The sequence below is a fragment of the Amycolatopsis sp. NPDC104819 genome, assembly GCF_055583145.1.
The window spans coordinates 56,375-112,977 of record NZ_JBVJON010000009.1 but is presented as its reverse complement, the minus strand read 5'-3'; the positions used below and the strand labels follow the sequence as shown (position 1 = coordinate 112,977).

The window sequence follows — 56,603 nt, the reverse complement described above, 5'->3', positions numbered from 1 at the left end:
TCTCCGGCGGGAAGGGTGTCAATCCTGCAGAACGGGGTGCGGGCGGCCGTCGAGCCGCTCGTCCGCGCGGTATTGCAGCAGCAGGACCGAATGCACCGGCGCCTCGAGCGCGGTGTAGCTGTGCGGCTCGCGGGCGTCGAAGGCGACGTAGTCCCCGGGCCCGAGCTCGACGGTCCGCCCGGCCACCTCGACCCGCAGGCCGCCGGTCTGCACGACCGTGTGCTCGATCCCGACGTGCCCTTGCGACCGCTGCGGCGCGTCCCCGCGGACGAGCTGGTCGTACACCTCGAACACGCTGTTGTCGGCCTCGATCCGGCGCAGCGGCCGCAGGTCGACACCCTCGCCGCGGAGCACCTCGACGTCGGCGGCGCGCACCACGGTCAGGCCGCCGCGCGGCCGGCGGTCGAGCAGGTCGGAGATCGCCACCTCGAGGACCCGCGACAGGCTGAACACGGTCTCGATCGTCGGGTTCCCGGTGCCGGCCTCCAGCTGCGACAGCGTCGCCTTGCCGATGCCCGACTGCCGCGACAGCTCCGAAAGCGACAGCCCGCGCGTGGCCCGCGCCGCGCGCAGGTTCACCGCCAGCATGTCCCGGATGGACGGCCCGCCGTCTTCTGCCACCTTCTGCCCGCCGTTCGGTAAAGCGTACATTTTGCCGGTCCTCCGTTCGGCTTACCGATCGAAGCCAGCGTCATGATGCCACGTCGGGGCCGTTCAGGGGTCGTTTCGATCAGCTCGTGCCCGGCGTCGGTGAGCCGCACGGCGACCGCGCGCCGCGACGCCGCCGACGGCGACCGTTCGACGAGCCCCGCCTGCTCGGCACGGGTGATGCGCTGCAAGATCGCGCCCGCGGTGACCAGCGTCCGGCGGGTGATCTCGCGCGTCGTGAGCTCGTACGGCGGCCCGGCGCGCCGGATCACGCTCAGCAGGTCCAAAGTGGACGAATCGATGTCCAGCGCGGCGAGCGTGCGCCACCGGTCGTCGGCGAGGAGCTTCGCGATGCGCCAGACCGGCGTGATGATCTCGATCGACCCGGTGCGCACGCCGGGCAGCTCCCGTTGCCAGGCCGCGATGTCGGCCGCGGGCCACCGCAGGATCGCGTCCATCGGGTAGCCGTCGTTGGACATCCGCGATCCCGTGCAAGTGACGCACCTACGGACCAGCCGCGCAGGACCTCGAGATCGTGGCCACCATGCGAGCGGCAACATCGACTTCGTCACCGCGGACACCAGCAGCTCCGGCCTGGGTCAGGTGCTCTCGGCGTGGCGGGCGAACCTGGAGGCCGACCTGCTCAGCGCCGTGCTCACCACCACGACCGTGCTCGGCACGCTGCGCCCGGGCGACGCGATCGTCAACGTCGGGTCGATCGGCGCCGAGTCTCACGCAGCCTTCTTCGGCACGGCAAGCTCAGCGACCAGCGGCGCACGGCTCTGATCGGCGCAACCCACAACGGCCGCGCCGGACGGCCCGGCGACATCGCGTCAACGGCGGCGCGCACACCACCCGCTGAACCTCAGCCGGCGCGGCGGGCGAAGACCATCCCGATGTCGGCCGCCTCCTGGACGGTGTCCTGCTGCGCCTCGACGGTGAAACCGCGCGCGGTGAACACATCACGTACGAGGTCGCGGTTGCGCGCCCAGCCTTCGACCTCGACGACGGCCTGGCGCACCAGCGGCCAGTGCCGGTCTTCGATGCCGCGCAGCACGTCGAGCTCCGCGCCTTCGACGTCGACCTTGAGCAGGTCGATCGCGGTGATGGCGTGCTCGTCGAGGACCGCCGACAGCGGGCGGACGCGGACCCGGTGCGTCTCGAGCTCGCGCATCACCCGCAGCTTGCGGCCGACGAGCCCGCGCAGCACCGGGCCCGGGACCCGGCGCGCGGCCGGGCTGCCCTGGCGGATCATCTCGACGATGCTGGCCGTGACGCGCTTGCGTTCGGCTTCGACGTTGCCCGCGTCCCGCAGCGACGACGAGAAGAGCGTCGCCGCCGGGAAGTAGCTGAACGAGAGCTCGTCCTCGGCCGCGGCGAGCCCGAACGGCAGCGCGGTCAGCCGGCCGCCGAAGAAGTCGCGGGCGTTGCGCGCCAAGGTCTCGTGAAGCGGCGGCAGCGGCTCGAAGGCGAAGATCCGCACGTCGCCGTCGAGCCGCTCGTAGACGGCGGCGGAGAAGACGCCGACGTTGGCGCCGACGTCCAGGACGGTCGCCCCGGGCGCGAGCTCGACGCCGTGGGCGAAGTAGCCGCCGACCTCCTCACGGAGGAAGGAGACTTCCCACGGGTTGATGCTGTGGAGGGCGATCGTGTCCATGGTCACGCGCAGAGGACTACCAGCACCGGCCGCCGAGGTCCAGCCTCCAGGCGGCCGACGGAACTTAAGTCGGGGTCGGCGCGCCGCCGCGGGTCCGCCTAGATTGGCGGCATGACCTCCACCGCCGAGAAGGCCACCCTCCTGCAGGAGCTGCACGCCGCGCCGGAGCTGCTGCTCGTTGTCAACGTCTGGGACGCGATCACCGCCAAGGTCGTCGCCGAAACCCCGGGCACGAAGGCCCTCGCGACCCCCAGCCACGGCATCGCCGCCTCGCGCGGCTACCCCGACGGCGAGAAGATCCCGCGCGACGAGATGATCGCCGAGGTCGCGCTGATCGTCCGGACGGCAGGCGACCTGCCGGTGTCGGCCGACCTCGAAGCCGGGTACGGCGACCCGGGCGGCACCATCGCCCGCGCGATCGAAGCGGGCGCGGTCGGCGCCAACCTGGAAGACCAGATGAAGCCGCTGGCCGACGCGGTGAAGGCGGTCGAGGCCGCCGTCGCGGCCGCGCAGTCGGCGGGCGTCGACTTCGTGCTCAACGCCCGCACCGACGCCTTCCTCAAGGTCGCCGACCCCGAAGAGGCGCTGGCCGAGGCCCTCACCCGCGGCCGCGCGTACCTCGACGCGGGCGCGTCCAACTTCTTCGTCCCCGGCAAGCTCGACGAGAGCCAGGTCGCGCGGCTCGTCGAGGCGCTGGGCGAGCGCAAGGTCAACCTGATCGGCATCCCCGGCTCGATCCCGCTGGCCCGCGCGCAGGAGCTCGGCGTCTCCCGCGTGTCGTACGGCCCGTGGAGCCAGAACGTCGCCCTGACCGCCCTGGCCAAGCTGGCCGAGGACGTCTACGCCGGCGGCGGCCTGCCGGCGGACACCCGCAAGCTCAACTGAGGGCCGGGGTCAGGGACTCGAACGCAAGATCACCCTGGCCGCTCCAGCGTTCGACGGTGCCGGACCACGCACCGCACGACCATCGGGACCAGAGCCGCCGTGGCGACGAGCAAGGTGCCGAGGATGCGTGGGCCGGCACCGAACGCGGCGACGTGATCGGTGTTGCCGATGGCGAACACGACCGAGTCCGTCAGCCGCACACTCCATTCGAAAGCGAGCCAGCCGTTGTCGGGCACCAGCCAGTCCCAGTTCGGTGGGCCCCACGTGAACACCGCGCTCGTCACCACCGCATAGACCACACCACCGAGCAGAACCACGTTGGTTCCCGGGCTGAAGCTCTGCTTGTCCGAGAAGATCACCAACCAATACAGCGCCAACGCGGCCACGCCGAAGAAGATGCCCACGAGCAGTAGTTGCCACGGTCCCGCCCAAGACGACTTCGGAGGCCCCTGGAACGTGCTCTCGACCGTCGCGATCACGCCCAGCAGCGCGGTGACCCCGCCGGCGAACGCCCAGGACTCGGCCCAGTCGTGGCGCCACCTGCGTGCCCGGACCGGGCCGCTGAACCGGTGGACCGGCGGCGGCTCACCGAGCCCGGTCTCCTGGTGTTCCGCGGCGGCCCTGACCGCGTTGATCATCTTGGCGGCTTCGTCGCCGCCGTACTCGACGCGGACCTTGCGCTCGCCGAGTTCGAGCTCGTCCCGCCACCCCTGCACCGACAGCGTCACGAGAGTGTCGTACGGGATGGAGCACGGGACCGGTTCGCTTCTCAAGACGACTTCCCGGTCGGTGAAAACAATCTTCTTCCTCCCGAACTCCGCCACCCCGATCACCTCGGACGAGACACGGGCCGAGCGGCCGACCGTCGAGAGAATCGATCGGTTGTCGCGAACGAAATACGGCGCGACGTCGATTTTTGTGCCGAACTCGGCGCAGTGCGCGAGAAGTGCGGCGCGGATCGCGGCCGCGCGGTGCTCGGCGTCACGCGGTGCAGTGCGGAGGCGGTAGATCTCCTCATCGCCCACCCACAGCCGGATGTCCGGTTCCGAGGTGACGTCCAGCCGGGCACGAGGTCCGGTGCGTCCAAGGGTGAATTCGCAGTTGACCAGGTTGATGCCGTGGTAAGCGCGCCGCCCGTCGTTGAGAACGACTGCGGCGCTGTCGGACAGCGACCGGTACTCGACGAAGTACACCTCATGGCCATCCGACACGCGCAGCAAACACCTCGATCCGCCGGTCCGGACACGTTCGGCCGTCCACCGCGACTGCGCTTGCCGAAGCGGTGCCGATGGCTTTTCCCGAGCGCCGGGGCGCCGGGCGATCACGATGTCCCCCTCACCCGCGAATTTCAGTTGCGGGGTGATGACGCCCCGCCGCGTCAGCCGCTCGTGGACTTGTGTGTACAACTCGCCGATCGTGAGGTGACCCGTGGCTTCGCCATGACGGAGGACATCGACGATCGCTTCGGTGAACGGACTGGCCTTGTTCTTTTCGGCGTCACGGGCGAGTTGCGTGGCGCGGCTGCTGGCGAGGACGTAGCGGCCTCGCCCGGCGACTCCGGCCGCGATCTGCGGGACGGACTTGAACGCGCCGCTGTAGCAGCAGTCAAGCACGATGATCACGGTGGTGGCAGCGGACCGATCGATCATCGCGGTGATTTCGGCCGCGCCGAGCGCTGTTGTCAACAATCTTTCGTTCGTGTTCCGGGCGCACAGGTACAGGCCGCCGTTCACGTCGAGCAGACCGTGACCGCTGTAGTACACGAAGACGACGTCATCGCGCGCGGCGGTGGAGAACAGCGTGTCCAGTCCCTCCCGCAGCTCTTGGATCGCGTTGTCCACGAGAGGGACGACGTTCTCTCGCGGGAACAGCCCGACTTCGTCGTCGGTCAGTACCCGTCGCAGCTCCTTGACATCGGTGGCCGGCCCCTTGAGCTTCGCCAGTGAACGCGTGTCACCCGTGAAATGGCCGTTACCGATCAGCAGTGCGCGATAGTGTGGGTCGCCCGCCATCAGCGAGACCCGAGGCGCCTGCTCACGGCGTCGGTGAGCGTGCGGAACGAGGCCTGGTCGACGTTGGTGCTGGAGACCGTCACCGTGTGCTCGGCGCCGTCCTCGCCGGTCCAGGTCACCGACAACGTGCGGGTCTTGTCACGACTGAGCCACGCCCGGAAGCTCGCCACGGCAGCCGTGAGGGCACCGGACGAGCCGAGGGCAAGGATCACGGCGTCGGCCGCACCCTTCCCGCCGGGTACCGGGCGCCCCTCCCGCCGAACCGCACCGACCTCTTCTCGCAACGCGGTGTGCAGGGTCGAAACCTGGTCGAGCCAGCGCGGATCGTCCGGGTCGAACTTCTCCGTGCCTGCCGCGACAGTCAGTTCGGCGCTGCTCTCCACGTCTCCCCCAGTGGCTTGGATCCCCCAGCATAGCGGCCCCGGTTCGGAGATGGGGCCGCGCTCAAGGCCGCACCACGTCGACCCGCAGGCCGTGGTGGGCGGTGGCGATCGAGTGCACTGTGGACAGTCCGAGGCCGGCCGCCGAGGGGCCCGCGGCGGTGGTTCCGTTCCGGCTTCGAAGTGGTCGGCACGTTCGGGATCTGCGGCGACGTCGTCGGGGTCGAGCTCGGGGTGGGTCCACGCCCCGTGGGCGTTCGGAGCACCGGTCTCGGCCTGCTGACCACGCCCGTCTTGACAGGCGCGCTCACGCCGTCTATAAAACCATCTGGTTACAGAACCGGAAGGTTATGAATGAGCAGCACACTGGACGCGACGTTCGCGGCCCTCGCGGACCCCACCCGGCGGGCGATCCTCGCCCGGCTGGCGACCGGCGACGCCACCGTCACCCAGCTGGCCGAGCCGTTCGCGATGAGCCAGCCCGCGGTGTCGAAGCACCTGCGGGTGCTCGAACGCGCGGGGCTGGTGAAACGCGGCCGGGACGCCCAGCGGCGGCCGTGCCACCTGGTCGCGGAACCGCTCAAGGCGGCCACGGCCTGGCTGGCCGACTACCGCGACTACTGGGAGGCCGGCTACCGGCAGCTCGACGACCTGCTGAAGGACCTGCAGTCGTGACCGCCCCGCACCGGGGGCTGGAGGTCACCGAGGCCGGCGCGACCGGCCTGGTGCTCACCCGCGCCTTCGCCGCTCCGGCCGACCTCGTCTTCGCGGCCCTCACCCGGCCGGAGCTGCTGCGCCGCTGGCACGGCGCCCGCGGCTGGCGGCTGACCGGCTGCGAGGTCGACCTGCGGCCCGGGGGCGCCTGGCGGTTCGTCTCCCGCGGGCCCGACGGCGCGGAAATGGAGCTGTACGGCGTTTTCCGCGAGATCGCGCCGCCCGTCCGGCTCGTGCAGACCGAGATCCACCGCGGCTGGCCCGAAGGCGCCGCGGAAGTCACCACCGTGCTGGCCGAAACCGGCGGCCGCACGACCATGACCGTCACCGTGCAGTACCCGTCACCGGAAATCCGCGACCAGGTGGTGCTCAGCCCGATGCGCCGCGGCGCCGGTGAGTCCTACGACCGCCTTGCCACCCTCCTCGACCACCAGAAACGAGACCCGTCATGAACGAACCCGTCACCGAAGTCCCCGCCGACCCGAGCGCGATCGCCAAGGATCCCGGCAACCCGCCCGTGCTCCCCGGCGCGTTCCTGCTGGAGCTCGTCCCCGTGCCGGTCACCGACATCGACCGCGCCATCACGTTTTACCGGGACAGCCTCGGTTTCACCTTGGACGTCGACGTCCGCCCGGCGGACGGCGTGCGCATCGTCCAGCTGACCCCGAGCGGCTCGGCCTGCTCGATCTCCCTCACCGAAGGGGTGCAGCCCCTGGCCCTGCCGCCGGGGTCGATGCGCGGCCTGCACCTGGTGGTCGCCGACATCGAGAAGGCCCGCGCCGAGCTGGTCGAGCGCGGCGTCGAGGCGGGCCCGGTCGAGGACATGGGCGGCGTGTTCTACGTCTACTTCGCCGACCCGGACGGCAACACGTGGTGCCTGCAGCACATGCCGTGGCGGTGACGGAGCCGGTCAGCCGCCGACGTGGATGCCCGGCCTGCGGGCCGGGTCCGTCTCGCTCGTGCGGAGAATCTCCCGGACCACCGGAGCCGTGTCGCCGCGGCCCAGGATCAAGTACCGGAACAAGTGCCCCAGCGGGTTTCCCTCCGACCACTCGAAGTGGCACTGCGGCAGCACCCCCGTCGCGTCGCGCAGGGCCAGGAGCACCGCCGCGATGGCGTTCGGGGCCGCCGGGCTCTGAGCGCGCAGGATGCGGTAGCCGTCGACCTCGACGCCGCGGACCTGAAGGACATTGCTGAACTCCGAGGGGTCGACCACGTCGATCTCGAGGAACAGCACGTCCGCCGCGCCGGGCAACGGGTTCATCGCGCGCTGCTCGGCTTCCTTCGCCGAGTACTCCGCGAGGTCGCCGCCCTGGCGCTTGTTCGCGATGATGTGCAGGGCGCCGTCGTTGGCCAGCGAATCCGTGACGAACCGGCGGGCCGTCTCGTCGAACTCGATGCGCTCCGCGCGCAGCTCGGTCGTGCGGGACACCCGCGAAACCAGGGACACCACGACGATGCCGAGGATGAACAGCGCCGAGATGGCCAAGCCGTCCGGCTTCTCGATGACGTTTTCGACCAGCGCGTAGAGCAGCACCAGCGTCAGCACGGCGAACCCGATCGCCGCGCCGCGCTGCTTGTGGCGGATCCCGGAGATCGTCACCGCGACCGCGCCGGACACCATCATCGCGAGGATCCCGGTCGCGTACGCGCCGGCCTGGGCGTTGACGTCCGCCCCGAACGCGATCGTGATCAGGACGCTGATCACCGTGTAGACGAGCACCACCGGGCGGACCGCGCGGCCCCACTCCGGCGCCATCCCGTACGAGGGCAGGTAGCGCGGCACGATGTTGATCAGCCCGGCCATCGCCGACGCGCCCGCGAACCACAGGATCAGCACACTGCTGACGTCGTAGACCGTGCCGAACGCCTCGCCCAGCTCCTGGTGCGCGAGGTAGGCCATCGCGCGCCCGTTCGCCTCGCCGCCTTCCTTGAACTTCTCGGCCGGGATCAGCACCGTGGTGATGAAGCTCGTCGCGATCAGGTACACCGACATGATCAGCGCCGCGAGCGTCAGCAGCTTGCGGGTGTTGCGGATCCGCGACTCGAGCCGCTCCTCGTCCGTCTTCCCCTCGGCCGCCACCAGCGGCATCATGCTGACGCCGGTCTCGAAGCCCGACATCCCCAGCACGAGCGCCGGGAACGCGATCACGGCCGGGCCGATGATCCCGGTGAAGCCGCCGCCGTTCGAGGTGAGCGCGTCGGTCCAGCGGGACAGCGCCGCGCCGTCGGAGAAGAGGTCGATGCCGCTCACGATCACCACGGCCGCGTTGAGCAGCAGGAAGATCGCGACGAGCGGGATCGCGACACCGACGGCCTCGCTGAAGCCCAGCAGGAAGACGCCGCCGAGGATCAGCAGCAGCACGACCGTGATCAGCACGGCGTGCCCGTGGAGGAAACCCGGCAGGTACGGGTTCTCCAGCAGGTGCACCGACGCGTCCGCCGAAGACAGCGTGATCGTGATGATCCACGACGTCGCGACGAACCCGAGCAGCACCAGGACGAAGATCTTGCCGCGCCAGAACGGCAGCAGGTCCTCCAGCATCGCCACCGACCCCTGGCCGCGCGGGCTCTCCCGGGCGACCCGCCGGTACATCGGCAGCATGCCCAGCAGGGTCAGGGCGACGATCAGCAGCGTCGCCAGCGGGGACAGGGCGCCGGCCGCGAGCGCGGCGATGCCCGGCAGGTAGGACAGGGTCGAGAAGTAGTCGACGCCGGTCAGGCACATGACCTTCCACCAGGCCTGCGGCTTCCCGTGGTCCTCGGCGGCCTCCGGCCCGGCGGGCGCCACCCGCTGTGCCAGCAGCCACCGCATCGCCGGGCCGGACGGCGGCCTCGGCGTCACGGGGCTGTCGACGACGTCCGGAACCGCGAACTCAGGTGTGGTGCTCAAGCTTCGACTCCCCGATCGACGGCGTGCTGCACTCCCGGCCGCCCACAATGCCCGATCCACATCGGACCGGCACACCCGGCCCCGCGGCGTCAGGTCCAGGAAGTCCCCGCGACGAAGTCCTCGAACGTCCCGGCCGGCCGGCCGAGGGCGCGCTCGACGCCGTCCCCGGCCTCGGCGCCCCGGCCGGCGCGCAGGTCCGCCAAGAGCCCGGTGAGCAAGCGCGCCACCGTTTCCGGGACGCCGTGGGCGATCTGGCGCCCGACGAACACCTCCGGGTCGACGTCCGCATACTCGATCCTCCGCCCGGCCGCCCGCGCGATCAGCGCGACCGCTTCGCCGAAACCGACCGCCCGCGGGCCGGTCAGCTCGTAGATCTCGCCGTCGTGCCGGTCCGTGGTCAGCGCCGCCGCGGCGACCTCCGCGATGTCTTCGGCGTCGACGAACGGCGCGCGGCCGGCGCCGGTCGGCAGGGTCAGGACGCCGTCGCGGATTCCGGGCGCCCACGGGCCTTCGCTGAAGTTCTGCGCGAACCAGTTCGGGCGCAGGATGGTCCAGCCGGCCCCCGAGTCCCGGACAGCCTGCTCGGCGGCGTGCAGCGGATGGCCCTCCTCTCCGGCGCGCGGGGCGGACAGCAGCACCAGCCGCCGCGCGCCCGCCGCCACCGCCTCGGTGACGAACCGCGGGAGGCGCGGCCCGGCCCGCAGGTCGGGTTCCACGAGGTAGACGGCCGTAACGCCGGACAGCGCCGGCGCCCAGCCGGCGGGGTCGCCGAGGTCGAACCCGTGGGCGCGCGACGCGATCCGGGCGTGGTCGACGCGACGGGCGAGACGGCGGCCGGTCTTGCCGGTGCCGCCGAGGATCAGGATGGTCATGCCGTCAGCCAACCGTGGCCGGGCAAGACGATCCATGGGAGAAAGTCGATGGTTCCTTTGTCATCGTCTATCGTCGCGCCATGGACGTCCTGAGCGACCTGCTGCACCGGGCCCACGCCACGGACGCGCTGGTCCGGCAGCTGGTCCAGCGGCCTCCGTGGTCGCTCACCTTCACCGACGCCCCGCCGCTCACGCTGGTCGCCACCCTCGACGGGGACGCGTCGGTGCGCGTCGGCGACACCACGCCCGTGCGCCTGGCCGCCGGGGACATCGCCCTGGTCAGCGTGCGTGGTTACACGATCGCCGACGACCCGGCCACGCCGGCGCAGCACGTCATCCGGGGTGCGAAGAAGCACCTCGTCGCCGGGGCGAAGGCGCTGGAACGCCGGGCGCCGCGCACCTACGGCGACGGTTCGCCCGGCGCCACGACCCTGGTGCGGGCCGCCTACGAACTCCGCGGTGTGGTCGCCGGACGGCTCCTGGAGATGCTGCCGCCGCTGGCCGTCGTCCCCGCCGGACCGCGGACGCGCGCAGCCCTCTCCCTGCTCTCAGCCGAGGTCGCCCGCGACGAACCGGGCCAGGACGCGGTCGTGCGCCGCCTGCTGGACCTCCTGCTCGTCCTGGCTCTCCGGGCCTGGTGCGCCTCGGCGGAGACGCCGCCGGCCTGGTACCGCGCGCTGGACGACGCAGGGGTCGGCGAAGCCCTGCGCCTGCTGCACGCCGAACCCGGCCACCGGTGGACGGTCGCGGCGCTGGCCGCCCGGGCGGGGTTGTCCCGTGCCGCGTTCGCCGCGCGCTTCGCGCACCTCGTCGGCGAGCCGCCGCTGACCTACCTCACCGGCTGGCGGATGACGCTGGCCGCGGATCTGTTGCGCGACACCGAAGACACCGTCGCCGCCGTGGCGAAGGCAGTCGGCTACGAAGACCCGTTCGCCTTCAGCGTGGCGTTCAAACGCGTCCGCGGCGCCAGCCCGTCGGACTGGCGCCGCGGCCGGGAAGCCGTCAGTTCGTGAGCGTCGCCGGGTCGCTGGTGCTCGGCCGGCCCGTCTCGACGTGCCCGGCGAGCCGGCGCAGGAACTTCGGGTCGTGGTCCGACACCACCGTGACGTCGTACCAGTGGTTGCTGCGCCGGGTGTCCACGGTTTCGACGACGCGCGCGCCCGGCCGCAGCAGCCGGGTCGCCGACCGCCGGCCGTACGCGTCCTTCACCGTCAGCCGCACCGGGGTGGTGCCGCCGTTGGTCAGGACCAGCGTGAGGCCGTCGTCGTCGCAGCGGACGCTCACCTCGGGCCCGGCGGTCGTGCCGCGGAACTGCCGCAGGAAGCCGTTCGGGCCGTGCGCGGTGACGTCGTACCCACCGGCCGCGGGCAGCTTGGCCGCCAGTGACCGCCCGGCGCCGGCGGTGTAGGTCCGCGGGTCGGCCGCGGGCGAGGTGACGTTGAACGTCGCGCCCGCGCGGCCGTGGTTGGCGAAGGTCACCGTCAGGTTCCCGCCGTCGACGCGGGCGTTGGCCGCCAGGTCGTAGGGCAGCGCCCGCGCCGGTCGCAGCCCGCGCTCCTGCTTCGGCAGCACACTCCTGGCCGGGACCGCGGGGACGTAGTCCGGGTGGCGCTCGCGGTCCGGCGGCTCGTAGGCCGCGGTGTCCGGCAGGGCCGGCACCCTGGTGTCGGTGCGCTCGAAGTCGAACGCCGAGGTGAGGTCGCCGCACACCGAGCGCCGCCACGCCGAGATGTTCGGCTCGTGCACCCCGAAGCGCCGCTCGACGAACCGGATGATCGAGGTGTGGTCGAACGTCTCCGAGCAGACGAAGCCGCCCTTGCTCCACGGCGACACCACGAGCATCGGGACGCGCTGGCCGAGCCCGTACGGGCCGGCCTGCTGTGCCGTCCCGGTGTAGATCTCCCCCGTGGTGTCCACGGTGGACTGACCGGCCGACGCGTACGGCGGCAGCACGTGGTCGAAGAAGCCGTCGTTCTCGTCGTAGGTGATGAAGACCGCGGTCTTGCCCCACACCTCGGGGTTCGACGTCAGCGCGTCGAGCACCTGCGCGATGTACCAGGCGCCGTAGTTCACCGGCCAGTTCGGGTGCTCGCAAAACGCCTCCGGCGCCGCGATCCACGACACCTGCGGCAGCTTCCCGGCCTTGACGTCGGCGCGGAGGTGGTCGAAGTACCCGTCGCCCGCCTTCGCGTTCGTGCCGGTGCGGGCCTTGTCGTACAGCGGGTCGCCGGGCTTGGCGTTGCGGTAGGAGTTGAAGTACAGCAACGAGTTGTCGCCGTAGTTGCCCCGGTAGGCGTCGTCGATCCAGCCCCAGCCCCCGGCGGCGTCGAGGCCGTCGCCGACGTCCTGGTAGATCTTCCACGACACCCCGGCCTTCTCCAGGCGCTCGGGGTAGGTCGTCCAGGAGTAGCCCTTCTCGTCGTTGCCGAGGACCGGCCCGCCGCCCGAGCCGTCGTTGCCCGTGTACCCGGTCCACATGTAGTAGCGGTTCGGGTCGGTCGAGCCCATGAACGAGCAGTGGTAGGCGTCGCAGATGGTGAACGCGTCGGCCAGCGCGTAGTGGAACGGGATGTCCTCGCGCGTCAGGTACGCCATGGTGGTCGAGCCCTTCGCGGGCACCCACTTGTCGTACCGGCCCTGGTTCCACGCCGCGTGCGTGTCGTTCCAGCCGTGCGGGAGGTCCTGGATGAACTGCAGGCCCAGGTTGTCCGCTTCGGGGCGGAACGGCAGGATGTCGCGCGTTCCGTCCGACTGCGCCCACACCGGCTTGCCCGACGCGAGCGCGGCCGGCCGCGGGTCGCCGAAGCCGCGCACCCCGCGCAGCGTGCCGAAGTAGTGGTCGAACGACCGGTTCTCCTGCATGAGCACCACGACGTGCTCGATGTCCCGCAGCGTCCCGGTGCGGCGGAGCGCGGGGAGCTCCGCCGCGCGGGCGATGCTGGTGGACAGCGCGGAAAGGGCAGCGGTGCCGCCGGCCAGCTGCAGGAAACGTCGGCGGTTGACGTCCGTCATGGGGACTCCGGGGTTGTCGTGGTGGGAAGCCGGGCCAGTATGGGTCGCTGATCGAGACCATTGCCGGGCCCGAGGCTAACGCCGGGCGAAACCCTGGTAAACGGCTGAAGGTCGGGGCCGCTACGGCCGGTGGCTCGTGTGGGTGAACTCGACAGTGCCGAGCATGGAGTCCCCGGACGTCCTGTTCGTCCGCTTCCGGCCGAACACCAGCACCTTCGCGGGCTCGACGGCGAACACCTCAGAGCCGTGGCCGGACTGGCTGAACCCCTCGTCGGTCACGTCGTAGCGCCAGCTGCCGTCCCATTTGGACAGCCACGCCGCGGCGAGCCGCTCCAGCTTCGACCGGTCGGTGACTCGCCGGGCCTCCCCCTCGACCACGACGTCGAGGGCGTCGTCCCAGGCGTCGCGGCCCGTCGTCAGCACGACGTGGGGGTTCGCGGCCAGGTTGAGGTACTTCTGCTCGGTCGCCCCCGTGCTGAAGTGGACGGCGCCGTCGAGCCACACCGCGACCAGCGGGGTGACGTGCGGGCGGCCGTCGGCGCGCACCGTCGTGAGCCAGCTGATCTGCGCCGCTTCCAGCGCGTTCACCGTTTCGGCCCAGCCGATGGCCTCGGTGCCGGGGTCGCTGAACCGTTCGTCGAGCCGGGTCTGCATGGTCACTCCGATCGTCGGTTGCCCACGGATGCGGCGTAGGCGGCTTCCAGGCGCGCCGCGACGGTGGGCCCGTCCGGCGCCGTCGCGCGGCGCGCCTGCGGTCCGAGGTGGGTTTCGCGCAGCTCGTCCATGAAGGCCTCCCACAGCGGCGGGCCGCCGTCGGTGAGGACCGCGGCGCGCGCCGCGTAGGCATCGGCGACCGGCAGGTGCCGGACGCCCCACGCGCTGAGCTGCACCAGCACCGGCACCAGCTCGACGGCCCGCTCGGTCAGGCTGTAGGTGACCTTCTGCTTGTGCGAAGGATCGCCCGCCCGGGTGAGCAGCCCGGTTTCGACGAGCACGGCCAGCCGGTCGGCCAGCACGTTCGACGAGATCCGCTCTTCGCCGCCGAGCAGCTCGCGGAAGTGCCGGGCCCCGCCGAACACGATGTCGCGCAGCACGAGCAGGGTCCACCGGTCACCGAAGATCTCCAGCGACAGGTTGATCGGGCAAGCCGACCGGGAGTCCTTCCGCACCGCTTCCACCTCACAACTGGTTGCATTGCCGCACCAGTATGGAGCCGTGCCGGACCGCTCGCAAATCGAGAGTGGTTTCAGCCGGGCACGCTCCCGGCGTCGAGGCTGAGCAGGGAGAGCCGGGCGAGCCCGCGGACGTACCGGCTCGCCCGCAGGTCACCGGGCATGACCAGGGTGGGCCGCGGCAGGTCCTCGCCGTTGTAGCGGGTCGCCAGCAGGGCCGCGCAGTGGCCGAACTCGGGGTCGATCTCCGCCAGGGACAACACCACCTGGAAGCCGTCTTCGGACACCGCGAGGACCACGACGGTCAGCCCGGACATCTTGTGCTTTGGGTCCAGCGGGAGCGGGCCCTCGCTGAGCACGTCGTAGAGGTGCACACCCTGCACCTCGTGCCGTTCGCGCCGGCGGCGGGTCACGTACTCGACGTCGAGCCGGACCCGCGACCGCTCGCGCAGCTCGCCGACGTCGATCAACCGCGACGCGCACCCGGTGCCCGTGACGAGCAGCCGGCCCGACGGCGGGGTGCGCCGCTCCGGGGCGGGAACGGGCGTTTCCATCGTTCCACGCTAGGGCGGCCCCGGAGCCGCGCACATCCTCCGATCAGGCACAGCTTGGTCGCGAATGCGGCACGATCAGCCCGGAAACGCCGCAGAAGCGGCGGTTTTGCCCTGGCTCAGCGCGTGACGGAGTAGGACTGCGCGCCGGTGCCGGCCAGCTTTCCGCCGTCGACGATGAGGTACTCGTCCCGGATCGGGGTGCCGGCCAGCCACGCCTCGAGGATCTCCCGGGTCCCGGCGGCGTAGCGCGCCTGGGCCGAGAGCGAGCTGCCCGAGATGTGCGGGGTCATGCCGTGGTGCGGCATCGTCCGCCACGGGTGGTCCGCCGGCGCGGGCTGCGGGAACCAGACGTCGCCGGCGTACCCGGCCAGCTGCCCGCTCTCCAGGGCCCGCACGATCGCGTCGCGGTCGGCGATGCGCGCCCGCGCGGTGTTGATCAGGTACGCGCCCCGCTTCATCGTCGCGAGCAGCTCGTCCCCGAAGAGCCCTTCGGTCTCCGGGTGCAGCGGCGCGTTGATCGTCACGACGTCGCAGACCGGCACCAGCTCCGCCGCGCTGGGGTGGAAGGTCAGGCCCAGCTCGCGCTCGAGCGCCTCGGGCAGCCGGTTCCGGTCGGTGTAGTGCAGGTGCACGCCGAACGGCGCGAGCCGCCGCAGCACCGCGGTGCCGATCCGGCCGGCCGCCACCGTGCCGACGTGCATGCCCTCGAGGTCGTAGGAGCGGGAAACGCAGTCGGCGATGTTCCAGCCGCCGTCGAGCACGACCTGGTGGGCCGGCAGGTAGTTGCGGACCAGCGCGAGAATCGACATGACGACGTGTTCGGCGACGCTGATGCTGTTGCTGTAGGTCACCTCCGCGACGGTCACCCCGTGCTCGATCGCGGCGTCCAGGTCGACGTGGTCCGAACCGATGCCCGCGGTGATCGCCAGCTTGAGGTTCTTCGCACGGGCGAGCCGCTCGGCGGTGAGGTAGGCGGGCCAGAACGGCTGGGAGATCACGACGTCGGCGTCGGCCAGCTCGCGGTCGAAGACCGAGCCGGGGTCGTCCTTGTCCGAGGTGACGACCAGGGTGTGCCCGGCCGCCTCGAGGAACCGGCGCAGGCCCAGCTCGCCGGACACACTGCCGAGCAGCGCGCCGGGGGTGAAGTCGAGGCCGGCCGGCGACGGCAGCGTCTGGCCGCCGGGGTACCCGTCGAGCCGGGGAAGATCGTCACGCGCGTAGGCCTGCGGCGGGCCGCCGGCCGGGTCGTCGTACAGCACGCACAGCACCTTTGCCATGTCGGACTCCCGGATCTGCTGGTGTGGAAGGGATGTCCCGACCTTCCTCGCCCGCGGGCCACCCGGTCAAAGCGAAAGTTCCTATCCCGACATAGCCCGCGCCTATCCCGCGTGCTCCCGCAGGATCCGGTCGAGCTCACCCCGCACGTCCACCTCGGCGGCGAGGTCCAGCAGCGCCCGCGCCAGGATCGGCTCGGGATCGTGGTCGGCGGTCACCAGCCCGATCTGCGGCGCCGGCCCGGTCGTCTCCATCGGGACCACCCGCATGCCGGCCGGGGTCCGGAACATGTGCAGCCACGCGTGCGCGATCACGCTCGACCACCGGTGCGTCGCGACGTGGGCGTACAGCGCCGATACGGTGTCCGTCTCGATCTTCGGCACCGCGACCGCCCCGGCCGCGGCGAACAGCCCGTCCAGCACCCGCCGGTTCCGCATCCGCGGGGTGAGCAGGCACAGCGGCAGCGCCGCGACCTCCGCCCAGCCCACCGACGCCCGCCCGGCCAGCACGCCGTCCTCGGGGGTCAGCAGCAGGTAGCGCTCCTCGTACAGCGGCCGCACCCGGACGTTCCCGAGCTCGTCGTCGTCCACATAGGTCATCGCGATGTCCAGTTCGAACTCCGCGAGGCGGCGCGTGATCTCCCGTGAGGACAACGACTCCAGCGAAACGCGCGTGCGCGGGTGCCGTTCGCAGAACGGCGTCGTCAGCAGCGACGCGGCGGTCAGCGCGGTCGGGATCGCGCCGATGCGCAGCACGCCGGAGAGGCTCTCGCGCATGATCGAGAGGTCCTGCCGCAGCGCGTCGCACTCGGCGAGGATGCGGTGCGCCCACGCCAGCACCCGCTCCCCCTCCGGCGTGAACCCGGCGAAGCGGCGGCTCCGCAGCACGATCGGGACGCCGAGCTCCCGCTCGAGCTTCCGGATCGCGGCCGACAGCGACGGCTGCGAGACGTGGCACGCGGCGGCCGCCCGGGCGAAGTGCCGTTCCTTGGCCAGCGCGACCAGGTACTCCAGCTGACGCAACAACATGCTTCAGTATGGCCGGGTTCCCGGCCGGTTCAGCCGGTGGCGAGCGAGATCTCCGTCGACTTGACCAGCGCGACCACCGGGGAGCCGGCCTCGATGCCCAGGTCCGCCACGGCTTCCCGGGTGATCGAGGCGGTCAGCTCCCCGCCGTCGACGGCCACCTTCACCGTGGCCATCGCCCCGCCGGCGGTGACGCCGGTGACCCGGCCGGGCAGCTGGTTGCGGATGCTGATGCCCTCGACCGGCCCGGTGGCCAGCGACACCTCGGTCGCCTTGACCAGCACGCGCACAGCCGATCCTTCGGCGAGGCCGAGGTCTTCGACGGCCTCACGGGTGACGGCGGCCGTCACCTCCTGCCCGCCGGACAGGCGTGTCTTGACCGTCGCCATGACCTCGCCCGTCGTGACGGCGGAGACCGTCCCGGCGAGCTGGTTGCGGATGCTCAGACCCATGGCCGGGACTGTAGCCGGGCGCGGGCATCGGCGCAGCTCAGAGCCGGGAGACCTGGTGGTGCCCGACGTGCCGGCCGGTTTCCACGATGGTGCGCCGCCTCTCACCGGACCGGACAGTCAGCGTGCGGCCAGCACCACCAGATCGCGGCCCGCTTTCTTGCCCGCGTACAAAGCGTTGTCCGCCGCGCGGATCAGATCGTCCAAACCGGACTCCGCCGGGCCCGGGTACAGCGCCGCGCCGATCGTCGCCGACAGTTCCACCAGGTCGCCCGAAGGCGCGGTGATGCGCAGGGCCCGGATGCGGCCGCGGATGCGCTCGGCGATCGTGCGGGCCTCGTCCTGGTCGACGCCCGGGAGGAGGACCGCGAACTCCTCGCCGCCGTAGCGGCCGACCGCGTCGCCGCGGCGGACCGTCTTCGTGAGGACCGTCGCCACCTCGGCCAGGACGTCGTCGCCGACCAGGTGGCCGTGGGTGTCGTTGATGCGCTTGAACCAGTCGAGGTCGATCATCAGCACCCCGACCCGGCCGGCCGTGGCGCGGGCGCGCTCGAGCGCCTGCTCGGCCTCGTCGTGCCACGCGATCGCGTTCAGCAGCCCGGTGCGCTGGTCGGTGCGGGCCGCCGTCTTGAACTGGTCGAGCTGGACGCACTGGTGCAGCGCGAACGTCGGCACGATCATCAGCAACGCCGCCGGCGGCCACCACAGCAGCGCGAGCGCCACGAACACCCCGAGCGCCAGCTGGCTGACCTCCAGCAGGTTGTCCGAGGCGCTGCCCAGCACCTGCCGCCGGTGTTCGATGGGCACGGTCCACGCGATGACCGTGCCGACGAGTGCGGTGTTCACCGTCCACTGCACCGCCGCCGCGGCGACCACCGCCGCCAGGGCCGCCCAGCCCGGCCGCGCGCCGGCGCTCAGGTGGGCGCCGGTCGGCTCCAGCACCGCGAAGGCCGCCGACGCGGCCAGGGCGAGCGTCGCCGCGGTGAACACCGTGCGGTGCGGCGGCCGGAACGGGTCGAACCGGTTGACCAGCACCCAGCGGTGGCCGTAGATCACCGCCACCAGCGCCAGTTCGAGCACCAGCGGCAGCATGAGCACCCCGGCGAAGATCCAGACGCTGCAGAGGTCGACGTACGGCGAACCCGCCCGGTCGCGACGGCGGCGCTCGATGACGTGGGACGCCTGCAGGTGCAGCACCGCGGCCGCGGCGAGCCAGCCGGCCGCCGCCCAGTCGTGCGCGGCCGGTAGCGTGCGCGCCGCGAGCACCAGCACGACGAACGCGGCCAAGTCCACCCCGAGGACGAAGGCCCGCACGCGTCCCGGCAGCTCCCAGAGCTTCCACCGCGAGGGCGCCCAGCCCCCGCCGGTTCTCTCGCGTCCGTCCATCGCAGTGCCCCCCGCTCTGCGCCCGTGACCACGTGCTCGCCAACGGTAGTCGCGGGGCGCCCGGATGTCAGCTGTTTCCCCGCGCTGCCACTCATCCAGACGGCTGAGACCATTTCCGGTATCTGCCACTGGAGGAACCGCACGGAAAGGAGCCCACGATGTGTGACAAGGGCTGGTGAAAACTCACGCTTCGGCGGGAAGAGCGGCGGTGATCGCGTCCGGACGGCGACGCGACCAGACCACGGCCGCGGCGAGCGCGACGAGCGCTCCCGCGGTCCCCGCCCACGCGATCGCCGTCGCCGGGCCGACGAGCTGCGCGAGCACCCCGCCGACCACGATCCCGAGCCCCTGGCCGGCGATCATCCCGGTCCGCGCGAACCCGAGCGCCCGCCCGCGCACCCGGGGCGGGGACAGCTGGACGAACGTCGCCCCGGCGGTGACCTGGTACGCCGAGCACACGCCGGAGAGGAACAGCAGCACCAGCGCCGTGCCCAGGGCGGGCCGGCCCCAGTACGCCATCAGCGGCGCCGACGTCCCGACCGCGAGCACGCCCAGCGCGCGCACCCGCACCGGCCGGGCGACCAGCCGCAGCAGCAACGCCCCGGCGACCGCGCCGGCCGGTTCGGCCGCCAGCAGCACGCCGATCCACGCGCCGCCGACGCCGACCTGCCGCGCGAACGGCACCGCGAGCCCTTCCGGGACCACGGTGAACAACGCCAGCCAGCCCAGCCACACCAGCGTCCAGAGGGTGCGGTCGCGGCGCACGACCACCGCGCCCGCCGCGACCTGCCGCCAGGCGCGCCGCCACCAGGCCGCCGCGACGACGTCGCCCCGCAGCGGCGGATAGGCGCTCAGGCCGGCGCGGATCAGCACCGCGGAGACGGCGAACGTGGCCGCGTCGATCGCCAGCGCGGTGTGCGCGCCGACGCCGGCGACCACCACGGCCGCCGCCGCGAACCCCAGCACGAGGCACAGCTGGCCGGTGACCTGCTGGACCGCCTGGCCCGCTTCGTACCGGACGCCCAGCAGGTCCGGCAGCACCGCGCCCTGCGCCGCCGAGAACGGCGCTTCGACCAGCTGCACGACCACGAGCAGCGCGGCCATCAGCGGCAACGGCGTCGCGGGCAGCGCCATCACCGCGACGAGCACCGCCCGGGCCGCGTCGCACACCACCATCACGCGCCGGCGCGGGAAACGGTCGGCTAGCCAGGACAGCAGCGCCCCGGAGACGAGCGCGGGCAGCATCGACAACGCGTACGTCGCCGCGCTCAGCGCCGCCGAACCCGTGCGCTGGTAGACCAGGATCGCCAGCGCGACGCGCGCCAGCTGGTCCCCGGCCACCGACAGCAGGCCCGCCAGCCACAGCACGCGGAACTCGCGCACCCCGAAGGCGGACCACGTCCGTTCCGCCATCCCACCCCACCCAGGCTGTCACGGAGAGCGTTGCCCAAGCTGCTCACCGTAGCGCCCGGACGCGCCACCCCGCCAGGGGTCAGGATGCGGCGTTGACCAAGTCGAGCGCGCTCTGCTGCCGGGCGGCGTCGATCTTGTCCAGCGGCCCGGACCAGCGCAGGCCGTACTGGTCGAGAGCGTTGCGGTCGGCCGAATACGCGCGGTCGGCTTGGCGGCGCAGGTAGGCGGTGTACGGGTGGTCGGCCAATACCGCGTTGAGCGCGGCCAGCCCGCGGACGCCGGCGCCCTTGAACGACGGGCCGTCGGCGCCGCAGTCCCCGCCCTCGCACGGGTCGCGCAGGATGCCGTCCGCGGTGTTGAGCGACGGCGACGTGACGTTGGCGTCGCCGAGGCGGCGCGCGGTCGTCAGCAGCCCGGCGTCGCCGGTCGCCCGGTTCAGCTCGGTCAGCGCGTTGACCAGCACACCCTGGTTGTACGACCAGACGGTGTCGCCGTTGTTCTTGCAGGTGCCGAGGTCGACGCCGTCGTTGACGAGCGACGAGCCGTTGACCATGCCGGTGCCCTGGAACCAGCTCCAGCCGCTCTTCGCGCGGTTCAGGTAAGCGCTGTCGCCGCCGATCCGGTTGTGCAGCGCGGCGTTGAGCTGGATGTAGAGGGAGTTGGCGATGGCGTTCTTGTACGTCCGCGCGGTGCTCCACCAGATCCCGCCGCCGCAGGTGCCGTCCCAGTAGGCCGCCATGTGGTCCGCGTCGGCGCGGGCGGTGTTCAGGTACCGGCCGTCCCCGGTGACGTCGTAGGCCAGCACCCAGGCGAGGCCCCACCAGCCGGTGTCGTCGAGGTAGTCGTTGCGGAACTGCCCGAGCGCGGCGGTGATGTTCTTGTCGTAGGTGCGGGCGATGGCGTAGCGGTAGCTGCCCATGCCCGTCACCTGGACGTTGCGGATCACCGCGGTGAGCGCGTTGGCCGAGTTCCACCAGCCGGTGGTGTCGAAGAGCCCGGTTCCGTTGTTGTAGAACATCATCTGGGCGGTGGCCGCGGCCGTCCGCCGCTCCCCCGCGTTCCACGTCGTGCGCGCCCACGCCGTGCACGCGACGTCGGGGCGGTCACCGGCCTTCCCGCACGCCCGCAGCGCGCCGACGCCGGTGTTGTTCCAGTCGTCGACGTTGTACATCAGCGTGCGCCAGCCGCGGTTGCCCGCGGGGATCGCGGTCGCGCCGAGCCGGCTGCCCGAGGCCCACGACCGGCCGCCGTCGAAAGAGCGGTCGAGCCACACCTCGTCGCCCGGGCTGCCGTTCTCGACCGACGCCCAGCCCATCGCGTCGCTGTCGTCGAAGTGCAGCACGAGCGAGCGGCCGAACACCGTCGCCGAAACCGGGCGGCGGTCCCCGGGCGAGTTCGCCGGATCGGCGCTGTCGCAGTACTTGTTGCAGACGGTCGCCGACACGGTCGACGGCTGGGCGGCGGGCGTCGCGGTGCCGGCCAGGCCGAGCAGGGACGCGAAAACGAGCGCAAAACCGGGTGTGGGCATGGCAGATCCTCGGGGGCGAGAGAGGACCGCCCGGGCCCGGCGGGGGACGGTTTTCAGGGTGCCGCCGGATGTCGCCGGAAGTCAACAGCTGTCCGGTTTTTGGTCCAGACAACTATGCGCCGACGACGGAAAGCCTTTTCCGCCGGCCGAGGAACGCCACGGCGAGGATCCCGGCCAGCACCACGGCGGCGAGCGCGCACATGCCGGTGCCCATGCCGTCGGTGAAGGCGGCACGCGCGGCCGCGGCCAGGTGCGCGCCGGCCGGCCCCGAACCGGCGGCGACCGCGAGCGAACCGTCGGCAGCCTCCCGCTCGGTGCGGCGCGAGCATCTCCGTCGCCGGGGCGACCGAACCGCTGTAGGCGGCCGAAAGCACACTGCCGACCAGCGCGATCCCCAGTGCCGCACCGACTTCGCGCGTCGCGTCGTTGACGGCCGACGCCACGCCGTACTGAGCCGGCTCGACGTTGTCGAGGATCGCGCTCGTCGCGGCCGGGGCCGTCACGCCGATCCCGGCGCCCAGCACGCACACGGCGACCGCTAGCGCGGGGTAGCCGCTGCCCGCGTCGAGCCGGCCGGTCAGCACCATTCCCACGACCACGACCGCCAAGCCGCCGCACCTCACCGCCCGCAGCTCGAACCGGCGGACCAGCGGCGCCGAGGCCAGCGACAGCGGGAACAGCGAGACGGCGACGGGCCACAACGCCAGCCCCGACTCGAGCGCCGAGTAGCCCTGCGCCAGCGCGAAGAACATGCCGAACGCCGCGGTGAACTGCACCGTCACCGACACCGAGCCGGTCGCGAAGGCCGCGTTGCCGAACAGCCGGACGTCCAGCAGAGGCGCGTCGGACCGCAGTTCGAACCCCACGAACAGCCCGCCCAGCACGAGACCTGCTGCGAGGGACCCGAGCACCAAGCCGTGACCCCAGCCGAGGTCGGCGACGCGCAGGATGCCGAACACCACCGCGCCGATCGCGAGCGCGCCGAGCACGGCGCCGGTGGTGTCGAACGCCTTCGGGTGGCGGTCGCGGCCACGAGGACCACCGACAGCACCGCCGGGGCGAGGAACACCGAATGCCACGAGAAGTGCTCCAGCAGCACCCCGGCAAGCACGAGCCCGCCCAGCCCGCTGACCCCGGCCACGGCCGCCCAGATGCCGATGGCCCGGCCGCGCAGCTGCGGCGGGAAGCTCGCGTTGATGATCGACAGCGTGGCGGGCATGATCATCGCCGCGCCAAGCCCGGTGACCGCCCGCGACGACGAGCCACAGCGACGTCCCGAAGAACACCGGCGCGGCACACCCGGCGACGAGCACCCCGCGGCGCCCGAACCGGTCACCCAGTGCGCCGGCCGGCAGCACGAGCGCGGCCGGCACGAGGGTGTAGACGTCGACGATCCAGGTCTGCTCGGCCTGGCTCGCGCCGGTGTCCGCGGCGAGCGCGGGCAGGGCGGCGTTCACGATGGTCACCATGGCGATGACCAGGCCGACGGCGGTGCACATCACTCCGACCGTCCACGCCCGGCGGCCGGTGGACACCGCATGCCCCGACGCTACGTCGGGGTTCCGAGACTCGGGCCGGAGCCGGGTCTCGGGTCCGAACGAAGGTCACCCGATCGTGGCTGCCCGGTAGGGGTGACACTGGAGGGACCGACCGCTTCGCTCGAAGGGACCCCGATGACCGCGTCGTCGACCGACCTGCCGCTCACCCGCCAGCTGAGCGTGCACGAGTTCCTCCTCGCACGCGGCTGGCGGCTCGACGGGGACGCCGACCCGGCGCAGGTCTGGTTCGCCAACGATCCGCGGGCCGGCTGGCACTACCCCGAGAGCTTCGGCGGGCAGCGCATCAACGACGTCGCCGACACGACGCCGGTCACGCTGCAGGGCTACTTCACGTTCGGCAACGACGGTGACGAGGTGTTCTGCCTGGTGGCGGCGGGGAACCTGCGCGGCAGCGGCTGCCCGGCGCACGACACGCGTGAGCAGTTCTTCCCGCTCACCGCGGCCGGGGCGGTCGACCTCGGCCCGATCGCGGCCCTGCTCGACACGCTCGAGCCGCGGGCGCGTGAGCTCGACGCGCGGGAGCTGATCGAGTGCCGGTACTTCGGTCCCTGCGCGCGCTAGCCGTGGCCCAGCTCGGAGTCGCACCCCGCCCGGCGGAGGTCACCGCCGCCGTGCGCGGTGACGACCTCGTCCCCCGGCCGGACGTGGTCATGGACCGCGGGTTCACGCTCGCCGCGCCGCCGGAGCGGGTGTGGCCGTGGTTCGCCCAGCTCGGCAAGAACCGAGCGGGCTGGTACCTGCCGACCTGGGTCGAAGCGCTGCTCCCCCGGCGCCGCCGCGCCCTCCGCCGCCTCGACCCGGCCCTGCAGAACCTCCGGCCGGGCGACGTGATCGACGACTGGGGCGGCCGCGACGCGACGTTCGAGATCGTCGTCCACGACGCCCCGCACACGCTGGTCCACCGCTCGACGAGGGGACGGCTGGAGCTCAGCTGGGCGATCCACCTGACTGAGGAGAACGGCGCGACGCGTGTCCACCTGCGTTTCCGGTTGAGTGGCGTCCGCCGCCGACGCCTCGCGGAGTACGGCGGCGGGTTGGTGGACCTGCTGACCGTCGCGGGGCTCGCCGCGGGGCTGCGGGAACGGGTTTCCTAGATGCCGCGTGGCACAGTGGTGCGATGGGTGAGCAGACCCGTGCCATCACGGTGACCCGGCTGATCGAGGCGCCCGCCGCGGCGGTCTTCGCCTACCTCGCGAACCCGGCCCACCACCGGGCCTTCGACACCAGCGGCATGGTCCGTGGCGCGGCCGACCCCGGTCCGATCACGCACGTCGGGCAGGTCTTCGTGATGGACATGCACAACCCGATGAAGGGCGAGCACCAGGTCGCCAACCACGTCGTCGCGTTCGAAACCGGCACCACGATCGGCTGGGCCCCGGCCGAGCCGGGAACGCCACCCGCCGGGCACACCTGGATCTGGCACCTCGAGCCGGCCGGCGCGGACGCCACCACCGTCAGCCAGACCTACGACTGGTCGGCGTTCACCCACACCGACATGCTGTCGCACCTGCCGGTCGTCAACCGCGAACAGCTCCAGGAGTCCCTCGGCAAGCTCGCGGCGGAAGTTCAGGCCGCGGGCCGCTCCCGCAGGTAGGCGGCGATCCGCACCCGCAGCGCGCGGACATCGGCCAAGTCGAGCGTGAACGAGCCGGACCGCGGCTCCCCGGGCTCGCGGCACGGGCCGCCGACGAAGACGAAGTCGTCCGCGGGATCGTGGCGCGGCTGCGCCCACACCGGCTCGCCGCTGAGGCCGCGGCGGGCGCTGCGGGTCCACGCCGTCCAGTACGCCGGCAGCTTCATCACCTCGCCGAGCGCCTTCGCGAACGCGGGCAGGTCGGCTTCGCTCAGCGCCAACCCGCGGCCGGCCCACACCCTCGGCTCGGGGTGGCCGGCGCGCGCGGTGAACGTCACTTCGTCGCCGGACGCGCTGATCGTCCATCGGGGCAGTTCGGTCAAAGTCGGCACGGGTCGCTCCCAAGATCAGCGGCCCCCAGGTTTCCGCACACCTTAGACGATCTTCGCGCGGCCGCAGAACGACGCTAGCGCGCGTCCCACGCCCGCCCGGCCAGCAGGTTGGTCACCCACCGCAGCGCGATCGCGCACTGCACCGCTTCGGTGCCCCGCCGGTGCGCGACGACCACGTCGTCACGCCACAGCACCAGCGCCGTCGCGCCGCCCACCGTCGGGGTGAGCCCGACGACCCAGCGCCGGCCGCCGAGGGTGAGGACCCGCTCGGCCGTCGTCCAGTGCCCGCGGGACCGGGTGACCGTCCACGCCGACATCCGCGCGAGGTCGGCGACCGACGTCACCGCGCCGGGGCCGTCGGCCGGGCCGGCCGTCCGGACGTTCATCCCGCCACTTTCGCACACCGTGTCGGCGGTGGCCGGGAGATCCGGCTGATCCTCAGCTGCGGCGGCGGGCCGGCCGGGCGCGGCCGCGGGCCTTGGGCTCGAACGGGATGTCCGCGAACCGCAGGGTGCCGTCCGGCCGGCCGAAGCCGGGTGCCCCGCATCACTGGGTGATCGACCCGAGGGTGCCCAGCCTCAAGTGCTTGTGCCTCGCCGGCGGGAGCCGCCGTGATGGTGCTGTCCGCCGCGCGGGTGGTGGTGAAACGGCGTGGTCTTCGCCGCATGGACCATGATGATGTCGGCCGTGCTTGCGGTGACTGGCGCGACGCGGCCCCGGCGGCCTACGACCACGGTTCCGGCGGCCCGGGCATCGGCGGCCGCGGCGGTCGTGAGGACACGGCCGGCTCAGTCGAAGGTGAAGGAGTACGCCTGCAGCCCCGGGCTGAGGGTCAGCGTGAGCTGCCCGGTGTGCAGGTCCGGGGTCTCGCTCAGGCGGTAGAGGTTCGGCGTCCCGGTGACGCGGATCGTGCGCGGCGGTCGGCCGTCGTCGGTCGAGACGGTGACCGTGCCCTCGCCGGCGAGCACCAGGTTGGTGCTCTTCGCCGTGTACCCGAGCCGCAGCTGCGCGCCGGGACCGGCGGTCGCCTTCTGGTAGTCGACCCTCCAGGTGCCTTCGAACGCCACCTTGCGATCGGGGACGCTCACCGGAAAGCGGTAGGCCGTCTCCTTGTCCAGCTCGAGCGGGGTGCCGCCCGGCGCGTAGGTCTTGGCCAGTTCGCCGTAGCTGAGGTAGGTCTCGCGGGTGGTGCGCTCGTCGGTCGGCCGGATGTCGGGCAGGTCGCCCGGTTTCGGCAGCGCGACCCCCGGCCGGGTCTGCTGCAGCAGCTGCCGGACGAGGTTCTCCGTCTGGTCGTAGGCGCCCTCGCCGAGCTTCAGGTACCGGACCTGCCCGGTGGCGTCGATCAGGTAGCGCGCGGGCCAGTACTGGTTGCGGAAGTTGTTGAAGGTGCTCGTCTCGTTGTCGATGGCGACCGGGTACTGGATCCCCAGCTTCCTGGTCGCGGCCTCGACGTTGCCCTTGTCGTGCTCGAACGCGAACTCCGGTGTGTGCACGCCGACCACCTCGAGCCCGGCCGCGTGGTAGCGGGCGTAGAGGTCCTTGATGTGCGGCAGGCTGCGCTGGCAGTTGATGCAGGAGTACGTCCAGAAGTCGACCAGGACGACCTTGCCCTTGAGCCCGGCCATCGTCAGCGGGGCGCTGTTGAGCCAGCCGTCGATGTTCTCGAACTCGGGGGTCGGCCCGCAGTTCCGCAGTTCGCCGTTCGTGTTGTCCGCGCACTGGTCCAGTGCCTGGTTGGAAGCGTCGCCCAGGCTGGACAGGCGCAGCTTGCTGATCGCGTCACTGCCTTCCACCCGCTCCTGCAACGCACCGGTGTAGTTCGGCAGCTTGGTCTGCAGCAGCGACGGCAGGTCGAAGTACAGCGCGACGGCCAGCAGCAGCATCAGGACCCCGCCGATCGCGCGGACCTTGCCGTTGTTCTTGCGGAAGAACTTCACCCGCTCGGAGATCTTGGCCCCCGCCAAGGCGAACACGAGCAGCGGCAGGGTGGCGCCGACGGCGAACGACACCGTGAGCGCGACGGTCTCGAGGCCGATCTTGCCGTTGGCCGCGGCGATCGTGATCGCGGTCAGCACCGGCCCGGCGCACGGGACGTAGAGCAGCCCGAGGCCCAGGCCGAGGCCGAAGCCGCCGCCGTTGGGGTTCACCTTCCGCTGCGGCAGCTTCGAAAACGGCTTCTCCAGCAGGCGTTCCAGCGGCGGAATCAGCAGGCTCAGGCCCACGACCGACAGCACCACCAGCCCGACGAACCGCAGGATGTCGTCCGGCAGGTTCAGCGCCTTGATGAGCAGTGAGCCCAGCAGGGTGAAGACGGTGAAGCTCAGGACCAGCCCGCCGATCACCGCGTACGGCCGCCGGTTCTTCGCCTTCTTCTGCTTGACCAGGACATCACCGGCAGGTTCCGCCTCCGGCTCGCTGCCCGGCTGTTTCGCGCCGCCGGCGAAGAACACCACCGGCAGCACGGGCAGGATGCACGGCGACACCCCGGTGATCAGGCCCCCCAGCAGGCCGATCAAGACCAACGTCCACATAACCCCACGCCTCCGCGTCCCCGGCACACCGGCCGGGCGCCGGTGTCCTCACACCGGGTGTTCGCCGCAGATGCGGAGTAAGACAGGTCGTTTCACCGCTTGTGCGGAACGGGAGACCCCCCGCGCCCGGCCGGGACCGGACGCGGGAGGGGCGCTCAGCCGCCGAGGTCGGTGATGACCGTCTTCGTCTCCATGTAGTTGTTGAACACCGCACTGCCCATCTCGCGGCCCCAGCCGGACTCCTTGTAGCCGCCGAACGGCAGAGACGCGTCGAAGACGTTCCACGTGTTCACCCAGACGGTGCCCGCGCGCATGCGCCGCGCCGTCCGGTACGCCTTCCCGATGTCCTTGGTGAACACGCCGGCGCCCAGGCCGTAGTTGGTGTTGTTGGCCGTCGGCATGATGTCGGACTCCGCGCTGAACGGCGCCGCCGCGACGACCGGGCCGAAGATCTCCTCGCGCACCGCCGTCATGTCCTCCCGCGTCTCGGTCAGGACCGTCGGGGCCACGAAGTACCCGCGGTCCCCGACGCGGTCGCCGCCGCTGATCGTCGCGCCGTCGTCGCGGCCGGAGCTGATGTAACCGGTCACCCGGTCGAACTGCTCCTGCGACACGAGCGGACCCATCGTGGTCTCCGGGTCGAGGCCGTTGCCGACCTTGATCAGCTCGGCCTGCTCGCGGATGCCCGCGACGACCTCGTCGTAGACCGAGTCCTCGACATAGAGCCGGGAGCCGGCGACGCAGCATTCACCCTGGTTGAAGAAGATCGCGTTCGCCGAGCCGGCGATGGCGGCGTCGAGGTCCGCGTCGGCGTAGACGACGTTCGGGGACTTGCCGCCGAGCTCGAGCGTCACCTTCTTCAGGTTGCCGGACGCGGCCTTGACGATCTCGCGGCCGACCTCGGTCGCCCCGGTGAAGGCGACCTTGTCGACGTCGCGGTGCGCGGCCAGCGCGGCCCCGGCCTCACCGAAGCCGGTGATGATGTTGAACACGCCCGGCGGCAGCCCGGCCTGCATGGCGAGCTCGCCCAGGAGCAACGCCGACAGCGGCGTCTGCTCGGCGGGCTTGAGCACGGTGGTGCAGCCGGCGGCGAGCACCGGGCCGACCTTCCAGGCGGCCATCAGCAGCGGGAAGTTCCACGGGATGATCTGCCCGCAGACCCCGACCGGCTCCCGCAGCGTGAAGCCGAGGTAGCGGTTCGGGTCGAGACCCGACGTCGGGATGGTGGCGCCCTCGATCTTGGTCGCCCAGCCCGACATGTAGTGGAACAGGTCCGCGGCCAGCGGCACGTCGGCGGCCTTGGCGACCGCGTACGGCTTGCCGTTGTCGAGCGAGTCGAGCAGGGCGAAGTCCTCCAGGTGCTCGAGGATCAGGTCCCCCAGCTTGTGGATGATCCGGCCCCGCTCGCCGTGGGTCATCCGACGCCACGGCGCGCCGTCTTCGAACGCCGCCCGCGCGGCCCGCACGGCCCGGTCGACGTCTTCGGCTTCCCCGTGCGCGACCGACGCGAGGACCTCTTCGGTGGCGGGGTTGAGCGTCTCGAACGTCTTCCCCGACGCCGAATCCACCCACTCGCCGTTGATCAGCAGCTTCCGGCTCAGCAGCTTCACGGTCTCTTCGACGCGGTTGTCGTCCACGGCCAGAGTCATCAGTGACCTCCTCGTCACCTGGAGTCACACCCGCACATGCGGCGTGATCCCCATCACAACACCGCTCCTGCGGTGTGTCTAGCGCCCGTTACTCCGTTCGTGCCGGTCGAGCGCCAGCCAGACGCGGTCGCGGGTCAGCGGCAGCTCGGTGAACCGGACCCCGGTCGCCGCCCGCACCGCGTTGGCCAGCGCCGGGGCGACCGGGTTGAACGGGCTTTCGCTCATCGACTTGGCCCCGAGCGGGCCCAGCGCGTCGTCGGTGGTCATGAAGCAGACCTCGGTGCGCGGAACGTCCGCGAACGCGGGCAGCCGGTACTGCCGGAACGCGGCGGTGGTCACCGTGCCGTCGGCGGCCGTGCGGACGTGCTCGAACAGCGTCGCACCGAGGGCCTGGGCGACCCCGCCCTCGACCTGGCCGCGGCACTGCATCGGGTTCATCACCTTCCCGGCGTCGGCCGCGTGGACGCTGCGCAGGATCCGCAGCTCGCCGGTGCCGGGGTCGACGGCGACCCGGAACCACTGCGCGTTGAACGCCACCGAACGCGGGGTGCCGCCGAAGTGGCCGTCGGCGCTCAGCACCCGGCCCGCCGCGGTGGCCGCCTGGTGAAGCTCCTTGAGCAGCACCCGGTTCTCCCCGAACTCGACGGCGTCCTCGGTGAGCTTCAGTGCGGCGCGGCCGAGGCCGAGGTGCCCGGCGGCGAACTCCAGCACCTGCTCGGCCAGCGCGTCCGCGGCCCGCAGGACGGCCTTGCCCGCGACCACCGTGCCGGTGGAGCCGAACGCGCCCGTGTCGTGCCGGACGACGTCGGTGTCGGACTGCCGGATCGTCACGCGCTCGGCCGTGGTGGCGAGCCGGCCCGCGGCGATCTGCCGGTGCACGGTCGTGGTGCCGTTGCCGAACTCGGCCGTGCCGACCGCGACGTCGTAGGTCCCGTCCGGCAGCAGCGACACGGTGGCGTCGGCGAAGTGCCCGCGCGGCGGCGCCGTGGCGATCATCGCGAGCGCGCTGCCCTCCCCCACCAGCCAGCCGGGCGGGGCCGGCTCCGCGGACTCGGCGCGGGCGGCCCGGACGATGTCCAGACACTCGCCGAGCCCGTAGCTGGCGAGGTGCAGGTCCTCCTCCGAGCCGTGCGCGTCGACCATCGGCTCCCCGGCGCGGATCACGTTGCGCTCCCGCAGCACGAGCGGGTCCAGGCCGAGCAGATGCGCCAGCTCGTCCACAGCAGACTCCAGCGCGAAGATGACCTGCCCGAGGCCGTACCCGCGAAACGCTCCCGAAGGAACGTTGTGCGTGTAGACGGCATAGGCGTCGGCCTTCTTGTGCGCGCACCGGTAAACGGCCAGCGACTCACCGCACGCGTGGAACATCACCCCGGGCCCGTGGTTACCGTAGGCACCCGTGTCGGACACGACATGCAGCTGCAGCGCGGTCAGCGTGCCATCGTCACGAGCACCGGCCTTGACCCGCACGGTGAACGGGTGCCGGGTCGTCGCGCCGAAGAACTGCTCGGCGCGGGTGAACTCCAGCTTCACCGGCCGCCGCAGCTTCAGCGCGGCCAGCACGACCACGTCCTCGGCGAGCATCTCCTGCTTGCCGCCGAACCCGCCGCCGACCCGCCCAGCCACTACGCGCACCGCGTCCTCGGGCAGGTCGAACAGCGCGCACAGCGCCCGCCGCGTCAGGAACGGCACCTGGGTGCTGGACCGCACGACCAGGCGCCCGTCGTCGGAGAACCACGCAACGGCGCCGTGGGTTTCCAGGCTGGCGTGCTGCACCCGCTGTGTCCGGAAGGTGTTCTCGTAGACGACATCCGCGTCGGCGAAGCCGGTCGCGACGTCCCCGACCTCACCGTGCAGCTCGGCGACGACGTTGTTCTCCGGCCGTGCGATCCCGCTCACCGCCGGGTCCTTCTCGTGCACCACCGGCGCGCCAGGCCGCATCGCGGCCTCGGGGTCGGTGACCGCGGGCCGCACGTCGTAGGTGACCCGGATGCGGCGGCAGCCCTCCTCGGCCGCGGCTTCGGAGTCGGCGACCACCGCGGCGACCCGCTGGCCGACGTGCCGTACGACGTCGTCGAACACGCGTGTGTCGGCCGGGTCGTCCTCGACGTGTTCGTGCTGGGCGGTCGAAAAGTGCCGCTCCGGCGCGTCCTCGTGGGTCAGGACGAGGTGCACTCCGGGCACCTCGTAGGCGGCGGAGATGTCGATCGCGGTGATCCGGGCGTGCGCGTGCGGCGAGCGCAGCAGCTTCAGGTGCAGCAGCCCCGGAACGTCGAGGTCGAACGTGTACCGCGCGGTGCCGGTGACGACCTCCGGCCCGGCCGGCGCGGGCAGGTTCCGCCCGACCGTCTCCCCCGCGGCCGGTTCTTCGACGTGCTTGACCCCGCGGACGGCGTCTTCGATCGCCCGGTAGCCGGTGCAGCGGCAGAGGTTTCCCTTGAGCGCGCGGGGCAGATCGGCCCGCTGCTCGGCGTCCAGCGCAGCGGTCGTCATGAGGAACCCGGCGGTGCAGAACCCGCACTGGAAACCCTGGGCGTCCAGGAACCGTTGCTGCACGGGGTGCAGCTCGCCGTCGCGGGCGAGACCCTCCACAGTGGTCACTTCCCGGCCGTCCGCCCGGTGCGCCGGGTAGAGGCAGCTGTGTACCGGGACGCCGTCGACGTGCACGGTGCAGGCGCCGCAGTCCCCCGCGTCGCAGCCCTTCTTGACACCGAACCAGCCGCGCTCACGCAGGTAGGTGCGCAGGCACTGCCCGGGCCGCGGCTCGGCCTCGGTGTGCTGGCCGTTGACGTCGAGCTCGAAGCTCACAGCTCACCCCGGATCTCTTCGGCCAGCCGGAAAGTCAGGTGCCGGCGCCAGGCGGGCAAGCCGTGGATGTCGTCGAACCAGTCGTCGATCGTCTCGAGTGCCCTGCTCAGCTCGGCGGCGCCGGGAACAACCGGGAAGACGAACCGGAACGGCCGCGGGGTCGACGCGGTGACCGTCAGCGTGAACTCCGGGCCGCGGGTGCCGATCACCAGGACGCCGGAACGGCCGAGGCCGTAGAGGGAAGCCTGGCGGAACGCCGTTGTCCGCCGCAGCGCGGCCGCGGGCAGCGTCACCGACCGCAGCAGCTCGCCTTCCGCCAGGACCTGCTGTCCGGCTCCGGTCACGAAGTCGGCCGCGGCGACCCGGCGTTCGACGCCGTCCAGCGCGCGGAGCAGGCAGACGCCGTCCAGCGCGGCGGTCAGGGAGATCATCGGACCGGCCGGCAGCGCGTTGCAGAGGTTGCCGCCGACCGTGGCCAGGTTCCAGATCTTGAACGACGCGAGGAACGCCCGGCAGCACTGCTCGACCAGTGGCGCGACCGGCAGGCCGCTGCCGGCGGCGAACCGGGACAGCTCGGCGATCGTGCAGGTGGCGGCCAGCTCGACCGAGCCGTCCTCGTGCTGGGTGATGGCCGGCCAGCCGAACCGGGTCAGGTCGACCAGCCGGGTGAGGTGCGGCTGCGGTTCCGAGAACAGGTACGTGCCGCCGGCCAGCCAGGCGTCACCGGGCCGCCACGACCCGGGCCGCCGCGGGTCACGGATCGCCGTCACGGTGTTCAGGTCCATCGCACCTCCTCGGGGTCGTCCCAGCAAAACAACACCGCGCTCGTGCGACGAGAGGCGAACACCACCGAAAACACCTGGTACTGCGCCGTTCGTTGCCAATCCGACCACAGTCACGGCCGAATGACTTCGTGTTCACGGTCACCTGCCGCCCGAGGGTCGGCCTACTTGTGGCCGGATTGCCAACGGCCGCCCGCTTTGGTGAATCATCCAAACCATGCGCGTGCGTGACCTGCTCGACCTCCCCTCCCTCGGGCTCCGGCCCGTCTGGTCCGGCGGCACCCTGACCGGCCGGGACGTCACCGGGGTCACCGTCACCGACCTGGCCGACCCGGCGCGGTTCGTCCGGCCCGGCGACGTCGTGCTCACCGGCCTGGTCTGGTGGTCACCGCGGGACGGGGAGGCGAAGGCCGAGCGGTTCGCCGAGGCCGTCGCGCGCGCCCACGCCGCCGCGCTGCTGGCCGGGGAGGAGACCCACGGGCACGTGCCCGCCGCGCTCGCCGACGCGTGCGCCCGCCATCACCTGCCCCTGCTGGCGGTGCCGGCCGACACCGACTTCCGCGCCATCACCGACGCCGTCTACCTGCGCCGCTGGGGCGGCCTCGACACCACCGCCGGCCCAGCGCTGCCCGAAGCCGCGCGGCGGGAAGTCAATCGGCTCCTGGCCGAAGCCGCACCGCTGGCCGACGTCCTCGCGGCCGCCTGCGCGCCCCTCGGTGACGTCGCCTGTTACGTCGTGAGCCCGACCGGGCGGGTGCTGGCCCGGACCGCGGCGGCGACCGCACCGATCGAGCCCGGGACCGACGTCCGCCGCCGGGTCGGCACGACCTTGCGCGTGGACACCGGCGCGTCGCCGTACGACACCTGGCTGGTGCACGCCCCGGCCGCGGCCGGCACCCCGCCCGGCGCGCTGCGCGAGATCGCCGAGGTGATCGGCCGGTTCCGGCGGGCCGCCGACGAACGGCTCGAGCCCGACCGCAGGACGGCGAACCGGCTCGCCGCGGCCCTCGCCTCGCGTGCCGACGAAGCCTCGCTCAAGTCCGCGCTGCGCCGGTCCGGCCTGCCCGGCGACGGCCCGTACCTGGTCCACACGCTGACCTTGGCCGACGCGTCCGTCGCGGCGCGTGCTCTCGGTGAGGCGCTGGCCGGGTCACCGTGCGCGGTCGGCGTCCTCCCGCGCGGTGAAGCCGTCGCCGTCCAGTCCGGAGCCGAGCCCGGGCAGTGGGTGGCGGTGCAGGCGTGTGATCCGCGGACGCCGCTCGCGGTGGGGACGAGCTTGGCGCTGCCCGGGCCGGACGACCTGCCCGCCGGGCTCGCCCAGGCCCGGCACGCCGCGGCCGTCTCGCGGTCCGCCGGGACGGTCGTGACGTCGGCGGCCGAGCTGACCGGGTTCGGCTCGCTGGTGTCCGGCCTGGACCCGGCACTGCGCGCGGCGTTCCGCGACCGCGTGCTCGGCCCGCTGCTCGGCCTCGACCGCGGCACCGGCCCGGCCCTGCTGGAGACGGTCGAGGCGTTCCTCGCCTGTGACGGATCGTGGGCCAAGGCCGCGCGGGCCCTGCACGTCCACGTGAACACGGTGCACTACCGGATCGAGCGGGCCGAACAGCTCCTCGGCCGCGACCTGTCCCGGCTCGACGACCGCCTCGACCTCCGCGCGGCGCTGCTCTGCTGATCCGGCGGTTCAGTAGATGTCGCGCAGGTATCGCTTCTCGGTGCTGAGCTTCTTGACGTACGCATCGGCCGCGTCGGGCGTGAGGCGGCCGTGCTGGACGACGATGTCGCGCAGGGTGCGGTCGACGTCCTTGGCCATCCGGCCCGCGTCACCGCAGACGTAGAAGTGCGCGCCGTCCTGGAGCCAGGACCAGAGCTTGGCGCCGTGCTCGCGCATCCGGTCCTGCACGTACACCTTCGCGCGCTGGTCGCGGGAGAACGCCAGGTCCAGCTCGGTCAGGACACCGTCGCGGTGCAGGCCGGTCAGCTCGTCGCGGTAGTAGAAGTCGGTTTCCCGGTGCTGCTCGCCGAAGAACAGCCAGTTCGGCGCGCGGTCGCCACGGGCCCGGCGGTGGTCGAGGAAACCGAGGAAGGGCGCTACCCCCGTGCCCGGCCCGATCATGACCATCGGCGTCGCCGGGTCGGCGGGCGGCCGGAAGTGCGGTGACGGCTGGACCGTGACCGGGACGGCCTGCCCGGCCGGGGCATCGGCCAGGTACGTCGAGCAGACGCCCTTGCGCGGCCGCCCGCCCGGTGTGTCGTACCGGACGACCGACACGGTGAGGCTGACGCGTGCCGGGTCGGTCAGCGGGCTCGACGAAATCGAGTACAGCCGCGGCTGCAGCTTCTTGAACACGTCCGCCCACTCCTGCGCGGAGGCCCGCACGGAGAACCCGGCGGCGACGTCGACGGCCTGCCTGCCCCACGTCCACTTGGCCAGCTCACCCTGGTTGTCCTTGCGCAGCAACGTCTTCAGATCCCGGTCGCCGGTCCGGTCGACCACGAACCGCAGCAGGCCGGGGGTGATCCGGGTGACGTCGAGGCAGCGGCCGAGCGCCTCGCCGAACGGGACCGCGCCCTCGCCCGCGAGCGCGACCTCGGTGTCCGGATCCAGCCCCGTGACGGCCAGCCACTCCTCGACCAGGGCCGGGCAGTTGCGCGGCAGCACACCGAGCGCGTCCCCGGCTTCGTAGGTCAGGCCGGTGCCGGTGAGGTCGAAGGTGAACCGGCGGACCTCCTTTTCGGCGCCGGGCAGGCTGAGCAACCGATTGCCGACCAGCGGCGCAGGTTCGCCGTAAGTCTTGCGCACCAACGGTTCCGACGGCAGCGCCGGAGCAGCGGCGAGGAGCCCGGCCACCGTCTCGAGCCACTGCGTGGCGGCCTCGTCGAAGTCCGGTTCGCAGTCGACCCGCTCGGTGAGCGGCTCGGCGCCCAGCTCGCTGAGCCGGGCGTCCACCCGCCGTCCGTGGCCGCAGAAGTTGTCGTAGCTGGAGTCGCCGAAGGCCAGCACCGCATAGCGGGTGCCGCTGAGGCGGCCCGCCTCGGCCGCGGCCAGCGACTCCCAGAACGCGCCTCCGTTGTCGGGCGCGTCGCCGTCGCCGAAGGTGCTGGTGATCACGAGCAGGTCGGCGTCGCGCGGCAGGGTGTCGAGCGTGACGTCGTCCATGCACAGCACCGCGACGTCACGGTCGAGCTGCCCGATCCGGGCGGCGGTGGCGCCGGTCGCGAAGTCCTCGGCGTTGCCGGTCTGGGACGCCCACAGCACCACGATCTGCCGGGTGGCACGGGAAGGCGCGGGTGCGGCCGTCCGCGAGAACATGCCGGCGAGCACCCCGTTGACCCACAACGCGTTCTCGGCGCCGAAGGGCGCGTCAGCGGGCAGGACCGGGACGGCGCCGTCCGGCGGCGCGGCTTCGACCCCGGTGACGAACCCGGCCAGGTACCGGCGCTCGTCCTCGGTCAGCACCGGCGCCGGACTGTCGGCCAGCCCGAACACCCCGGCCAGCGCGCTCGCCGGCCGCGGCGCCTCGGCCGCGGCGACCTTCACGAGCGTCACGGCGCACACCTTGAACTCGGGCTGGAACGACAGCGGGTCCACGGCGTTGTTGGTGACGGCGTTGACACTCAGGTACTCCCCGTACCGGTCGTTCCAGTGGAACGGCGCGAACGTGGTGCCGGGCCGGACCCGGTCGGTCACCACGGCGGGCAGGACGGCCCGGCCCCGCCGTGACGCGACCTCGACCAAGTCACCCTCGGCGACGTCCAGCCCGGCGGCGTCCTGCGGGTGGATCTCGACGAACGGTCCGGGGTCGAGCTTGGTCAGCTTGGCGATGGTCCCGGTCTTGGTCAGGGTGTGCCACTGGTGCGGCACCCGGCCGGTGTTCAGCACGAACGGGTAGTCGTCGTCGGGCAGCTCGGCGGCGGGCAGGTGCGGCCTGGCGAAGAACACGGCCCGGCCGCTCGGGGTGGGGAACACGAGCCGCGGCCGGGTGCCGTCGGCGCGTTCGGCGAGCGGCTGGCTGACGCCGTTGTTGAGGTACCGGACCGGGTTGCGGTCGTCACCGTCCACTGTGGAGCTGGGCCACTGCACCGGGGTCTCGCGCAGCCGGTCGTAGGTGACACCCCGCAGGTCGTACCCGGTCTTGGGGTTCCCGCACCGCCGGATCTCCTCGAAGACCTCCTCGGCGCTGTCGTAGCCGAAGCCGTCGGCGAACCCCATTTCGCACGCGACCCGCGCGATGAGCTGCCAGTCCGGCAGCGCCTCCCCCGGCGGCGGCACGACCTGGGGCACGAGGGTGAGGTTCCGCTCGGAGTTGACCATCACGCCGTCGCCCTCCACCCACATCGCGGCGGGGAGCACGATGTCGGCGTAGGAGTTGGTTTCGGTCTCGGTGAACACGTCCTGGGTGATCACCAGCTCCGCGGCCTCCAGGCCGGCGAGCACGGTCCGGCGGTTCGCGACCGAGGCGACCGGGTTGGTGCAGAGGATCCAGCAGGCCCGGATCTTCCCGTCGGCGAGCTGCTCGAACATCTCGACGGTCCCGCGGCCGACGTCGGTGCGCACCGTGCCCGGCGGCAGGCCCCACAGGTCCTCGACGAACGCCCGGTCCTCCGGCACCAGCACCGAGCGCTGGCCGGGCAGGCCGGGTCCCATGTAGCCCATCTCCCGGCCGCCCATCGCGTTGGGCTGGCCGGTCAGGGAGAACGGACCGCTGCCGGGGCGGCAGATCGTGCCGGTGGCCAGGTGCAGGTTGACCAGCGCGTTGGTGTTCCAGGTGCCGTGCGTGCTCTGGTTGAGCCCCATCGTCCAGCAGCTCATCCAGTTCCCCGCCTCGCCGAGCCACCGCGCGGCCAGCCGGAGGTCGGCCTCCGGGACACCGGTGATCTCCGCGACGACGGCGGGCGGATAGTCCGCGAGGAAGGCGGGCAGGTCGTCCCAGCCCTCGGTGTGCTCGGTGATGAACTCCCGGTCGAGGTGCCCGTTTTCGGCCAGCAGGTGCAGCAACCCGTTCAGCAGCGCCAGATCCGTGCCCGGCTTGAGCTGCAGGAAGAGGTCGGCCTTGTCGGCGGTGGCGGTGCGGCGCGGGTCGGCCACGATCAGCTTGGCACCGGTCTTGAGCCGGTCGAGCAGCCGCAGGAACAGGATCGGGTGGCAGTCGGCCATGTTGGCGCCGATCACGAAGAACGCGTCGGCGTGGTCGAAGTCCTGATAGGACCCCGGCGGGCCGTCGGCGCCGAGCGAAAGCTTGTACCCGGTGCCGGCGCTGGCCATGCACAGCCGTGAGTTCGACTCGATCTGGTTGGTGCGCACGAACCCCTTGGCCAGCTTGGTCGCGAGGTACTGCGCTTCGATCGTCAGCTGGCCGGAGACGTAGAAGGACAGCGCGTCCGGGCCGTGTTCGTCCAGGATCGCGCGCAGCCGCCGGGCCGTCTCGGTGATCGCTTCGTCGACCGGCCGGGCGACGGGTTCGGCGCCGCGCTCGGGCCGGACCCACGCCGTGTCCAGCCGTCCGGGCGCGGAAAACAGCTCCGCGCTGGTCGCGCCCTTGGTGCAGAGCCGCCCGGCGTTGGCGGGGTGCGCCTTGTCCCCGGCGGCCTTGAGCACCTTCGGCCGCCCGTCGGCGCCCATGCCGACGTCCAGCACGATGCCGCACCCGACACCGCAATACGTGCACACCGTCCGCGCGGCACCGGTCACACCGCACCCCTCTCGTCCTGGCTGGACGCTAGGAACCGGGTGTTACGCCGGGATGACGCGGGCTCCACCGCGGCGTTACGTCCGCCCCGACGACGGCGGCCTCCCGGTGTGCGCGACTGTGACGCCGGGCACCACCCCGCCGACGTCCCGCAGGATCTGCGCGGCGACGGCCCGTTCGGCCGGGCCGACGTCGTGCCGGGACGCCCCCGCGCGCAGCAGATCACCCAGTCCCCGCGCGCGCCGGACGTAGACGAGCACCCCGGCGCCCGCCGCCGCGATCCGTGCGAGCGTGCGCTCCAGCTCCCGGCCGCACTCGCACCCGAGCGAGCCGAAGGCGTCGCCCAGCAGGCACTCGGCGTGGACGCCGACCGGGCTGCCGTCGGGCGCAGGGTCACCGAGGACGAGCGCGAGGTGCTCGCCGCCGTCGACGCGGTGCCGGTAGCCGCGCTTCGATGACCCGCTCCACCCGAGGCTCAGCCCGCTGCCGGTGCGCGGCAATGTCCACGATCGACACAAGTGGTGGTCACAGCCTGCGATGGCCGCTCGTCGGGGCCTCGATGACGCTGCCGCGCTGGCTCTTCCTGAGCTGTCGGCCAGCAACAGAGGGACGCCGCAGAACGCCGGTCAGTGGCCGCCCCGGGATCAGTTTTGCCACCGGCTTGTCGTTGACAGACACGAGGAGAGCTGTGGCACTGCTCGAAACGCGTGTTACGTCGGCATCGACAGGAGATCGGCCGAGCACGCGGTATGCGCCCTAACCGAAGCTGGCCGGCCCAAGTCCAGGTCACCCACACCGCTGCCGGCATCACCGACCGGGTGCGCAGGCTCGGGCCGGTGGAAGACATCCCGGTCGCAAGCTAGCGACCCAGACGGCCGTCTGGTGGGCCTGCTGCTGGAAGCCGGGCATGCGTTGGTGCCGGCGAAATCCAATGCAGTCAAGGCCCGGCGGGGCGCCGACGCACCCAGGCATGAAGTCCACCCTGGGTGACGGCCCTGGTGATCCGGCCGGGTACCAAAACGCTGTTCGCCGATGCCCAGTCGCCGATCGCACCGGAGTTCCTCACCCGCTACTTGACTCCGGCCCCCGCCGGCATGCTGGGCGAAACCGGCACGCTGTCACGGCGTTGGTTACGGTGCTGCGGACGCTCGGCGCCGTAAGGAACGTCCTGGACCGCTCGGCCGAGGCTCATCTCGGCCAGCACCCCGGCGAGTTTCTGTTCAGCTCGCTGCCCCGGGCCGGACGCGTCAACGCTGCTTTCGCCAGCGTCGTTCCCGTCATCAAGGCATCCTGCCGGATGCGCGGAAGTTTCCTGCCGATGGGCCTGCAGCCCGCTGCGGCGCAGCACGACACTTCACGGCCGACCCGAGCTGGCTCAGGCTGTCTGAGGTTGACACAGGGGGTGGCCAGGACGCGGCATGTTCGGGCGTTCGCCGAGAGAGCCGGCCCGCTTCGCCGGTGGATCTTGATTATCCGGGCGGATCCTGCAGCGCTTCATGACGAGGGTTTCAGCGCTTCGCTCTCGAACGCCTGCCAATCGTCGACGTAGGCCGCGGCGGCAACCGGGTCCAGGGGCAGCCAGGCGCGGGCTTGGGCCAGATAACGCACGGCATCGGCGCTGGTTTCCCGCAGTGCGGCGACAACGGCGTCCGCGTTGTCGCCGAACGCCCGCAGGATCGCCGCGGCGTAGGCGAGGTAGCAGCGGAACTGGGTATAGACGATGGTGAGGTCGTCCGGGGCGTCGGTGGCCCAGCGAAGGGGTTTATAGGCCAGGAGGGCTGCGCTCTCCGCGGGGAGCCGGCGGGCGTTGAGGATGTGCCGGCGCAGCTGGATGGCCGGTCCGTCGAACCGGCCGGCCAGCCGCACCGACAAGGCATCAGTCACTGCGGCGAGGTCCGCGTTGATCATCTTACGGCTCAGGGTGGCGAGATCCTTCTCACGGTGTGCGACGCTGAAGTCGTACAACTCCCTGGCTGTGCGGTTCAGGTCCCGGGGCAGGCCGCCGGACATCGTGTGACACAACCACACGAACGGCTCGGGAAGGGCCGAGACCCGTTGAACGAGCAGTCGGCGGGTCTCGGCCAGCTCGAATCGGCCGACGGTGACCACGGTATCGAACGCCGAGTCGAAGGCGTTGCGGACCGTCAGCGATCGGCGGGAGAAGCCGGCGAGCGCGTCGTCGGACACTGCCACCAGAAAGAAGCAGTTCTCGACGCCGAAGAGAGCCTTGAGGTCGTTGAGGATCCGTTCGGCCTCCGCTGCGGATGCGATCTTGTCGAGTTCGTCGACGCAGACGAGCACACGACGCCGGCGGGCGAGGCGGGACAGGAAGGTTCGGAACTCGTCGACAAGTTCGGGCAGCGTCTTGACCTGCGCGGCCTGGGCCATAGCGAACGAGCCGCCGAGCTCGGCCATGGCCGGCGGCTTGATCGCGGCGCTGCGGGTGACTGTCTTGGTGACCACGAACCTCAGACCGGCGAGGCGCTGCCGGGCTTCGGCCGCGAGGTCGTCGTCCGGCTCCCGGCGTGCGGTGTCCGCCCGGTGCCAGCCGACCAGCCCGACGGCGGTGACCGCCAGCCCGGCGGCCATCGCCACCGTCCGCCAGTTCGGCGGCACCCAGTGCACGGCGGCGACCAACGCGGGCCATTGCCAGGTCACCGCCATGCCGATCACCCCGGTCACCGACGCCAGTAGCCACGGCCATCCCCTGCGACGCCGCCATGGTTCGGGCGCGGTGGCCAGCACGCTGGTGCACACCGTCGAGTAGAGGTGCACGAGGAAGTCTCGCGACCCGTAGTTCGTCGGTGCCGGTACGACGAGGGCCAGATCGTCGCGGTCGGCGCCGAAGCGCAGTTCGCCGAACATCTTGAGCACGGTGCTCTTGCCCGAACCACGCGGCCCGCTGATCCCGATCGCGCCGCGGGTCATGGACTTCATCGTGCGGACAAGCCGGTTGCTGATGTCGGTTGGGACGTACTGGGCGACGTCGGTGATCTCACCGAGCTTCCGGACGTCGGCGTCGGGGAGTTCCCGGTCGAAGGAGCGTTTCCGGATCCGGTTCAGCCGCTCGGCCACCAGCGGTGCCGCCCCGCGTTCGACCATGGCGGCGAGCCAGGCGTCGAGCGCAGCTTCAGCGTCAGTGCGAGCGCTTTCCGTCCGGGTGGTCAAGCCGTTCGACGGCCAGTCGGCGGGACTGTCGGAATGCACCTTCGCCGCGAGCGACCGCAGTCGCGCGGTCAGTCCCCAGACAAGCCAGGAAGTCACGCCGGCCAACGCGGCCGGCCAGGTCAGGACGATCGGCGTTATCAATGGCAGAGGCTGGACCCGCAGGAAGAACGTGGACACCAGCGCGATGCCGCTGCCAGGCAGTATGCTCGCAGCCGACGTGCGAAGCTTCGGATCGGGCGATCGTCGCAGTATCCAGCGCGCCAGTGCGGTCAGCACCGCCGAGCCGAAGATCACTCCGGCTGCATTCGTCCAGCCCAGGCCGAAGCGGTCGAGCACGAACATGGCGGCCGCGAACGACGCGGCGAAGGATCCCGCGCCCGGAAGCTTCCGGATGATTTCCTCGATCTCGACCGCTGCGTCAACCGGGACTATGAGCACCGACTCTGCATATCGGCGCTTCGCGGTCGCGTAATTCTGCCGGGCGGCCGCCGTCGAGGCGAGGACCGCGGCCCGGTTTTCCTTGATGTCTTCGGCGATCCGGTCGACGAAGCTGCGATACTCGCCGAGATTGATTTGGCCTGCCACGTCGGCGTCGCGGCACGCCGCTTCGGCCATCCCGTGGCGCTTGGCCAGGACGAACTCGGCCGGATCCCAAGCCGACGGATAGGCCGGTTCGAGCTGCAGCTCCGCCAGGTGCTCTCGCACAGGCACGTCCCGGAAGACGAACAGACCACCTTCGCGGCGTACGAGCTCCGGTACGGCGGACAACGTCCCGACGACATCGTTGCCGCTGAGCCGGCCCGGCTTCAGTATCCACACCGCGATCTTGTAGCGAAAGTACGTGGACCCCGTCGTCATCAGCACAGCGGCCGCCAGCGGAGCCGTCAGCAGAACTCCGCTGACGACGACCAAGTCGGACGTTCCGGCCCACGTTACATTCGCGAAAAAGGCGGCCGCCATGGCCAGGAAGATGCGGAGGAAAGCCGGCGCGCGGTCCTGCGCCAGTACCCGGGCGGGCGCGTCAAGCAGAGTTTCATCGCCGCGTTCGACAACCAGTGTCCGTTGTACTCCGATGACACCCACGCAGAGTCCGGTGAGGACGGCTCCGATCAGGCCCGCCCAGTGCAATCCGGCCACGACTGCCGCGACGCCGCTTGCCAGGCCCGCACCCGTGCCTCCGATGAGCCAGGCCGTCGAAGCGCGGCGCCACCGGGACCACTCCACTGCTTCCGGGAGCCGGGGCCGGGTCAGCGAAGACAACGCCATCGCCAGGACGATCGCGACCACCCCGGCGACCACGGCGCCGGCCCACAGCGGCAGCTTCGGCACCGCCGCCCACACGGCCAGCGCAGTGAAGCCCCCGGTGGCAACCGCTGCCGCCGTCGTGAAGCCGAGGAACATCGAGTGGGGTACAGAGTCCGCGAGGCGCCACCACGCGACACGCCCGTCTTCCGCGCCCGCCGCGAACTGTGCCACGCCACGGAGCAGGAGCAGCCTCGAAGTATCTAGCTCGGCGACCAAATGCCGCTCGATCGCCCGCTGATCCGGAAAGAAACTCCGATCCAGCAGCAGGGCCGGGTCGTGGCGGTCCTCCTCGTGCACGGCGAAGAACAGCTCGCGGCCCACCGGGTCGTCGAGTAACGCGGCCAACGGAGCGGCGGGATCGGCACTTACGGCATCAGCGATCTCCGGCCAGCGGCGGAGACGGCTCGACGCCGGCAAAGGACTCAGGTGTGCGATCGGAAGATCCTTGGCAACCGTGGCGGACCGGCTGGTCAGCAGCATCGGGAACGCGAACGTTCGCACAGCCGCCAGGAATTCCTCCCGCAACCCCGCGGCCAGTTCGTCCACGCTCTCGACGAGCGGGTACACCAGACCGGCGTTGACCAGCGACCACGCCGTCGTGTGCGTGAGCGCGAACCTGTCGGCCAGGGATCGGCAGATCCACGACTCGAGGGAGCGACCGGCTCGCCAGGTCTCCAGCGGGACCCGAACCGCGACCGGGTCGCCGGGCTTACGGGTCCACGACGACACGAGCTGGAACTGCTCGACCAGGACGGACTCACCCGCGCCCCAGGGTGCGACGACGACAAAGGTAGTGGCACGGCGATCGAGGAAATGGTGCAACGACGGGGTGAACTCGACATCGTCCGGTATCCGGCCGCCGACGACCTTGATGGCCAACCGGTCCGCTGCCAGGGCGATCTCGGCGCGGCCAGGCCGCGCGGCCGCATCGGTGGCGGGCCCGTATCCCTCGGTCACATTCAGAACGGTCGCCGCCGCGGTACGAACCGTGACACCCGCGGTTCGCACCGCAACCGACTTGTGACCGGTCGACCCGCTGCTCGAGCGGCCCTCGCGGTGGTCAGCTCAGCGTCAGCCGTCCGCCCGGCGACGGAGTGGCGGCCTCGCCGTCAACGGAAGCCGACTGGACGACCGCGGAGTCCGTTGCTCGCAGACAATCGGGCGTTAGAGGTAGTCGCCGACGTCGCCGACGCGGGCCAGCCACGCGCCGGTGTGCATGCCGAGGCCGTGCATGAGCGCCGCGGTGAGGATCATCGAGGGTTCGTTGGGCATGACGGATCTCCACGCTGTCGAGGGAAGCCGCCGGACCCGGTGGCACTGCCGACGCTGGGTTCGCGCCGCCGCCGCGGCCAGCGGCCCCTTCTGGCGGCCGGTGTCAGCGCGGCTTACCTCGAACCGCCGCATCAGTCCTGCAGCATGCCCACGTCGTGGAACCGGGCGACCGCGCGGTTGTACCGGGCGAACGACTCCCCGATCACCTGCAGCTCGTCCTCCGGCACGCCGGTGAACATCGTCGCCAGGTTCTGGCGGCGGCGGTCGTGGACCCGCTGGGCCCGCCCGCGCCCCTCCTCGGTGGCCGTGATGATGCTCCGGCGGCGGTCTTCCGCGGCCGGGGTGCGGTCCACCAGGCCCGCCGTGGTCATCACCGACACCTGACGGCCCACCGTCGACGGGTCGAGACCGAGCTTCGCGGCGAGGGTCGTGATGTCCGCCGGGCCGGTCGCCTCGAGCGTGCGCAGCAGCAGGTACCCCGCGCGGTCGAGCTCGTCGTAGATGTCGGTGCGGCGGCTGAGCAGCTCGAAGTTGCGCACCATGACCGCGGTGTGGGCCTCGATGAGGTCGAGCGCGTCCATGGTCAGAACCTACCTTCCGGCCGATTGCCCGGCGCCGGACGTTATCGGTACCATACCGGTAATTGTCGGCATGATACCGACATTCGGTTCGACAGGAGGAGACCTCACTCGGATGGGACACGCGGTTCACCGGATCAGGGACAAGGTGCTCGGCTCGGACCCGGGACTGACCCGCCTGCGCAGCGCCGTTTCCGCGGCCGTCGCGATGACCACCGGACTGGGGGTCGAGTACGTCTTCGCCGAGCTGACCGGCGCCGGCGCCCAGTCCACCCTGGTCGCCGTCCTGCTCGGCGCGATCACCGCGATGATGGGCTCGATGGCCCTGAGCGGCACGGCGGCGTGGCCGAAGGTGCGCACCGCGGCGCTGTTCCCTGTCGCGATGGGACTCGGGATGGCGGCCGGCATCGCCGTCGCGCCGCACACCGACCTGATGCTCGCGGTCTTCGTCGTGGTGATGTTCGCCGCCGTGTTCGTCCGGCGGTTCGGGATCCCGTTCTTCTTCTACGGCTTCATGGTCTGGATGGGCTACTTCTTCGCGGCGTTCCTGCACGCGACGCTCGACGGGCTGCCCGCGATGCTCATCGCCGTCGTCATCGCGAGCGCTTGGGTCCTGCTGCTGTCGCTGACCGTGCTGCGTGACAACCCCGCCCGCACGCTCTCCCGCACCCGCCGCGCGTTCGGCGCCCGGGCCCGCGCGGTCGCCCGGCTCTGCGCGAACCTCCTGGACAGCGGGCCGGACGAGCGGCTCGTACGCCGCGTCCACGCCGCGCAGACGCGGCTCGCCGAGTCGGCGCTGATGATCGAGGCCTGGTCGGCCGAGGTGCCGGTGCTGCCCGGCGACGTCTCCGCGGCGTCGGTCCGGCGGACGACGATGGACGCGCAGCTCGCGATCGACCTGCTCGTCACCGCGTGCACGCAGCCGGAGACCCGGCCGGACCTGGCCGCCGAAGCGGCGCGGGTGCTGGACCTGTTCGCCCGCAACGACTACCCGGCCGCCGGACGGGCCGCCGAGACACTCCTCGGGCGGGCCGGGACCGCGCCGGTGCGGCTGGTCGCCGTGGCGGTCACCGACTACCTCGCCGTGGTCCGCCGCGCCGACCGGGACGGCCTCGCCGACACCGGCGACTTCGAGCCCGCGGTGACGATCGCGATGGGCGCCCTGCCCGGCTCGGCCGCCGCGGCGGGCGACGTCGAACCACGCGGCGGCGCATGGAACCCGTTGCGCCGCTTGGATCTCACGACGCGGCAGGCGGTCCAGGTGGCGGTCGCGGGCGGGCTGGCGATCGTGCTCGGCCGGCTGCTGTCGGAGCAGCGGTACTACTGGGCCGTGATCGCCGCGTTTGTCGCCTTCACCGGCACGGCGACGCGCTCGGAGGTGTTCCTCAAGTCGGTCAACCGCGTGGCAGGCACGCTGGTCGGGCTCGGCGCCGGGATCGCGCTCGCCCACCTGACGGCCGGGCACACCGCGGCCGTGCTCGCGGTGATCGTCGGCAGCATGTTCTGCGGGTTCTACCTGCAGCGGCTGTCGTACGCGTACATGATCTTCTTCGTCACGATCATGGTGAGCCAGCTCTACAGCGTGCTCAACGAGTTCTCCCCCGGCCTGCTGGTGCTGCGGCTGGAGGAGACGGCGATCGGCGCGGCCGTCGGGGTCGCGGTCGGCCTGGTGCTGACGCCGCTGAGCACGCGCGACACCGTTCGCACCGCCCACCGCGCCCTCGCGCGCACGCTGGCGGAGCTGCTGGAAACCGTCGCCGACCGCATCGAAGGGCACGCGGGCACCCCGGACCTGGACGCCCGCGCGCGCGTCCTGGACAACGACCTGCGCCAGCTGCGGCTGGTGGCCGCGCCGCTGGTGGCCGCGGTGCCCTGGGGCGGCGGGTCCCGCACCACGCGGCACCGGCTGACGCTGGCCGCCACGCTGGTCCAGCACACCCGGCGGCTGGTCACCGCGCTGCGCCGCGGCCGCGTCACCGACCGGTCGCTGGCCGGGCCCGCCCGGGCGCTGGCGGCGGTCGCGGCGGAGGTCGCCGACCCCGGCGAGACGGACCTGCCGACGCTGCTGGACCTGGGCGAAGCCGCCCTATCCCGGCACTGCTCCTCTCACGACGAGCCGGTGCTGCTCGAGCTGCTGCACCTGCGCCGGCTGCTGCACGAGATCGCCACCGGCGACGAACCGGGCCAGCTCGCCGAGCCCCCCGCGCCGTGTGTCACGCGGATCTCCGGCCGGGTCCACGGCGCGACCGGCTCGACGCTCCCGGGCGCGACCCTGACGCTGGTCGACGCCCACGGCCGTCAAGCCGCCCGGGCGACGTCGGCCGCGTCACCCAGGAACCGCGCGCCGGCCGAAAGGAACGGCACGAGCACCGGACGCGGCACCCGGCCGAACCACGGTTCGGTCCCCAGCCCCTTCAACGCCGTGACCATCGCCGACGTCGTCCGCCCGGCCGCGATCTCCCTTTCGTAGCGCGGGATCCAGCCGGTCGGCGCCGACCCGCGCACCGACAGCGGCGGCTCGTACAGCGCGATCCGGTCGATCGACGGCGTCTCGAGGGCAGTCCGCAGGGTGACGAGCCCGCCGGAGCTCAGGCCGAAGACGCGGGTCGCCCCGGTCGCCGCGGCCACGGCCTGGAGGTCTTCGACCTCACGCCGGACGCCGAAGCCCGCGCCGTACGGACCGCTGAGCCCGCGGCCGCGCCGGTCGAGCACGTGGACGGTGAACACGTCCGCCAGCACCGCGGCGAGGTCCATCAGGTGCTGGGCCGCCTTCATCCCGCCGTGCACCAGGAGCACAGCGGGCCCGCGACCCAGGGTCCGGTAGCCGATGACCGTGCCGTCGGCCGAAGCAGCCGTCTCCGTGCGGTAGTCCCGCATGGGTCCCCCAATCTGTGTACGCCGATCGCAGTTTCCCGAGGCTAGCCAACTGGGTACACTGATCGCAATAACGTCGAGGAGCCGCCGATGCCCGAAGCCGCCGTCCGGCCCCCGATCTGGCTGCGTCCCGAACGCGGCACGCGCGGGCCGCGTCCCGCGCACAGCCGCGCCGACCTCGCCGACGCCGCGATCCGGCTGGCCGACGCCGAAGGGATCGAAGCGGTGTCCCTGCGCCGGGTCGCCGGCGAGCTGGGCACCGGCCCGACCGCGCTGTACCGGTACGTGGACACCAAGGACGAGCTGTTCGAGTTGATGGTCGACCGCGCGATGGGCGAGCGCGAACCCCCGGCCCGCACCGGCGACCGGCAGGCCGACCTGCGGGCCGTCGCCGAAGCGCACCGCGCGCTCGTGCTGGCGCACCCGTGGCTGGCCGCCCTCCCGATGTCCCGGCCGGTGCTGGGCCCGAACGGCCTGTCCTGGCTGGAGGCGACCTACGCGGCAGCCGCCGCGCCGGACCTCGGGCCCGACGAGGTGCTGGCCCAGGTCGGCACGCTGCTGACGTTCGTCCGCGGGCACGTCGGCACCGAACTGGCCGAGCGGGAGGCGAGCCGGCGCTCCAGCCAGGACATGCCGGCGTGGCTGGCGGCGCAGGCCCGGTACGGCGAAACGATCATCGGCAGCGGGAACTATCCGCACCTGAGCCGGATCATGCTCGAAGCCGAGACACCGCACGCCGAGGACCGCTCCGAACGGACGTTCCGGCGAGGGCTGGAGCACGTGCTCGCCGGGCTGCGCGCGGACCGGGCTTAGCGGGCGCCGCTCGTCAGAACACCAGGTCGGGGTCTTCGGCCACCGAACGCAGGGCAGTGTCGCTGCCGGGCGGCAAGCCGCCTTCGACCAGCACTGCGGTCAGGGCGACCGTGCCGTCACCGGGATCCTCGACGCGGCTTCGGACCGCGCCGAACTCCGCCAGGGTCGCGCGTTCGGGCTCACCAGCGTCGGCGCGGTCCGGGACGTTGAGGTTCAGCACCGTCCCGGCCGGCGCCTTCGCGAGGCGGTCGAACAGCCCGGAAGCGACGACGACCTCCCAGCCGTGCGCCCGCGCGCCTCGGGCTTCGACGCGCTGCCGGCACTTCTCCTCCATCTCACGCTCACTCTGCGCCGCGACGAGGATCTGGGCCGGTTCCCACTTCCTGGACGCGCGGGCCAGGACGCGTTGCCACCCCTAAAGTCCTGCAACCATGACGTCCGAACCCGATCCGAAGCCGTCGCCTCGCCTCAGCGCGGACTGGGCCGCCGTGGCCGTCGCGGCCGTGGTGGTGCTGCTGGCCACGCTCGGCCTGCTGCCGACGATCACCTTCCTGGTCAAATGACGACGCCCGCGGAGACCACCACCGGCCGCGGTGGACTGACGGCGATCCCCGTCCTGCGGTACGTGCCCGGCCTCTTGCTGCTCGTCGGCGTCGGCATCGTGGGAACGCTGGCGCAGAACGGGGTGCGCAGCATCGGCAAAGCGACCGGCACGGCCTTGCCCGACATCGAGTACGTGTTGTGGGCGATCGTCCTCGGGCTGGTCATCCGCAACACGATCGGCGTCCCGGCCGTGTTCCGCCCGGGCGTGGCCACCTACGAGTTCTGGCTGAAGATCGGCATCGTGCTGCTCGGCGCCCGGTTCGTGCTGGGCGACCTGGCCAAGCTCGGCGGCCTGAGCCTCGGGCTGATCCTCGTCGACATGGCCGTCGCCACGACGGTGATCCTTTTGGTGGGCAAGGCTTTCGGGCTCGGCGGGAAGCTGTCGTCGCTGCTGGCCATCGGCACGTCGATCTGCGGGGTCTCCGCGATCATCGCCGGCCGCGGCTCGATCGACGCCGACGACGAGGACTCCGGGTACGCCATCGCCGCGATCCTCGCCCTCGGCGCCGTCGCCCTCTTCACCTTCCCGCTGATCGGGCACGCGCTGAACCTCTCCGACACGCAGTTCGGGCTGTGGGCGGGCCTGGCCGTCGACAACACCGCCGAGACGACGGCGACCGGCGCCGCCTACTCCCCGCACGCCCAGGACGTCGCGGTCGCGGTGAAGAGCACCCGCAACGCCCTGATCGGCCTGGTCGTCCTGGGGTACGCGGCGTACTGGTCCACCCGGGGCGGCAAGGCCGTCGCGAGCGGGCTGAAGGGCCGCGCGGGTTTCGTCTGGCGCACGTTCCCGAAGTTCGTGCTCGGGTTCGTCGTCGTGTCCGCGCTGGCCACGGCGCACGTGTTCACCAAGGCCGAGGTCACCAGCCTCGGCAACCTGTCGAAGTGGGCGTTCCTGCTGTGCTTCGCCGGTGTCGGCCTGAACTTCGACCTCCGCCAGATGGCCCGCAGCGGCTTCCGGCCCCTCGTGGTCGCGGCCCTCGGCCTGGTCGTCGTGGCGGCGTGCTCACTCGGCCTGGTGCTGCTGACGTCCCAGTGGATCAGCTTCTAGGGCCCGGTACCCGAGCCGGCCCCGGGTCGTGGCGAGCAGGATCGCCGCGGCGACGGTCGAGGAGACCAGCAGGACGTGGCTCGCGTTGGCCTCCCGCGCCGCCGGGAAGATCTCGGTCCACGCGACGGAGAAGAAGTTGTTCACGCTCGTGTGCAGGATCATCGCCAGCGGCAGGCTCTGGCCGGTGCGGTTGAAGACCCACGTCATCACGATGCTGAAGGCCACGGCGGACGCGACGAACTCGATCGGGGTGTACCAGCCGACGTCCGCGCCCGCCCAGTCCGTCAAGAACAGCGGCAGGTGCCAGGCGCCCCACAGCACCCCGAGGACCAGGGTGCCGCGCAGCGGCCCGAACCGCGGCTGCATGTGGGGCAGGGCGAAGTCGCGCCAGCCGGGCTCTTCGGCCAGTCCGGTGGTGATCAGCTGGAACACGAGCGCGGGCAGGTAGGCCAGCAGCACCGCCCCGGAGGGGAAGTGGATGTCGGTGCCGTACAACGGGATGCTCGTGACGACCAGGGCCACCGGGACCCCCAGGATGATCACCGCGTACCAGCGCCAGTTCACCCGCCACTTCAGCAGCCGCCCGGCCCAGCGCCGGAGCCCGGGCCGGCCTTCGGCGACCGCCGTGACGACGAACGCCGACAGGATGGGCCCGAGGTAGGCGCCGGGCAGCACACCCAGCACCTGGGTGGTGCCCAGCAGCACCGGGAAGTCGAACGGCGCGAGTCCCAGGCCGCTTTCCGAGAGGATGTACGGGATCCAGGCGAGCCAGCTCAGCGCGAACGCCAGGGTGAAGAAGCTGCGCAGCGGGTGCCGGGCGATGACGCCTCGCGCGGCGGAGTGGACCTTCTCGTCGGGAAGTACCACGGGGTTTTCCTTTCGCTTCAAGGGTTCGGTCAGCGGCAGAGGGCGTCGTCGACGACCTTCGCGACGTGCTCGGCCTGGTCGATCCGCTGAGGCAGGGCGGTAACCGCCACGGTGGCCGCGCGGCCGTCTTCGGTGACGCCGTCGAGGACCTCGAAGCCGAAGATGGTGCCGCCGTGGCCCCACATCACTCCCCCGCAGCTCAGCGGCGTGCTGACCAGAGCGAGGCCGTAGCCCGAGCCGGGCGGCAAGCCCGGCGCTTCGACCGTCGTGCGCATCTGGGCGAGCTGCGCGGGCGGGAGGAGCCGGCCGCCGAGCACCGCGCGGTAGAAGGCGTTGAGGTCACTGGGCGTCGACACCATCTGACCGGCGGCGCCGGCCCACGACCCGTCGAGCTCGGTGACGTCGAGCGGCGCGCCGTCCGGCCCCGGGTGGTAACCGTGCGGGTGCCGCTCTCGGATCTTCTCCTCACCGACGGCCGGGAAGTAGGTGTGCCGCAGCCCGGCCGGCCGGATGACGCGCTGGGTGAGGACCTCGGCGAGCGGACGGCCGGAGACCTTCTCGAGGAGCAGGCCCGCGACGATGTAGTTGGTGTTGCTGTAGGACCAGCCGGTGCCGGGCGCGAACGTCGCGGGCTTGGTCAGCGCCAGGTCGAGCAGGGTGCGCGCACTCATGTACACGTGCTGGAACGCCGTGACGTCCGGGCCGAGCAGGTCGGTGTACTCGGGCAGGCCGCTGGTGTGCTGCAGCAGCTGCCGCACCGTGATCGCGGTCCCGCCGATCCCCTGTCCTCGCAGCAGGTTCGGCAGGTACCGCTCGATCGGCGCGTCCAGGTCGATCTTCCCCTCGCCGACGAGCTGCAGCACGGCCACCGCCGTGAACGTCTTGGTGTTGCTGCCGATCCGCACCTGGCCGTCCACCGGCACCGGCGTCTTCGTGGTGAGGTCGCCGAGACCGGCGGTGTAGGAGCGGGTGCGGCCGCCGCGGTCCCGCACGGCGGCGAGTGCGCCGGGGAAACCGTCGGCGCGCACCAGGGTGTCGAGGTCGTTCTGCACGACGTCGTGGGAAGGGCGGTCGCCGCCGGTCGACGCAGCGGCGGTGGTGGTCGCTCCGGCCGCGAGTGCGCACAGGGCGACGAGCGTGCCGGCCGTTTTCACGGCCCGGCCGGCGGGCGACGGGGACTGGGTGGTGGGCGGACGGCGCATCGGTGCTCTCCTGGGGTTCGGGCCCGGCCGGTGCTCCGGCGAGCGGTGCCCCGAATCCTGCGAGAACCGGGCCGGCACGGACATCCCGCCAGTGACCGGCTCGGGGGTGGAGCCGGCTCCACCCCCGCAGGCCCCTCCGTGGGATGGTTCGCGCCCACGGGCGCCCCCTAACCTGGGCGGCGACCCGGCCCCGTCCACCAGGAGAGCGCTCACCGTGACCGAACCCGCGACCCCGCGGCCGAAGCTGCGCGCGTGGCGGTTCCTCGCCGTCACCGCGGGCACCGGCCTGCTGGCCCTGCTCCTCTTCCTCGGCCTGTTCGTGACGGTCGCGCTGGTCGTCACGCTGCCGCTGTTCCCGTCCGTGGTGCACGGCGCCGGGCGGCTCGCGGACGCCGAACGCCGCCGGGTCGGCCGGTTCCTCCGCACGCCGGTCCCCGCGCCGCCCGCCGTCGAGGGCGGGTTCGTCGCGGTGGCCGGGAGCCCGCAGACGCGCCGGAACCTGCGGTGGCTCGCCCTGCAGGCCACCGCCGGGCTGCTGGCGGGCATGGTGGCGATCGGCGCGGTGACCGGGACGCTCGAAAACCTCGTCGTCGCCGCGGTCTGGCCGCTCTTCCCCGGCGTCTCGACCACGCTCGATCTCGCGGTGGACTCCTGGGGCGGCGCGGGCTGGGCGGTGCTCACCGCGGCCGGGTACGCGGCCCTGCTGCTGCTCGTGCCGTCGCTGGCCCGGTGGTACGCGCGGTTCAGCGCGGACAAGCTCGCGCCGCCCCGGGCTTCCCTCGTCGAACGCCTCGCCGAGGTCACCGCGACCCGGGCGGCCGCGCTCGAAGCGCACGGCACCGAGCTGCGGCGCATCGAGCGCAGCCTCCACGACGGCACGCAGAACCGGCTCGTCGCGGTCGTGATGCACCTGGGCATGGTCGAGCGGGCGCTGCACCGCGACCCGGCCACGGCCCTGCCGCTGGTGCTCACCGCCCAGACCGCCGCCACCGACGCGCTCGCCGAGCTGCGGGAGGTCGTCCGCGCCATCTACCCGCCGGTGCTCGCCGCGCGCGGGCTGTCCGGCGCGGTGGCTTCGCTGGTGTCGCACTGCGCCATCCCGTGCGAGCTCGACGAGCGGCCGCTGCCGCGCCTGCCCGCCGCGGTCGAAGCGGCCGCCTACTTCGTCGTCGCCGAAACCCTGACCAACGCCGTCAAGCACAGCGGGGCTCAGCAGATCACCGTGAGCCTGCGCGCCGAGGACGACCGCGTCGTCCTCGAAATCACCGACGACGGCCACGGCGGCGCGGACGAGGCGGGCGGCAGCGGCCTGGCCGGGATCCGCCACCGCGTCGCCGCGTTCGACGGGGTGACCCGGCTGGACAGCCCGCCCGGCGGACCCACCGCGGTGCACGTGGAGATCCCTGCGGGACCATGACCCGGTGCGCATCGTGATCGCCGAGGACGACGCCCTCCTGCGGGAGGGCCTGACCCACCTGCTGCGGGCCGAAGGCATCGAGGTCGTCGCGGCCGTCGACAACGCCGAAGACCTGCTGGAAGCCCTGGCCGGCGACCTGCCGGACGTCGCCGTGGTCGACGTCCGGATGCCGCCGACGTTCCGCGACGAAGGCCTGCGCGCCGCCGTCGAGGCCCGGCGGCGCTGGCCCGGCCTGGCCGTGCTCGTGCTGTCCGCGCACGTCGAAGAGGGGTTCGCCACCGAGCTGCTCGCCGACGGCACCGGCGGGGTCGGTTACCTGCTGAAGGAGCGCGTCGGGAAGGTCACCGACTTCCTCGACGCCCTCGAACGGGTCGCCGCCGGCGGCACCGCGATGGACCCCGAAGTCGTCGCCCGGCTGCTGGTGCGCCGCCGCGCCGACGACCCGTTGCAGGCGCTGACCCCCCGCGAGCGCGAGGTGCTGGAGCTGATGGCCGAGGGCCACGCGAACAGCACCATCGGCAAGCTCCTGGTGGTCAGCGACGGCGCGGTGCACAAGCACGTCGGCAACATCTTCGCGAAGCTGGGCCTGCCGGCCTCCGACGCCGGCCACCGGCGGGTGCTGGCCGTCCTGGCCTACCTCAAGGCTTGACCCGCAGCAGCGCGTGCGCGCACGCGTCGACGACGAACGTCTCCCACCACTGCGGGCTCCACCCGCGCGCGCTGAGCACTAGGAACATCTCCAGGCCCGACAGCGCGCAGAGGATGTCGACGGCTTCGTCGACCGGCACGCGCAGCGCGGCCAGGCCGTCGAGCTGTCCGGCGAGCACGCCGCGGCCGTAAGCCGTCCACAGCTCGAGGACCCGCCGCGGGTCCCGCTCGGCGCGCGCTTCCTCGAGCCAAGGCCGCTCGAGCATGCCGACCGGCGCGTCATCGCCGACCACGGCCAGGTCGACGGCTTCCTTGAGCACCGTGCGCTTGTTGCCGAAGTGGAAGTACACCGTCTGCACGGCCACTTCCGCGCGCACGGCGATGTCTTCGAGCTTCGTGGCCGCATAGCCGTTCGCGACGAACAGCTCGCTCGCCGCCTCGACGATGCGCTGCGGCACGATCCCGCGCGCGCCAAGGCGATGTCCGGCTTCGACGCCCTGGCGCTGCTCGTCCCGGCCCGGGCGGACGTCGAGGCGTGGAAGGCCGCGCTGGACGCGGCGGCGGCCGCGTCCTGGTCGGCCTGCACGACCCCGACGGTGTCGAAATCCGGCTCTACGCGGACTGAAGGAGAACCAGATGCCCACCACGGCGCCACCGTCGGCTGGACGGACACCGGAAGCGGGGAGGTCACGCTGCTCGTGCACGCCGGCGTCTTCGGCGCGTGGTTCGACCCGCTCGCCGAGCGCCTGCCCGGCCGCGTGATCCGGTTGCTGCGCGCGGGATACACCGAAGGAGACGTCCCGCCCGGCCCGATCGGCATGGCCGGCCACGCGGCCCACGCCGCCGCCGTGCTCGATCTCCTGGACATCCCGTCGGCGACCGTCGTCGGCCATTCGTCCGGCTCGGTGATCGCGCTCCAGCTGGCGCTCGACCGGCCCGAAGCAGGCGCCCTGCTCGGACCGGCGCTGGGCGCGGCCATGGCCGCCGCTGGGCGCGGTGACGTGCCGGCGGCGTTCGACGCCTTCATGGCCGCCGTCTGCGGTCCCGGCTATCGCGCGCTGCTCACCGACGTCCTGGGCCCGGCCGGGCTCAGTCGCGCGGAACGTGACGCGGTTTTCTTCTTCAGCAACGAAATCCCGGCGATGAGCCTCTGGCCACCGAGCGACCTGGCCCGGGTCACCGCACCGGTTCTCCTGGTGCAGGGCGGCGAAAGCCCGGCGGTGACCCACCGGCTGGTCGCCCGCCGAACTCGCGGCCCTCGTCCCGGCCCGGGATCGGGCCGGGCACCGCTGACCGGCCGCGGTCAGCCGACGGCCTGCGGTCCGATCATCGCGTTCACGTCGATCGGGCGCGGGATGGCGCCGAGCTGCAGCAGCAGGTCCGGAACCCGCTGCAGGCGCCGCGAATCCAGGCTCGAGCCGTAGCCCGGCAGGGTGAGCAGCTTGGCGGTGTCCTCGTCGATCTTGGCGAACCGCACGAGCAGCGGCTCGACCTTGGCGCGGTCGTTCGTGGCCGCGTGGGTGGCTTTCTGCATCGCCCGCTGGAACGCGGCGAGGGTCTTCGGGTGCTCCCGCACCCACGTCTTCGTCGCGCCGTAGCCGGTGAGCGGGAAGTCCTGCGTGGCACCGGTGTTGATGTCGATCACCGGGATCGCGCCGGCCGTCTTGGCGGCCTGCGTGACGTAGGGCTCGGGCAGGTAGGCCGCGTCGGCCTCACCCTGCTGCAGCGCCGCGGCGATGTTCGGCAGCGGGATCAGGACCCATTTCACCTTGCCGAAGTCCACGCCGTGGTCCTGCATCACCGACCGGGTCAGCAGATCCGAAGCGGTGTTCTTGGCCGTGATCGCGATCTTCTTGCCTGCCAGGTCCTGAATCGTTTTCACCGGCGAATTCGGCACCGTGACGATCGCATTGGACTTCGCGTTGACCGACGTCGCGTCGGCGACC

The 56,603-nt window shown here is 72.1% G+C and carries 49 protein-coding genes and 3 pseudogenes (1 of these 52 cut by a window edge); 17 read left to right on the top strand and 35 right to left on the bottom strand.

Translation table 11 applies throughout. From position 1 onward, the window contains the following. Window positions 1-18 precede the first annotated feature (18 nt). Window positions 19-651 (bottom strand): helix-turn-helix domain-containing protein, encoded by a 633-nt coding sequence (locus tag ACZ63E_RS28640; RefSeq protein ID WP_465339208.1) that lies wholly within the window; start codon window positions 649-651, stop codon window positions 19-21. After that, window positions 576-1,127, bottom strand: a complete 552-nt coding sequence (locus ACZ63E_RS28635; RefSeq protein ID WP_465339207.1) for a MarR family winged helix-turn-helix transcriptional regulator — start codon at window positions 1,125-1,127, stop codon at window positions 576-578. Before ACZ63E_RS28635 ends, ACZ63E_RS28640 begins: the two co-directional genes overlap by 76 nt. Before the next feature lie 16 nt (window positions 1,128-1,143). On the opposite strand from ACZ63E_RS28635, the gene ACZ63E_RS28630 reads away from it, so the two are divergent. Continuing rightward, window positions 1,144-1,434: a hypothetical protein gene (locus ACZ63E_RS28630; RefSeq protein WP_465339206.1), complete on the top strand. Its 291-nt coding sequence runs from the start codon at window positions 1,144-1,146 to the stop codon at window positions 1,432-1,434. A gap of 79 nt (window positions 1,435-1,513) precedes the next feature. Here ACZ63E_RS28630 and ACZ63E_RS28625 read toward each other — a convergent pair whose 3' ends face one another. After that, window positions 1,514-2,305 carry an FkbM family methyltransferase gene (locus tag ACZ63E_RS28625; protein ID WP_465339460.1) on the bottom strand — a complete coding sequence of 264 codons (792 nt, stop codon included), beginning with the start codon at window positions 2,303-2,305 and terminating at the stop codon, window positions 1,514-1,516. A gap of 111 nt (window positions 2,306-2,416) precedes the next feature. On the opposite strand from ACZ63E_RS28625, the gene ACZ63E_RS28620 reads away from it, so the two are divergent. After that, entirely contained in the window at window positions 2,417-3,190 is a 774-nt protein-coding gene (locus ACZ63E_RS28620) for an isocitrate lyase/PEP mutase family protein (protein WP_465339205.1), read from the top strand. A gap of 29 nt (window positions 3,191-3,219) precedes the next feature. Here the strand turns inward: ACZ63E_RS28620 and ACZ63E_RS28615 are convergent, their stop codons facing one another. Both ACZ63E_RS28615 and ACZ63E_RS28610 read right to left on the bottom strand, forming a co-directional pair. Continuing rightward, window positions 3,220-5,202 (bottom strand): caspase family protein, encoded by a 1,983-nt coding sequence (locus tag ACZ63E_RS28615; RefSeq protein WP_465339204.1) that lies wholly within the window; start codon window positions 5,200-5,202, stop codon window positions 3,220-3,222. Then, entirely contained in the window at window positions 5,202-5,585 is a 384-nt protein-coding gene (locus ACZ63E_RS28610; protein WP_465339203.1) for an effector-associated constant component EACC1, read from the bottom strand. The genes ACZ63E_RS28615 and ACZ63E_RS28610 overlap by 1 nt, the downstream gene beginning before the upstream one ends. 351 nt (window positions 5,586-5,936) lie before the next feature. Here ACZ63E_RS28610 and ACZ63E_RS28605 point away from each other — a divergent pair, with 351 nt between their 5' ends. From ACZ63E_RS28605 to ACZ63E_RS28595, 3 genes are read left to right on the top strand one after another with little or no spacing between them, the layout of a single operon-like run. After that, window positions 5,937-6,257: an ArsR/SmtB family transcription factor gene (locus tag ACZ63E_RS28605; protein WP_465339202.1), complete on the top strand. Its 321-nt coding sequence runs from the start codon at window positions 5,937-5,939 to the stop codon at window positions 6,255-6,257. Further along, window positions 6,254-6,748, top strand: a complete 495-nt coding sequence (locus ACZ63E_RS28600; RefSeq protein ID WP_465339201.1) for an SRPBCC family protein — start codon at window positions 6,254-6,256, stop codon at window positions 6,746-6,748. Before ACZ63E_RS28605 ends, ACZ63E_RS28600 begins: the two co-directional genes overlap by 4 nt. Further along, entirely contained in the window at window positions 6,745-7,197 is a 453-nt protein-coding gene (locus ACZ63E_RS28595; RefSeq protein ID WP_465339200.1) for a VOC family protein, read from the top strand. The genes ACZ63E_RS28600 and ACZ63E_RS28595 overlap by 4 nt, the downstream gene beginning before the upstream one ends. A gap of 9 nt (window positions 7,198-7,206) precedes the next feature. Here the strand turns inward: ACZ63E_RS28595 and ACZ63E_RS28590 are convergent, their stop codons facing one another. Both ACZ63E_RS28590 and ACZ63E_RS28585 read right to left on the bottom strand, forming a co-directional pair. Continuing rightward, entirely contained in the window at window positions 7,207-9,189 is a 1,983-nt protein-coding gene (locus ACZ63E_RS28590) for an APC family permease (RefSeq protein WP_465339199.1), read from the bottom strand. Window positions 9,190-9,278: 89 nt separating this feature from the next. Beyond that, window positions 9,279-10,061: an NAD(P)H-binding protein gene (locus ACZ63E_RS28585; RefSeq protein ID WP_465339198.1), complete on the bottom strand. Its 783-nt coding sequence runs from the start codon at window positions 10,059-10,061 to the stop codon at window positions 9,279-9,281. A gap of 80 nt (window positions 10,062-10,141) precedes the next feature. Here ACZ63E_RS28585 and ACZ63E_RS28580 point away from each other — a divergent pair, with 80 nt between their 5' ends. After that, window positions 10,142-11,074: an AraC family transcriptional regulator gene (locus tag ACZ63E_RS28580; protein ID WP_465339197.1), complete on the top strand. Its 933-nt coding sequence runs from the start codon at window positions 10,142-10,144 to the stop codon at window positions 11,072-11,074. On the opposite strand, the gene ACZ63E_RS28575 is transcribed toward ACZ63E_RS28580, so the two are convergent. From ACZ63E_RS28575 to ACZ63E_RS28520, 12 genes and pseudogenes are all read right to left on the bottom strand, one after another. Further along, the gene (locus ACZ63E_RS28575; protein WP_465339196.1) at window positions 11,064-13,073 is read right to left on the bottom strand and encodes a phosphocholine-specific phospholipase C; all 2,010 of its coding nucleotides are present in this window, start codon (window positions 13,071-13,073) and stop codon (window positions 11,064-11,066) included. The two genes, ACZ63E_RS28580 and ACZ63E_RS28575, sit on opposite strands and share 11 nt — an antisense overlap. 120 nt (window positions 13,074-13,193) lie before the next feature. After that, on the bottom strand, window positions 13,194-13,727 hold the full coding sequence (locus ACZ63E_RS28570) for a pyridoxamine 5'-phosphate oxidase family protein (protein WP_465339195.1): 534 nt from the start codon (window positions 13,725-13,727) through the stop codon (window positions 13,194-13,196). 2 nt (window positions 13,728-13,729) lie between these two features. Next, entirely contained in the window at window positions 13,730-14,242 is a 513-nt protein-coding gene (locus tag ACZ63E_RS28565; protein ID WP_465339194.1) for a winged helix-turn-helix transcriptional regulator, read from the bottom strand. A 77-nt stretch (window positions 14,243-14,319) separates the two neighbouring features. After that, window positions 14,320-14,799 carry a molybdopterin-binding protein gene (locus ACZ63E_RS28560; protein WP_465339193.1) on the bottom strand — a complete coding sequence of 160 codons (480 nt, stop codon included), beginning with the start codon at window positions 14,797-14,799 and terminating at the stop codon, window positions 14,320-14,322. Window positions 14,800-14,915: 116 nt separating this feature from the next. Then, entirely contained in the window at window positions 14,916-16,076 is a 1,161-nt protein-coding gene (locus tag ACZ63E_RS28555; protein ID WP_465339192.1) for an NAD-dependent formate dehydrogenase, read from the bottom strand. 102 nt (window positions 16,077-16,178) lie between these two features. Then, complete coding sequence (locus ACZ63E_RS28550) at window positions 16,179-17,102, bottom strand: LysR family transcriptional regulator (protein ID WP_465339191.1); 924 nt, start codon at window positions 17,100-17,102, stop codon at window positions 16,179-16,181. A 29-nt stretch (window positions 17,103-17,131) separates the two neighbouring features. Continuing rightward, a complete protein-coding gene (locus ACZ63E_RS28545; RefSeq protein WP_465339190.1) occupies window positions 17,132-17,551 on the bottom strand; it encodes a TOBE domain-containing protein in 420 nt (139 codons plus the stop codon). A gap of 117 nt (window positions 17,552-17,668) precedes the next feature. Further along, entirely contained in the window at window positions 17,669-18,934 is a 1,266-nt protein-coding gene (locus ACZ63E_RS28540; RefSeq protein ID WP_465339189.1) for a GGDEF domain-containing protein, read from the bottom strand. 183 nt (window positions 18,935-19,117) lie between these two features. Continuing rightward, entirely contained in the window at window positions 19,118-20,347 is a 1,230-nt protein-coding gene (locus tag ACZ63E_RS28535) for an MFS transporter (protein WP_465339188.1), read from the bottom strand. 79 nt (window positions 20,348-20,426) lie between these two features. Next, window positions 20,427-21,875 carry a glycoside hydrolase family 76 protein gene (locus tag ACZ63E_RS28530; protein WP_465339187.1) on the bottom strand — a complete coding sequence of 483 codons (1,449 nt, stop codon included), beginning with the start codon at window positions 21,873-21,875 and terminating at the stop codon, window positions 20,427-20,429. Between the two features lie 778 nt (window positions 21,876-22,653). Further along, window positions 22,654-23,094: an MFS transporter gene (locus ACZ63E_RS28525; protein ID WP_465339459.1), complete on the bottom strand. Its 441-nt coding sequence runs from the start codon at window positions 23,092-23,094 to the stop codon at window positions 22,654-22,656. A 118-nt stretch (window positions 23,095-23,212) separates the two neighbouring features. Further along, window positions 23,213-23,344: pseudogene (locus ACZ63E_RS28520) on the bottom strand (hypothetical protein); the annotation flags it as partial. A 204-nt stretch (window positions 23,345-23,548) separates the two neighbouring features. Here ACZ63E_RS28520 and ACZ63E_RS28515 point away from each other — a divergent pair. Genes ACZ63E_RS28515 through ACZ63E_RS28505 form a run of 3 tightly spaced genes read left to right on the top strand, consistent with a single transcriptional unit; the run spans window position 23,549 to window position 25,028 of the window. After that, entirely contained in the window at window positions 23,549-23,995 is a 447-nt protein-coding gene (locus tag ACZ63E_RS28515) for a hypothetical protein (RefSeq protein WP_465339186.1), read from the top strand. Then, window positions 23,965-24,528, top strand: coding sequence for a hypothetical protein (locus ACZ63E_RS28510; protein ID WP_465339185.1), 564 nt, complete (start codon window positions 23,965-23,967; stop codon window positions 24,526-24,528). The genes ACZ63E_RS28515 and ACZ63E_RS28510 overlap by 31 nt, the downstream gene beginning before the upstream one ends. A 23-nt stretch (window positions 24,529-24,551) precedes the next feature. Next, window positions 24,552-25,028: an SRPBCC family protein gene (locus ACZ63E_RS28505; protein WP_465339184.1), complete on the top strand. Its 477-nt coding sequence runs from the start codon at window positions 24,552-24,554 to the stop codon at window positions 25,026-25,028. On the opposite strand, the gene ACZ63E_RS28500 is transcribed toward ACZ63E_RS28505, so the two are convergent. The 6 genes from ACZ63E_RS28500 to ACZ63E_RS28475 all read right to left on the bottom strand — a co-directional run bounded on the left by ACZ63E_RS28500 (window position 25,001) and on the right by ACZ63E_RS28475 (window position 33,175). Beyond that, on the bottom strand, window positions 25,001-25,399 hold the full coding sequence (locus ACZ63E_RS28500) for a hypothetical protein (protein ID WP_465339183.1): 399 nt from the start codon (window positions 25,397-25,399) through the stop codon (window positions 25,001-25,003). The genes ACZ63E_RS28505 and ACZ63E_RS28500 overlap by 28 nt on opposite strands. Window positions 25,400-25,473: 74 nt before the next feature. Next, entirely contained in the window at window positions 25,474-25,785 is a 312-nt protein-coding gene (locus ACZ63E_RS28495; protein ID WP_465339182.1) for a hypothetical protein, read from the bottom strand. A gap of 402 nt (window positions 25,786-26,187) precedes the next feature. After that, entirely contained in the window at window positions 26,188-27,933 is a 1,746-nt protein-coding gene (locus ACZ63E_RS28490) for a cytochrome c biogenesis protein DipZ (protein WP_465339181.1), read from the bottom strand. A gap of 155 nt (window positions 27,934-28,088) precedes the next feature. Continuing rightward, a complete protein-coding gene (locus ACZ63E_RS28485; protein ID WP_465339180.1) occupies window positions 28,089-29,582 on the bottom strand; it encodes an aldehyde dehydrogenase family protein in 1,494 nt (497 codons plus the stop codon). Between the two features lie 78 nt (window positions 29,583-29,660). After that, on the bottom strand, window positions 29,661-32,390 hold the full coding sequence (locus tag ACZ63E_RS28480; RefSeq protein WP_465339179.1) for a molybdopterin-dependent oxidoreductase: 2,730 nt from the start codon (window positions 32,388-32,390) through the stop codon (window positions 29,661-29,663). Continuing rightward, complete coding sequence (locus ACZ63E_RS28475) at window positions 32,387-33,175, bottom strand: FAD binding domain-containing protein (protein ID WP_465339178.1); 789 nt, start codon at window positions 33,173-33,175, stop codon at window positions 32,387-32,389. Before ACZ63E_RS28475 ends, ACZ63E_RS28480 begins: the two co-directional genes overlap by 4 nt. Before the next feature lie 214 nt (window positions 33,176-33,389). Between ACZ63E_RS28475 and ACZ63E_RS28470 the strand changes: the two genes are divergently transcribed. Next, window positions 33,390-34,844 carry a PucR family transcriptional regulator gene (locus ACZ63E_RS28470; RefSeq protein ID WP_465339177.1) on the top strand — a complete coding sequence of 485 codons (1,455 nt, stop codon included), beginning with the start codon at window positions 33,390-33,392 and terminating at the stop codon, window positions 34,842-34,844. Between the two features lie 9 nt (window positions 34,845-34,853). Here the strand turns inward: ACZ63E_RS28470 and ACZ63E_RS28465 are convergent, their stop codons facing one another. From ACZ63E_RS28465 to ACZ63E_RS28450, 4 genes are all read right to left on the bottom strand, one after another. Next, window positions 34,854-38,861: a molybdopterin-dependent oxidoreductase gene (locus ACZ63E_RS28465; protein ID WP_465339176.1), complete on the bottom strand. Its 4,008-nt coding sequence runs from the start codon at window positions 38,859-38,861 to the stop codon at window positions 34,854-34,856. Window positions 38,862-38,936: 75 nt separating this feature from the next. Then, complete coding sequence (locus ACZ63E_RS28460) at window positions 38,937-39,359, bottom strand: GTP cyclohydrolase II (RefSeq protein WP_465339175.1); 423 nt, start codon at window positions 39,357-39,359, stop codon at window positions 38,937-38,939. Window positions 39,360-40,353: 994 nt separating this feature from the next. Continuing rightward, window positions 40,354-44,289, bottom strand: coding sequence for a hypothetical protein (locus ACZ63E_RS28455; RefSeq protein WP_465339174.1), 3,936 nt, complete (start codon window positions 44,287-44,289; stop codon window positions 40,354-40,356). Between the two features lie 446 nt (window positions 44,290-44,735). Continuing rightward, window positions 44,736-45,185 (bottom strand): MarR family winged helix-turn-helix transcriptional regulator, encoded by a 450-nt coding sequence (locus ACZ63E_RS28450; protein ID WP_465339173.1) that lies wholly within the window; start codon window positions 45,183-45,185, stop codon window positions 44,736-44,738. Between ACZ63E_RS28450 and ACZ63E_RS28445 the strand changes: the two are divergent. Beyond that, window positions 45,106-47,271: pseudogene (locus ACZ63E_RS28445) on the top strand (FUSC family protein); the annotation flags it as partial. The gene ACZ63E_RS28450 and the pseudogene ACZ63E_RS28445 overlap by 80 nt on opposite strands. A 209-nt stretch (window positions 47,272-47,480) precedes the next feature. Here the strand turns inward: ACZ63E_RS28445 and ACZ63E_RS28440 are convergent. Beyond that, the gene (locus ACZ63E_RS28440; protein ID WP_465339172.1) at window positions 47,481-48,059 is read right to left on the bottom strand and encodes an alpha/beta fold hydrolase; all 579 of its coding nucleotides are present in this window, start codon (window positions 48,057-48,059) and stop codon (window positions 47,481-47,483) included. Window positions 48,060-48,146: 87 nt separating this feature from the next. Between ACZ63E_RS28440 and ACZ63E_RS28435 the strand changes: the two genes are divergently transcribed. Continuing rightward, window positions 48,147-48,869 (top strand): TetR/AcrR family transcriptional regulator, encoded by a 723-nt coding sequence (locus ACZ63E_RS28435; RefSeq protein WP_465339171.1) that lies wholly within the window; start codon window positions 48,147-48,149, stop codon window positions 48,867-48,869. A gap of 13 nt (window positions 48,870-48,882) precedes the next feature. Here ACZ63E_RS28435 and ACZ63E_RS28430 read toward each other — a convergent pair whose 3' ends face one another. Continuing rightward, complete coding sequence (locus tag ACZ63E_RS28430) at window positions 48,883-49,203, bottom strand: hypothetical protein (protein ID WP_465339170.1); 321 nt, start codon at window positions 49,201-49,203, stop codon at window positions 48,883-48,885. A gap of 97 nt (window positions 49,204-49,300) precedes the next feature. On the opposite strand from ACZ63E_RS28430, the gene ACZ63E_RS28425 reads away from it, so the two are divergent. Next, a complete protein-coding gene (locus ACZ63E_RS28425; protein ID WP_465339169.1) occupies window positions 49,301-49,432 on the top strand; it encodes a hypothetical protein in 132 nt (43 codons plus the stop codon). Continuing rightward, window positions 49,429-50,523 carry a YeiH family protein gene (locus tag ACZ63E_RS28420; RefSeq protein ID WP_465339168.1) on the top strand — a complete coding sequence of 365 codons (1,095 nt, stop codon included), beginning with the start codon at window positions 49,429-49,431 and terminating at the stop codon, window positions 50,521-50,523. The genes ACZ63E_RS28425 and ACZ63E_RS28420 overlap by 4 nt, the downstream gene beginning before the upstream one ends. On the opposite strand, the gene ACZ63E_RS28415 is transcribed toward ACZ63E_RS28420, so the two are convergent. Beyond that, a complete protein-coding gene (locus tag ACZ63E_RS28415; protein WP_465339167.1) occupies window positions 50,479-51,390 on the bottom strand; it encodes a CPBP family intramembrane glutamic endopeptidase in 912 nt (303 codons plus the stop codon). The genes ACZ63E_RS28420 and ACZ63E_RS28415 overlap by 45 nt on opposite strands. Before the next feature lie 29 nt (window positions 51,391-51,419). Further along, window positions 51,420-52,592, bottom strand: coding sequence for a serine hydrolase domain-containing protein (locus ACZ63E_RS28410; RefSeq protein ID WP_465339166.1), 1,173 nt, complete (start codon window positions 52,590-52,592; stop codon window positions 51,420-51,422). Between the two features lie 214 nt (window positions 52,593-52,806). On the opposite strand from ACZ63E_RS28410, the gene ACZ63E_RS28405 reads away from it, so the two are divergent. Both ACZ63E_RS28405 and ACZ63E_RS28400 read left to right on the top strand, forming a co-directional pair. Next, the gene (locus ACZ63E_RS28405) at window positions 52,807-54,009 is read left to right on the top strand and encodes a sensor histidine kinase (RefSeq protein ID WP_465339165.1); all 1,203 of its coding nucleotides are present in this window, start codon (window positions 52,807-52,809) and stop codon (window positions 54,007-54,009) included. Window positions 54,010-54,013: 4 nt separating this feature from the next. After that, window positions 54,014-54,658: a response regulator gene (locus ACZ63E_RS28400; protein WP_465311806.1), complete on the top strand. Its 645-nt coding sequence runs from the start codon at window positions 54,014-54,016 to the stop codon at window positions 54,656-54,658. Here the strand turns inward: ACZ63E_RS28400 and ACZ63E_RS28395 are convergent. Further along, window positions 54,648-55,115, bottom strand: coding sequence for a helix-turn-helix domain-containing protein (locus tag ACZ63E_RS28395; protein WP_465339164.1), 468 nt, complete (start codon window positions 55,113-55,115; stop codon window positions 54,648-54,650). The two genes, ACZ63E_RS28400 and ACZ63E_RS28395, sit on opposite strands and share 11 nt — an antisense overlap. Window positions 55,116-55,136: 21 nt before the next feature. Between ACZ63E_RS28395 and ACZ63E_RS28390 the strand changes: the two are divergent. Continuing rightward, window positions 55,137-55,589 (top strand): annotated as a pseudogene (locus ACZ63E_RS28390) (alpha/beta fold hydrolase); the annotation flags it as partial. Window positions 55,590-55,960: 371 nt separating this feature from the next. On the opposite strand, the gene ACZ63E_RS28385 reads toward ACZ63E_RS28390, so the two are convergent. Further along, window positions 55,961-56,603: the 3' portion of an ABC transporter substrate-binding protein gene (locus ACZ63E_RS28385; RefSeq protein ID WP_465339163.1), read on the bottom strand. 374 nt of this gene lie beyond the right edge of the window; only the last 643 of its 1,017 coding nucleotides appear in the window; its start codon lies beyond the right edge, outside the window; it ends in the stop codon at window positions 55,961-55,963.

Coding starts and splice junctions, on each gene's coding strand:
- ACZ63E_RS28640 (WP_465339208.1), bottom strand. CDS start 651: ATGTACGCTTTACCGAACGGCGGGCAGAAGGTGGCAGAAGACGGCGGG.
- ACZ63E_RS28635 (WP_465339207.1), bottom strand. CDS start 1,127: ATGTCCAACGACGGCTACCCGATGGACGCGATCCTGCGGTGGCCCGCG.
- ACZ63E_RS28625 (WP_465339460.1), bottom strand. CDS start 2,305: ATGGACACGATCGCCCTCCACAGCATCAACCCGTGGGAAGTCTCCTTC.
- ACZ63E_RS28620 (WP_465339205.1), top strand. CDS start 2,417: ATGACCTCCACCGCCGAGAAGGCCACCCTCCTGCAGGAGCTGCACGCC.
- ACZ63E_RS28615 (WP_465339204.1), bottom strand. CDS start 5,202: ATGGCGGGCGACCCACACTATCGCGCACTGCTGATCGGTAACGGCCAT.
- ACZ63E_RS28605 (WP_465339202.1), top strand. CDS start 5,937: ATGAGCAGCACACTGGACGCGACGTTCGCGGCCCTCGCGGACCCCACC.
- ACZ63E_RS28595 (WP_465339200.1), top strand. CDS start 6,745: ATGAACGAACCCGTCACCGAAGTCCCCGCCGACCCGAGCGCGATCGCC.
- ACZ63E_RS28585 (WP_465339198.1), bottom strand. CDS start 10,061: ATGACCATCCTGATCCTCGGCGGCACCGGCAAGACCGGCCGCCGTCTC.
- ACZ63E_RS28580 (WP_465339197.1), top strand. CDS start 10,142: ATGGACGTCCTGAGCGACCTGCTGCACCGGGCCCACGCCACGGACGCG.
- ACZ63E_RS28575 (WP_465339196.1), bottom strand. CDS start 13,073: ATGACGGACGTCAACCGCCGACGTTTCCTGCAGCTGGCCGGCGGCACC.
- ACZ63E_RS28570 (WP_465339195.1), bottom strand. CDS start 13,727: ATGCAGACCCGGCTCGACGAACGGTTCAGCGACCCCGGCACCGAGGCC.
- ACZ63E_RS28560 (WP_465339193.1), bottom strand. CDS start 14,799: ATGGAAACGCCCGTTCCCGCCCCGGAGCGGCGCACCCCGCCGTCGGGC.
- ACZ63E_RS28555 (WP_465339192.1), bottom strand. CDS start 16,076: ATGGCAAAGGTGCTGTGCGTGCTGTACGACGACCCGGCCGGCGGCCCG.
- ACZ63E_RS28550 (WP_465339191.1), bottom strand. CDS start 17,102: ATGTTGTTGCGTCAGCTGGAGTACCTGGTCGCGCTGGCCAAGGAACGG.
- ACZ63E_RS28545 (WP_465339190.1), bottom strand. CDS start 17,551: ATGGGTCTGAGCATCCGCAACCAGCTCGCCGGGACGGTCTCCGCCGTC.
- ACZ63E_RS28540 (WP_465339189.1), bottom strand. CDS start 18,934: ATGGACGGACGCGAGAGAACCGGCGGGGGCTGGGCGCCCTCGCGGTGG.
- ACZ63E_RS28535 (WP_465339188.1), bottom strand. CDS start 20,347: ATGGCGGAACGGACGTGGTCCGCCTTCGGGGTGCGCGAGTTCCGCGTG.
- ACZ63E_RS28530 (WP_465339187.1), bottom strand. CDS start 21,875: ATGCCCACACCCGGTTTTGCGCTCGTTTTCGCGTCCCTGCTCGGCCTG.
- ACZ63E_RS28525 (WP_465339459.1), bottom strand. CDS start 23,094: ATGCCCGCCACGCTGTCGATCATCAACGCGAGCTTCCCGCCGCAGCTG.
- ACZ63E_RS28515 (WP_465339186.1), top strand. CDS start 23,549: ATGACCGCGTCGTCGACCGACCTGCCGCTCACCCGCCAGCTGAGCGTG.
- ACZ63E_RS28505 (WP_465339184.1), top strand. CDS start 24,552: ATGGGTGAGCAGACCCGTGCCATCACGGTGACCCGGCTGATCGAGGCG.
- ACZ63E_RS28495 (WP_465339182.1), bottom strand. CDS start 25,785: ATGAACGTCCGGACGGCCGGCCCGGCCGACGGCCCCGGCGCGGTGACG.
- ACZ63E_RS28490 (WP_465339181.1), bottom strand. CDS start 27,933: ATGTGGACGTTGGTCTTGATCGGCCTGCTGGGGGGCCTGATCACCGGG.
- ACZ63E_RS28485 (WP_465339180.1), bottom strand. CDS start 29,582: ATGACTCTGGCCGTGGACGACAACCGCGTCGAAGAGACCGTGAAGCTG.
- ACZ63E_RS28475 (WP_465339178.1), bottom strand. CDS start 33,175: ATGGACCTGAACACCGTGACGGCGATCCGTGACCCGCGGCGGCCCGGG.
- ACZ63E_RS28470 (WP_465339177.1), top strand. CDS start 33,390: ATGCGCGTGCGTGACCTGCTCGACCTCCCCTCCCTCGGGCTCCGGCCC.
- ACZ63E_RS28450 (WP_465339173.1), bottom strand. CDS start 45,185: ATGGACGCGCTCGACCTCATCGAGGCCCACACCGCGGTCATGGTGCGC.
- ACZ63E_RS28440 (WP_465339172.1), bottom strand. CDS start 48,059: ATGCGGGACTACCGCACGGAGACGGCTGCTTCGGCCGACGGCACGGTC.
- ACZ63E_RS28435 (WP_465339171.1), top strand. CDS start 48,147: ATGCCCGAAGCCGCCGTCCGGCCCCCGATCTGGCTGCGTCCCGAACGC.
- ACZ63E_RS28430 (WP_465339170.1), bottom strand. CDS start 49,203: ATGGAGGAGAAGTGCCGGCAGCGCGTCGAAGCCCGAGGCGCGCGGGCG.
- ACZ63E_RS28425 (WP_465339169.1), top strand. CDS start 49,301: ATGACGTCCGAACCCGATCCGAAGCCGTCGCCTCGCCTCAGCGCGGAC.
- ACZ63E_RS28420 (WP_465339168.1), top strand. CDS start 49,429: ATGACGACGCCCGCGGAGACCACCACCGGCCGCGGTGGACTGACGGCG.
- ACZ63E_RS28410 (WP_465339166.1), bottom strand. CDS start 52,592: ATGCGCCGTCCGCCCACCACCCAGTCCCCGTCGCCCGCCGGCCGGGCC.